Genomic DNA, 56,212 nt, shown 5'->3' with positions numbered 1-56,212 from the left:
GTCGTCCTCGCCGCCCGCCTGGACGTCGCCGCGGCCGACGCCGATCAGGAAGCGGCCTCCCGCAGACGCCTGTGGTCCGCCGCGTCCCACCTCGCCGCCACCCGGCACGGCCTGGCCGCCGCCCGTGACGGCGGCACCGTCCTGCTGCTGCCCCTGGAACCCGGCGACACCGCGACGGAGCTGGCCCGCCGCACCGCCCGCCACCTCGGCACCGCCGTGCACGAGTCGGTCACCGTCGGCGCCTCCGCCCCGGTCGGGGACCTCGCCGCCCACCCGGACGCCGTGGCCGCCGCCTACGAGGAAGGCCGACGCTGTCTCGACGCCCTGAGACTCCTCGGCCGCGTCGGCGACGGGGCCGCGGCGGAGGACTTCGGCTTCCTGGGGCTGCTGCTCGCCGGGGACCGGGACATCGGCGGTTTCGTCGACCGTACGATCGGCCAGGTCGTCGCGTACGACGAACGGCGCGGCACCGACCTGGTGCGCACCCTCGACGCCTACTTCGCCTGCGGGATGAGCCCGGCCCGAACGAAGGACGAGCTGCATGTCCACGTGAACACGGTCGCCCAGCGCCTGGAACGGGTCGGCCGTCTCCTCGGCGACGACTGGCAGAGCCCCGCGCGTGCCCTGGAGATCCAACTCGCCCTGCGGCTGCACCGGTTGTCGGACAGAGTGCAGCACTGACCCCCGTACGCACGGGCGTACGGGGGCCGGTTCCGGGGAGGGTCAGACAGGACGAGCGTCCGCGGCCCGGGCCGCCACCGGCTCCGCGTCGGCGGCGGGCTCGACCTCGGCCAGGTCCCGGTTGCGGGTCTCCTTGGCCGCTGCCACGGCGACGACCGTCAGGACGGCCGCGCCGATGACGTACAGCGCGATGGGCGTCGAACTCCCGTAGTCCGACAGCAGTGCCGTGGCGATCAACGGTGCGGGCGCGCCCGCCGCGACCGAGGCGAACTGGGCGCCGATGGAGGCTCCGGAGTAGCGCATCCGGGTCGCGAACATCTCGGAGAAGAAGGCGGCCTGGGGTGCGTACATCGCGCCGTGCAGCACCAGGCCCACGGTCACCGCGAGGATCATGTTGCCGAAGCCGCCGGTGTCGATGAGCGAGAAGAACGGGAACATCCACAGGCCTACGCCGACAGCGCCCAGCAGATACACGGGACGGCGGCCGATCCGGTCCGACAGCGCGCCCCAGCCCGGGATGACCGCGAAGTGCACGGCCGAGGCGATGAGCACCGAGTTGAGCGCGGTCTGCTTGGAGACGCCGGCCGAAGTGGTGGCGTAGACGAGGATGAACGCGGTGATCACGTAGTAGCTGATGTTCTCCGCCATGCGCGCGCCCATCGCCACCAGGACGTCCCGCCAGTGGTGGCGCAGCACCGAGACGACGGGCAGCTTCTCCGTGTCGGTGGGCCGTGCCGCCTTGCGGGCCTCGGCCTGCGCCAACGCCTCCTTGAAGACAGGCGATTCATCGACAGACAGACGAATCCACAAACCGACGATCACCAGCACACCGGAGAGCAGGAACGGAATCCGCCAGCCCCAGCTGCCGAAGGCGGCATCCGACAGGACGGCGGTCAGCAACGACAGCACGCCCGTCGCGAGGAGTTGCCCCGCGGGCGCCCCGGTCTGCGGCCACGACGCCCAGAAGCCACGCCGGCGCGCGTCCCCGTGTTCGGACACCAGCAGAACCGCCCCGCCCCACTCGCCGCCCAGAGCGAAGCCCTGCACCAGACGCAGCACGGTCAGCAGCACCGGAGCGGCCGTACCGATCGTGGCGTGGGTCGGCAGGAGGCCGATCGCGAAGGTCGCACCGCCCATCAGCAGCAGGCTCAGCACCAGCAGCTTCTTGCGCCCGAGCCGGTCCCCGTAGTGCCCGAAGACGAGCGCGCCCAGCGGACGGGCCGCGAATCCGACGGCGTACGTCAGGAACGACAGAAGTGTGCCGACCAGGGGATCGGAGCCGGGGAAGAACAGCTTGTTGAAGACGAGGGCCGCGGCGGAACCGTAGAGGAAGAAGTCGTACCACTCGATGGTGGTGCCGATGAGGCTCGCGGCGACGATGCGCTTGAGGCTGGCGGGGGTTTCTCGGGAGGGGGGAGCGGTCGCGGGGGAGGACATCGGCACCACTTCCATGCGGTTGGCGGGGACGTTTGTGTGTCGCCATACCGTAGGAATGCGCAGGTCAGTGGCACATGTGGTGGGGCACCATAGTTCTGCGTCCGGAGGTGCGTGCGGCCACCATGAGGGCGTGGCCGGAGCCTCTACGAAAGCCTCCATAGGGCCCGCGAAAGCACTGTCCGAGTTGCACTGTTCGGGCGTGATTTGGTGGTGGGGTGCTGACTCCCGTGCTGGTTTGGTGCTGACTAAAAGAACGCCCTCTGTGTAGCGACGGGCGTTGTCGATGTTCACCGCCGCTCTGGACGCGATCTCCTGGGCCAGAAGCAGCTCGTCGTCGTCGAAGGGCTCCGCCGTTTGACGGCGGACGAACTGTGCGAATCCCAGCGGGCTTCCGCGGGCCCACAGCGGGATCAGGAGCATGGAGTGGAGGCGCAGGGCGCGCAGGGCGAGCAGGGCGAGCAGGGCGGGCTCGTGGTCCGCCGACATCGCCAGCCATGGGGGGACGTCGTCGGCGGTGAAGGCGGAGCCGGAGGGGCTGTTCGGAGTCGTTCGAGGCAGCCTGGGGCGATGCGGCGGAGCGTCGCAGGACCGGCCACCGGGTACGTCCCTCCTCCTGGAGGGCGGAGGAGAGGAGGTCGACGGTGACGAGGTCCGCGAGGTGGTCGGCACCGACGTCCGCCAGTTCCTGCGCGGTGCGGGTGGTTCACAGGCGAACTCGATGGCGGCGGGTGGCGTCCTGACCTCGGTCATACCAAGGCCGCGCTCGAGGAAATCCAGTACGGCGGCGATGTGTTCGGACAACGCCACTGGCGCCACGGCGGCGATGTCCTCGTGCTTCCACACGTCGGGAAGCTCGCCGAGCAGGTGTTGCAGCACCACGTCGCCCAATTGATCCGCTCGGGGTGCGAGGCCCCGAGCGAGATCGCTGAGGAAGACATGGGCGTCAGTTCCCACAATCGCAAGGTATCCCCGCCCCGACCGACGGGCCGGGCGGCGCGAAGACCGGCGGCCGCGCTCGCCCACCGTCGGCCAGGGTGCTGTCAGCCCTTCACGGGGTGTGACCGGCGCGGCGGAGGACGGGGCGCAGGACCTCGATGACGCCAGGGTCGTCCACCGTGGACGGGATGGGTTCGTCGCGGCCGTCGGCGATGCCGCGCATGGTCTTGCGCAGGATCTTGCCCGAACGTGTCTTGGGAAGGGCTGCCACGACCGTGACGTCCTTGAGGGAGGCGACGGCGCCGATGCGCTCGCGTACGAGCTGGACGAGTTCGGCCTCGACCTCGCTCGGTTCGCGGTTGCTGCCTGCTTTGAGGACGACGAAGCCACGCGGGATCTGTCCCTTGAGTTCGTCGGCGACACCGATGACGGCGCATTCGGCGACGTCGGGGTGGGCGGCCAGGGCTTCTTCCATGCTTCCAGTGGACAGCCGGTGTCCGGCGACGTTGATGACGTCGTCGGTGCGGCCCATCACGAAGACGTAGCCGTCGTCGTCGATGTGGCCGCTGTCGCCGGTGAGGTAGTACCCGTCGTAGGCGGAGAGGTAGGAGGCGACGTAGCGATCGTCGTCCTTCCAGAGCGTGGGGAGCGCGCCGGGCGGAAGGGGGAGCCGCACGACGATCGCACCGTCGACGCCCGGGGGCACCGGCTCGCCCGAAGCGTCGAGGACGCGGACGTCCCAGCCCGGCAGCGGGCGGGTCGGGGAGCCGGGCTTGAGGGGAGCGGCCTCGATGCCCACGGGGTTGGCGACGATGGGCCAGCCGGTCTCCGTCTGCCACCAGTGGTCGATCACCGGGACGCCCAGCAGGGCGCTCGCCCAGTGATAGGTCTCGGGGTCGAGCCGCTCACCGGCCAGGAAGAGATAGCGCAGGTGGGAGAGGTCGTAGTCGGCGGTGAGCGCCCCCGTCGGGTCCTCCTTCCTGATCGCCCGGAAGGCGGTGGGCGCCGTGAACATGGTCTTGACCCGGTACTCGGCGGCGACGCGCCAGAACTGGCCCGCGTCCGGGGTGCCGACCGGCTTGCCCTCGTACAGCAGGGTCGTGGCACCGGCCAGCAGGGGCGCGTAGACGATGTAGGAGTGCCCGACGACCCAGCCGACGTCGGAGCCGGTGAACATCGTCTCGCCCGGGCCCACGTCGTACACGGCGCCCATCGACCACTGCAGGGCCACCGCGTAGCCGCCGCAGTCACGCACGACTCCCTTGGGCTTTCCGGTCGTTCCGGACGTGTAGAGGATGTAGAGGGGATCGGTGGCGGGGACGGGAACGCAGCCGGCCGGCGGCGCGGCGGCGACCAGACCGGCCCAGTCGAGATCGTCCGGGCCCAGCGCGGCCGGCTCCTGCGGGCGTTGCAGGATCACGCACTTCTCCGGCTTGTGAACGGCGAGTTCGATCGCCCGGTCCAGCAGCGGCTTGTATGCGATGACCCGCTTGCCCTCGATGCCGCAGGAGGCGGAGACGACCACCTTGGGGGCCGCGTCATCGATGCGGAGGGCGAGTTCGCGCGGGGCGAACCCGCCGAAGACGACCGAGTGGACCGCGCCGATACGCGCACAGGCCAGCATCGCGACGACGGCCTCGGGAACCATCGGCATGTAGATCACCACGCGGTCGCCGTGCCCCACGCCGAGCTGCGCGAGTGCTCCGGCGAAGGCCGCCACCTCGTCCCTCAGCTGCGCGTAGGTGTAGGTGCGCCGGGTGTCGGTCACGGGGGAGTCGTAGACGAGCGCGGGCTGCTCACCCCGGCCGGCTTCGACGTGCCGGTCGAGCGCGTTGAAACAGACGTTGAGCCGCCCGTCGGGAAACCAGCGGTAGAACGGTGCGCCCGAGGAGTCCAGGGCGCGTTGCGGAGTGACATCCCAGTCGATGCCTTCCGCCGCCTTCAGCCAGAAGCTCTCCGGGTCCTCGGTACTGGCGCGGAAGACATCCTCGTACGTTCCCATCGCGCACTCCTTTGTGGCATAGAGGGACGGTGGTGGGGCTGCGTGCGGAACGGTGTCGGACACAAGTACCGCACACCGGTCGACATGGTCGAGCAAGATGCCGGAGACCGGCGGACCGGTCACCGGCATGGCGGTGGTGCGGTGGCCTGGCCGTCAACAGGCCCGCCGTCAGGTGCAGCTTCTGCTCACGCGCCGAGGTGCTTACGGAGCCACTGACCCATCTGCTGGATCGCCTGGTCCACCTCGGGTACGCGCCCGGCGCCCAGGACGAACGAGTGCTGCCCTTCGGGCAGCGGGTGGACCTCGGAGGTGACCTCGAAGTCCGCGAGGCGGCGGCCGAGTTGGGCGCCGTCGTCGGCGAGGGTCTCGTACTCGCCGTAGTGGACGGTCGTGGGGGGCAGGCCGGTCAGATCGGCGTTCGCGATGCTGATGCCGGGGTCGGCGAAGTCCAGGCCGGGGTCCTGCAGCCAGGCTCCCCGGAAGAGCTCCAGCGTGCCCCGGCTGAGCATCTTGTCGCTTTCCTCGTTCTCGTCCACAGACGCGTTCTGGATGGTGAGGTCGGTCCACGGTGAGACGCTGACGATCGCGCCCGGGGTCGCCTCGCCCTTCGCGAGCAGACGCAGCGGCAGCATCACCGCGAGGGTGCCGCCGATCGAGTGGCCCGTGCTGCCGATGTTCCGCGGCTCATAGCCCTGCGAGAGCAGCCACCGGTAGGCCGTCTCGGCATCGTCGAGCTGCGCCGGGTAGGGGTGCTCGGGCGCCAGGCGGAAGTCCACGACGAGCGAGCGGGCGCCGGCCGCCTTCGCGATGTGGCCCGCGGCCTTGCGGTCGGAGTGCATGGAGGCGGTGACGGATCCGCCGAAGTGGAAGTGGAGCAGCGCCCGATCGGGGTCGGCGCCCTCGGGGATGGCCCACAGAGCAGGGACGCCGTTCGCGTCCACTTCGGCGTAGCTGACGCCTTCCGGCTCGGTCGACGCCTTGTGGTTCGAGTCGACGATGTCGCGGATGACGGCCAGGTCGAGGCCGGGTGTCGACGACTTCGCGCTCACACTCGCGAGGAACTCCGCGAACTCGTGTGCCTCTGGGCTTACTCCCATGGTGGTGCTCCTTCTCAGACGACGTGCTGGTCATGACGCTACTGGCTGAGTATAGGAAAGTAAACTCAGGCGAGTTGGAATCACTCCATGGATGCGAGGAGGCTCTTGCGGCGTACGTCGGTGGGCGCGATGTGGGCGATCCTGATCCTGTGCCGGGTCTGGTACGGCTCGTCCCCCGGGAGTGCTTGCGGAGACTGCATCTGATCTGGGTCGAAGCGGTTGCACCGACAAAAGCGGGAGGGACTGTGCTGCGGGTGCACTTGAGCCTCAGCGAGGCTGCCAGCGGCCCGTCCAGTGCGGGCCGCCGGCGTACTGTGCCGAGTCCGCCGAGCCGCAGGACGGTCCGGTCGACACCGTCGTTGCACCCGGTGAACTCGCCGCACCGAGCGAACCGTGGGCCCCCGACGATGCGCGCATGGCTACCACGCTCAGGGGAGGCAGCCGTGCACCGGCCACGAAGACGGCACCACTGCGGGGCCGATGACCTGACCGACGAACGGGGTCCGAGCATGCCCGAACTCCCCACTCGACGCCGCCTCTTGACTCGCCGGACAGGAGGGTGAGATCGGCGGGCGTTCACCGCACCGGAAACTCCTTGGCGTTCATTGCGGCATCAGTTCGGCGGCCCGTTCGGCGACCTCATGCCGTAGAGCGGTCCATACGGCGCGTACTGCGGGGTGCGTCACGGCCTCGCGGCGGACGGCCAGGGTGATGGGGAGCCGGATGTCGATCTCGTCGGCGAGCAGTCGGCGCAGCTGCGTCCGCTGCGCCATGAAAGCCGGCAGGACGCCGATGCCGGCGCCCTGCCGGGTGGCTTCGAGCTGGGCGAAGACGTTCGTCGAGGAGAATGCCGGGGTCATCCCGGGAAGGTGGCGTTCGATGTCGAGGTCGCCGACCTGCAGCATCGACTCGATGTAGAAGATGAGCGGGTGCTCGCGCAGCTCGGCCGGCGTCTCCGGCCGGCCGTACTCGGTGAGGTAGTCGTCGGAGGCGTAGAGCCCCAGCGTGTAGTCGGTGAGGTGCTCGGTCACGAGGTGGCTGCTGGAGGGAACGCCGATGACGAGAGCGAGATCGAAACCGGACGGGCGTAGGGCGAGCTGTCGTGTCGCGGTGATGAGTTCGACCTGGAGCTGGGGATGGTGGCGGCGTACGCGTACGAGGGCGGGCGTGGCGAAGAGGGTGCCGAAGCCGTCGGGCGCGCTGACGCGCACCGTACCGTGAAGGGACGGCGAGTCCTGGCCTGCCACGGTGTCGACGACGCGGTCGATGGCCTCCTCGATCGCGCGCGCGTACTCCGAGACGGCTCTTCCGATGTCCGTCAGCGTCCATCCCTCAGCGCCCCGTTCGATGAGGCGCAGGCCGATGCTCTTCTCCAATGCGGCGATACGGCGTGACACGGTGGTGTGATCCACGCCGAGTGCGTCGGCGGCGGTCACCAGGCGTCCGGTACGGGACAGCGCGAGCAGGTAGCGCAGATCGTCCGCGCGGAGTTTGCGCGGATCGACGGAGCGGTGGGAGCCGGCCGGTTGCGGGGCGGGGTTCTCGTCAGGGGAGCGGGGGCGCATGGCCCGACCGTATCTGCGTTTCTGCACAAGCGGTCTGCGTCATTGGTGGTTGTTTGCACACGGTGCGGGCCGCACAGTCAGGGCAGTGGGCGCGACCTGCCCCGCTGTTCCTGCTGAAGCGGCTCCCATGGTTGCCGGCCTTTCCCTCCCGCGGATCCTGCGCGTCGGTGGCGGTGCCGTCGGTGAGCTGGGTGACGTCGTCCGGGGGCTGGGCCTGCGACGCCCCCTGTTGGTGACGGACTCGTTCCTTGCCGGGACCGGTGCGGCGGAACGACTGATGGCGACGCTGGGAGCCGCTGGACTGCAGCCGCATCTTTTCGCCGGCACCGTCCCGGATCCGACGACCGACTCGCTCGACGCGGGCCTGACCGTGCTGCGGGAGCACGGGGCGGACTCGCTGATCGGGTTCGGCGGGGGCAGCCCGATGGACACCGCCAAGGCCCTCGGCCTGCTGGGCGTGCAGGGCGGGCGGATGCGGGACTACAAGGCCCCGTACACCAACCTCGGCCCGGCGCTTCCGGTGATCGCGGTCCCGACGACCGCGGGCAGCGGCTCGGAGGCCACCCAGTTCACCGTCATCACCGACAGTGCCACGGACGAGAAGATGCTCTGCCCGGGGCCGGCGTTCCTGCCGGTCGCCGCCGTCGTCGACTTCGAACTGACTCTGTCGATGCCGCCCCGGCTGACCGCCGACACCGGCGTCGACGCGCTCACCCATGCTGTCGAGGCGTATGTGAGCCGCAAGGCCAATCCGTTCTCCGACGGCCTCGCCCTCGACGCGATCCGGACCATCGGTCAGCACCTCCGCCGCGTCTACGCCGACGGGGAAGACCTCGAGGCTCGCGAGGCGATGATGCTCGCCGCGACCCGGGCCGGCATCGCCTTCTCCAACTCCAGCGTGGCGCTCGTACACGGCATGAGCCGCCCGATCGGCGCTCACTTCCACGTCGCGCACGGTCTGTCGAACGCGATGCTCTTCCCCGCGGTGACAGCGTTCTCCGCGCCCGCCGCCGAGAGCCGGTACGCCGACTGCGCCCGCGCCCTCGGAGCCGCCACCGACGGCGACAGCAACGCCTTGGCCGCCGATAGGCTCGTGGAGGCGCTCCGAGCCCTGTGCCAGGATCTTGAGGTGCCCACCCCCCAAGCCCAAGGCATCGACAAGGACGAGTGGTTCCGCCTGTTGCCCCTCATGGCCGAGCAGGCGCTCGCGTCCGGATCCCCCGCCAACAACCCCGTCGTACCCACCGTGGACGAGATCCAGGATCTCTACGCGCAGATCTACGCCTGACACCCGGCGAGTGAGGAACGTGATGGCCACGACAGCAGGTCCGCGCGGACGGCGAGGTGACGACCGATGACTGATACCGCTGCGGTCGAGATTCTCGCCGATGTCCACCGGGGCGTCGGCCGCATCCTTTTGAACCGGCCCAAGGCGCTCAACGCCCTGACGACAGGCATGGTCGTCGCCATCGACCGTGTGCTCGCTGAGTGGGAGCGCATACCGCTGTCCGCTGTCGTGATCGCCAGCACCAGCACGAAGGCGTTCTGCGCAGGCGGAGACATCCGCACGATCCGCGAGCACAGCCTCGCCGGGGATGTCGAGGCGAGTGAGCGGTTCTTCGCCTCCGAGTACCGGCTCAACGCCCGGATCGCCGAGTATCCCGTCCCGGTCGTGTCGCTCATCGACGGCCTGTGCATGGGCGGCGGCCTCGGTCTGTCCGTCCACGGCAGCTTCCGCGTCGTCACCGAGCGCGCGGTGCTGGCGATGCCCGAGACCGGGATCGGGTTCTTCCCGGACATCGGGGCCAGCTACTTCCTGCCGCGGCTGCCCGGCGCGATCGGCATGTACCTGGGACTGGCCGGGCACCGGCTCGACGCGGCCGACGCCCTGTACACGGGGCTGGCCACGCACTTCGTCCCCGCGGACGGGATCGACACGGTCGGGGATGCCCTGGCCGACAACCCCGGCGACCCGGTGGACGTCGTCCTGAACCGCCTCGCCGACCGTTCCCCGGTCGCGGAGAGCAGGCTGGCGGCGGTACGCGGGCACGTGGACTGGGCGTTCGGCGCGCCCACTCTCGGCGAGATCGAGAAACGCCTGCGCCACCTCGACACCCCCTGGGCGGCAGCGGCGCTGGTCGCCTTGGAGTCCGCCTCGCCGCAGAGCCTGGAGATCACTCACGCTCTGCTGGCCCGGGGCAGGCAGCGCACGTTGCACGAGTGCCTGGGCGCCGAACTCGCCCTCACGCGCACGACCATCCGCACGCCGGACTTCCTGGAGGGCGTCCGTGCGGCCCTGGTCGACAAGGACCGCACTCCCAACTGGCAACGTGCGTCGCTCGGCGGACGACCGCTGCCGTCCTGAGCATGTCCGCGCCCACGCATGTGTGGCGGTCCGTCCGCCGTGACCACAGTCCTGACACGCGACGGGTGCGGGGGCTTGACCACGGCTCGGGTCGGCGTGGAGCCGTGTGGCGCGCTGTGTCGCGAGCCATATGGCGTGCGGAACGGCTCCGAGATGCCTACAGCGGCGGCTCTGCGCGAGCGTAGTCGCCATTGGATCGCCGACGGCGTCGTCGGCCCCTCCGGTGACCGCGCCGGACGGAGGGTCTGTGGCCGGCACGGTCTCAGTCGTTGTCGGGCACCATCGAGACCACGACCTTGCCCGCCTTGGTGCGGCCCTGCTCGACGTGTGCCATCGCCTTGAGTGTCTGGTCGAACGGGAAGGTGCTGTCGATGACCGGGCGGAGCTTCCCGCTGTCGTAGAGGGCGCCGAGTTTGCGCAGCTGGGAGCCGTTGGCCTGCATGAAGAAGAACTGGTACCGCACGTGCAGTGCCTTGGCCATCTTGCGGATCTTGCGGCTGAGTGTGTTCATGACCAGGCCCATGAAGGATGGGGCGCCGAGCTGCTTGGCGAAGCCGGCGTCCGGCGGGCCGACGACGCTGATGGCCAGGCCGCCGGGCTTCAGCACGGTCAGCGACTTCTCGAGGTTCGCTCCGCCCAGGGAGTCCAGCACCAGGTCGTAGTCGGACAGTACCTTCGAGAAGTCTTCCTTGGTGTAGTCGACGACGACGTCCGCGCCGAGGCTCCTGACCAGTTCCTCGGTGTCGGTGTTCGTGGTCGTCGCCACGGTGGCGCCGAGGTGCTTGGCGAGCTGGATGACTGTCGAGCCGAGGCCACCGGCACCGGCGTGGATGAGCACCTTCTGACCCGGCTTCACATGGGCACGGTCGACGAGAACCTGCCAGGCGGCCAGGGCCACCAACGGCACCGCGGCCGCCTCTTGGAAGGTGAGCGTGGCCGGCTTGGGCGCGACGTCGTCCATGTCGATCGCGATGAACTCCGCGAAGCCGCCGATCCGCAGGTCGCGCGGACGGGCGTAGACCTCGTCGCCGACTTTGAAGCCGTGTACGGCGGAGCCGACCCGCGTCACGACGCCGGCCACGTCGTGGCCGAGCACGAACGGAAGCTTGTACTTCAGGAGTTGCTTGAACTCCCCGTTGCGGACCATCTTGTCCAGCGGGTTGATACTGGCGGCGCTCGCTCTGACCAGGACGTCGCGGTCCCCGACCGAAGGCTCGGGTACCTCTGCGGCGCGCGCGCCGTCCTTGCCGTACTTCTCGACGACGATTGCCTTCATGTCGGCCGCCTTTCTGTGTGGGGGTTCTGGTTGGTCGATTTGATTCTTCGCGCAGGTCACCCTGCGCGCCCGTTTCTCGCGTGCGGCCGGGTTGATGCGCTGGTCATGACGCTACCGACTGAGTATAGGAAAGTAAACTCAGATGGGATCAGGGTCACCCCATGGATGCGAGGACCGAAGCTCTCCAGGACGCCGGCATGGACCCCCGTCTCGACCGGGACATGTCGAATTGCTCGATCGCCAGGGCCCTTGAGGTCGTGGGTGAGAAGTGGACGATCCTGATCCTGTGCGAGGTCTGGTACGGCTCGTCCCGCTTCGGCGACTTCGAAAGCGTCCTCGGCTGTCCTCGCAACCTCCTCGCGGCGCGGCTCCGGATGCTCGTGGAGGAAGGGATCCTGGCCACCGGGACCTACAAGGAACCGGCTCGCGGAGCCGACCGAGGTACGTGATCACGCCCAAGGGCATGGATCTGGTCCCGGCCGTGATGGGGCTCCTGCAGTGGGGTGACCGCTACCGCGCCGACCCGGAGGGCCCGGCCGTACTGTCGCGGCACCGTGGATGCGGCGCGTACGTCGACGCCCAGATCCGCTGCGAACGGGGCCACGCCGTGCAGGCGGAAGACATCGAGAGCGTCCCCGGCCCCGCATTTCGTATGAGGCCCGCCGGGTGACTTGAGCGCGGTTGCGCCAGGAGCGCTCGTGGTGGCTCAGTCTGCCGGTGGGTTCAGTCTGCCGGGGTGTGTAGCCGGCCGTCGGCGGCCGCGAGTACGGCTCGGTCGACCGTCTCGCGCAGTCGTCGGCCCGACGCCGGGACGGCGGCGGGGCTCCACGAGATCAGTTACTGGAAGTACGTCCTTGCCGACGCATGGAGGCCCGTCCTCTTGGCCGTCCCAACAACCGTTCAACTGCGTGGTGTTGGGCCCCAGCCGCATGCCTGCTTCCAAGAATCCGGGTCAAGGCCCGTGTGGTGCAGTCAGGGCTTTGTGGGCCGACTCCAGGATCTTCTCCGACAGTTCTGTGCCCGCCGTGGCCCGGGCAAGCAGGATCGCGCCGACCAGAGTGGCCACCATGGGAAGGCCGTCGTTGACGTCGGTAGACAGCCACTCGGCGAATTCCTCGACTCCGGCTGCGTACGTTTCACGCACCTCCCCGGCTGTGTGTTCGCGAGCCATGTCCCCTGCGAATCCCGCGGTGGGGCAACCGGTGCCGGGCTGGTCGCGGTGCTCGGCCGACAGGTAGAAGTCGACGAGGGCGCCGCGCGCGGTGTCGTGATCGCCGTGGGCCGCATCGAACTCCGCCAGGAGTAGGTCAAGGTCCCCGAAAGCGGCTTGAGCCGCCTCGGCTACCAGGGCCTCCTTGGAGGGGAACTGCTTGTAGAAGCCACCCGTGGTCAGCCCGATGGACTTCATCAGATCGGCGACGCTGATGCCGTTCACACCGCGCTCCCGGAAGAGTTGGGAGGCCGCGGCGACCGCGCGCCTACGGTTCTCGAGCGCTTGCGCTTGCGAAACGCGACTCATCAGTCACCTGCCCGCGATAGATAGTAAAGTGCATCTATCATAGGCGAAGTGCCGAGCGGCCGGCCGCAGCGCCCTCTTTCCGTGCGACTCCTTCTCCCTGCCGCAAGGCGAGAAGCTCGTGGGCCCGCATCCGAACCGGCAGCGACTTTCGACCGTGTGATGCCTCCGTTCCCGGGTGCGGTTGCGAGAAGACGCCGGTGCGAAATCTCGTGGAGCGCATGCATGGCGGCTGAAGGGGCCTGTTCAACCCCCCTTTGGTGACAAGTGGGCCCTATGCCTGGGCGCCCGAGCCTGTACGCAGCGAGCCGACGGGTTGTCGAAGCCGGAGACCGCGCTGCTCGCCCCCAGGCGGCCGGGGGGATCCGACACCGGTTGGAGGCGGCTCGCGTTGTGCTCGGCGTATGCGCAGTGTGCGGGTCTCCGCAGTGGTGTCGTTTGCCGTGCCCGCGCGCTCGTCGTGAGGGCGGTACGCGAAACCGCCCATGGCGACCATGTGCCCGAGGAGTCTCCATCCGAATCTGATCGGCCGCCAACCCTGTAGGCCCGCGTGCACGTTGGGCGGTCTCCGACCGCGGGCGGTGACTGGTGGCGCCGGGGGCTGTTGACTGGATCGCTTTAGATATCTATCGTAATCTAAAGCGAGGCCGACGCTTTGGCCCCTACTCATCCGCCAGACCAGAAATGAGATCCACCCCATGACCACGCAGAACAAGACCGCCGTCGTCACCGGGGCGTCCGCAGGCCTGGGTACCGCCTACGCGCAGCGACTCGCCGACCGGGGCTACGACCTGATCCTGGTGGCCCGGAACACTGCGCGGCTGGAAACGCTGGCGTCGGACATCCGCAGCCGCACGGGCCGCGCAGTGGACGTCATCACCGCCGACCTCACCGATGCGGCGCAGATCTCCGTGGTCGAGGAGCGTCTACGGACCGACGAGAGCATCGCGGTGCTGATCAACAACGCCGGCGGATCGCTGTTCACCCCGCTGGCGACCTCCGACGCTGCGGCCTCCGAGGTGCTGATCAACCTCAACGTGACCTCGCTGACCAGGCTGACCACCGCGGTCCTGCCGGGCCTGACGGCCCGCGGGCACGGCACCGTGGTGAACATCTCCTCTGCCCTGGCTCTCAACTTCCTGCCCGTCAGCGCCGTCTACAGCGGCACCAAGAGCTACGTGCTGACGTTCACCCAGGCCCTGCAGCAGGAACTCGCGGAGAGCCCCGTCACGGTGCAGGCCGTGCTGCCGGGCGCTGTTCGCACGGAGTTCTGGGACGGCTCAGGTCTCGACCTCGCGGCGTTTCCCGACGAGTGGATCATGAGCGCGGACGACGCCGTCGACGCGGCGCTCGCCGGCCTCGACGCCGGGGAGCCCGTCACCATCCCGTCGCTGCCGGAGATCAGCGACTGGGAGTCGTTCGAGAAGGCGCGTCAGACGCTCGTCCCGAACCTGTCGCAGCGGGTCCCGGCCGCTCGCTACCGCGGCTGACCACCGCTCCGACTCCGGTGCGGCAGTCCCTTTGTGACAACGGCTCGGCCGCTGCTGCGCAGGACCGATGCGTCCTCCGGCATGGGGGAAGACCGACGCGCCAGGCGTCCTCCCCCTCCCTGCACTGACAGCCGGGGCCCAGCACTGCAATGGCGGCGGTCATGTGCGCGGCAAGCCCGTCTGCCCCGTCGACTGCCTCTCCACGCAATCTGCCTTCCACGGTGGAAGGTCACCGGGCTCGTCCGGCCGGCCACCGCCTACGCGCTACCCGCGGGGCAGGCAGCCCGCCACCCCGCAGCTCTCTCACCCTTTATTTCGAGGAAACGTCCATGTTGAACGCCCTGTGGAACCCGATCGTCGCCGGGGAGATCTCCCTGCCGCACCGGCTGGCAATGGCCCCCATGACGCGGGACCGGTCCACCCCGGAAGGCATACCCACCGAGCTGAACGCCGAGTATTACGCCCAGCGCGCCTCGCACGCCCTCATCATCACCGAGGGCGCCCAGCCCAACGCTGACGGCCAGGGCTACCTGCTCACCCCCGGCATCTACTCCGAGGAGCACATCGCCGGCTGGCGCAAGGTCACCGACGCCGTGCACGGCGTCGACGGACGCATCGTCATCCAGCTCATGCACGCCGGACGGATGTCCCACCCCGACAACACCCCCCACCACCGGCAGCCGGTCGCCCCCTCCCCGGTCCAGCCGACGGGCGACATGTTCACCCCGTCCGGCCCTCAGCAGATGCCGGTACCGCGCGAACTGTCCACCGAGGAGGTCGCCTCGACAGTCGACGACTTCAGGCGCGCCGCCGCGGCCGCCATCGCGGCAGGCGCTGACGGCGTCGAGATCCACGGCGCCAACGGCTACCTCGTGCACCAGTTCCTCGCCGGCAACACCAACCAGCGCACCGACCACTACGGCGGCTCCATCGACAACCGCATCCGCTTCGCCGTGGAGGTCGCCACCGCCGTGGCCGAGGAGATCGGCGCCGGCCGCACCGGCTTCCGGATCTCTCCCGGAAACCCGTTCAACGACATCGCGGAGAGCGACACCCACGAGCTGTACCCGGCACTCGTGCGCGCCCTCGCCCCGCTCGACCTCGCCTACCTGCACATCGGCCACGGCGGCGACGACGAACTCCTGCACACCCTCCGCAAGCTGTGGCCGACCACCCTCGTCCTCAACCGGGCCGGCACCGACATCGCCACCCGCGCGAGGGACATCGAAGACGGCCTGGCCGACGTCGTCACCGTCGGCACCATGGCGCTCGCCAACCCCGACCTGGTCGAGCGCGTACGCACCGGCGCGCCGCTGAACACCCCCGACCCCGCCACCTTCTACGGCGGCGGCGAGGCCGGCTACACCGACTACCCCACCCACACCGCCTGACGAACCCCGGCGATAGCGGTCCTGGCGGGCCGGTGTGCCCAAATGGCCCCATGGAGGTACCACGTGTCTGAGCACGCTGCTGTTGAACTGAGCCCGGAAGCAACCGCGTTCGCGGAATTTTTGGCCGCAGGGGCGAAGCCCCCGTCCGAGTTGGATGCGGCGCGCATCCAGGCGGAGCAAGTCCATCTAGCGGCCCGGGAGCCGGAAGGCGTCACCTATCGGGAGGTGGACGCGGGTGGCGTTCTGGGAATCTGGTGCGAACCCGTCGACGGCAACACCGACTACGTCCTCCTGCACACTCACGCCGGGGGCTCCGTTCTGGCGTCGGCACACGTCGACCGAAAGCTCGCCGGCCATATCGCCAAGGCCGCCGGGGCCCCCGTACTGGTCCTGGACTTCCGGCGAGCACCGGAACACAAGTACCCGGCTCAGGTGGACGACGCGGAGGCGGCCTTCAACTGGCTGCTCTCCGAAGGGTATGAGCCGGGAAACATCATCACGATCGGCCACTCGATCGGCGGGTTCATCGCCGTCGCCCTGGCGCTTCGCCTCCGCGACAAGAAGCAGCCCCTGCCCGGCGCCATCGTGTCGATTTCCCCCTGGTGCGACCTCGAAATCGCCAACGAGACCATCGCGACCAACGCCGAGACGGACAAGATACTCAGCAAGGAACTGCTGGAGTTCTTCCGGGATGCCTGGATCGGCGGCACGGGCATCGAGTTCACGGACACCCGGATCAATCTGAACCGGGCAGACCTGAGCGGTCTGCCTCCGACCCTCGTCTCCTGGGGAACGTACGAGGTCCTTGCCGGCGAGGACGAGGAGTTCGCCGCCCGCGTCAAGGACGCCGGAATCGACACAGCGACCGTGGTGGTCCCCGGCGGACAGCACTCGTACGTCTACGGTGCCGGCCGGATTCCGGAGACCGACGCCGCCATCGCACAGATCGGCGCGTGGGTCCGGGAGAAGACGAAGATCTGACCGAGCGGTACGGGCGCGGCAGTTGCAAGATCCGCGCTCCTGCCGGATCGGGACGGTGGACTGACGCCGACATGGCCTGTGGTGGCGCGCAGGTCCGCGACGCCCGCGATCTCGTCCCGGTCCGGCAGACGACGGTCGGGACGGCCGACCACCACGGCGGCTTCAGCTACGCGCGCACCGCAGCGCGCGACCAAGCTCGCCGACTTTCGGGTCGGCGTCCTGGCCGTCGACGAACTGCCCTTGACGTCCACCGGCAAGATCCTCAAACGAGAACTCGCCTGAGCACGTCGGGGCCGCTTCGCGGCTGAGGCGCCCAACGCTTCGGCGACATCGGCGGTCCATGCCAAGGCACCCGTCCCCGCCTAAGGACAACCACCCATGACCTCCATGCCCGACCAGCTGACCCGGCCCAACGGTCAAGTGCTGCCGAACCGGATCATGAAGTCCGCACTGAGCGGGCACTCGCCTGACAAGCGCAACGCCCCTGAGCGGCACCGTGTGTGAAGGGCGCGGCAAGCCCTTCACCATGAACGAAGTGATGAGTGCACTCGGCTGATGGCTCACCGCAGTCTGGCCCGCGACCGGCGAGGTCGATGGCTCACGACCGCAGGCGGGCGCTTTTCCCCAGCCGGGCGGTGACTTCACGGGGAGTGAGGGGGGAGTGCTCCGCGGAGCACTCGACGACGACGCGGACCGGGGCTTCGCAGTCGGTGTGGCGGACGTCCAGTACAGGACCCTCGGAGCCGAGAGCGTATGCCTCGCCCCACTGGGTGAGGGCCATCAGGACGGGCCACAGGTCCCAGCCCTTGCGGGTCAGGCGGTATTCGTTGCGGGACCGGGTGCCGGGCTCTTGGTAGGGGACGGTCTTCAGGATGCCGGCCGAGGTCAGCTTGCGGAGGCGGTCGCTGAGGACTGCTTCCGACAGGCCGATGTGGCGGTGGAAGTCGTCGAAGCGGCGGACGCCGTTGACGGCGTCACGCAGGATCAGCAGCGTCCATTTCTCCCCGATCACGTCGAGCGTTCGTTGGACGGGGCAGTTCTCCGTGCTCGCCTCAAGCCACTCCATGCCGCCATCGTAAGGGTCTGACTTCGCCATTGACAGTCAGGTGAACGAAAGTCTAGCTTCGCTTGAAAAAGTCAGATGACAGTCAGAGGGAAGGGCGCTGGACCGTGGGGCGAACGCGTACGTATCACTGGGACGATCCCGCGATCTCGGCGGAGGCCGCCGGGAGCATGGCCGGCATCGACTTCCTGCGTGAGGTGCAGGCGGGGCGGCTGCCGAGGGCGCCGATCAGCCAGACCGTCGACTTCGCCCTGGACGAGGTGGAGCCCGGCAGGGCGGTCTTCTCGCTGACGCCGGGGGAGGAGCACTACAACCCGATCGGCAGCATGCATGGCGGCATCTTCGCCACCCTGCTCGACTCGGCGGCAGGCTGCGCCGTCCAGTCCACCCTCCCGCTGGGCGTGGGGTACACCTCGCTCGACCTGACGGTGAAGTTCCTGCGGCGGGTCACCGTGGACACGGGACCGGTGCGCGCCATCGGCACGGTCGTCAGCAAGGGTCGCCAAACCGCCCTCGCCCAGGCCCAGTTGGTCGACGCGAAGGACCGTCTCCTCGCCCACGCCACCAGCAGCTGCATGCTCTTCCCGGTACCCGCCCCTCGGGTGTGACTCCGCGGGCAGGGCCCTCGGTCCGTTGGGGGGGGGCAGCCGGGACAACAGGGGGTGCATCGATATGCCGCTCGGCGGCGGCCCGCTGCCCTTGGTGACTCGTGGGTTGTGAGGCTGGTGTGTGTCGCAGTCGTGCCTGGGCGCCCGGGGGAGATGTTTCCCTCGGGCGCCGGGCGCCGGGCGCCGGGCGCTCTGCTCAGGCGACGCGGACGGGGTAGTCGGTGTAGCCGGCCTCGCCGCCGCCGTAGAAGGTGGCGGGGTCGGGGGTGTTCAGCGGCGCGCTGGTGCGTCACGCTCAACGAGGTCGGGGTTGGCGAGGGTCATGGTGCCGACGGTTATGACGTCGGCGAGGCTGTCTTCGATGTCCCTGGCGCGGGTGGCGAGGTCGGCGCCGACGCTGTCGGTCGAGCCGGCGAAGGGCACTTCGGACCTGTCGGAGGGAACGCGGGGGACGGGCGGTCGGTGGGGACCCGCCTCCTCCCTGGCCGTCAGGGCTGAACAGCGGCAGGTCACTGTCGCCGAGCGCGGCGGCGTTCAAGGCGGCGACTGTGCTTCGTCGGTGCAGTGATCAGTGTGGCGGGGTGACCGGCTCGAAGGCAGAAATGGCGGTACGCCCGTCACCCGACGCTGTTGCTTCACCTGGCCCGCGCCCGGTAGGGCGACCTTGGTGCGATTGCCGCGGCGCCGCATGGAGCCCCAGCGGCGGTTGTGGGCGGGGGAGCGGTCCAAGAAGCGTAGGTGAGGCTCATGGCGACGGCCGACATCATGAGCCTCACCGGCAGGGCGCGTTCAGATGCTGGGTCCGCGCCTGCCCTAACTGATGAAAGCCCGACGCTCGCCCGTCGTCCTTGCCGCAGGGGGCACCGGCGGCGAGGCGGCCGGCCGTCGCCGCCGTCGACTCTTTGGATTACGTTCGCAATATCATAGACTGGCGGAGTCTGTGAAGGGCAACCGGCCTTTCCGGCCGGGGAAGGAGTGTGTGCTGTGGTGCGGTACGGAAAAGAGCACAAGTCGGAGACGAGGCGGCGGATCATCGAGACGGCGGGCCGCCGGTTCAAGCAAGACGGTATCGACGGCTCCGGGGTCTCGACGCTCATGAAGGACGCGGGGCTGACCAACGGGGCCTTCTATGCTCATTTCGAATCCAAAGATGACCTCGTCACCACGGCAATCGCCGAGCAGTTGAAGGCGCAGGCGGAGAGCGTCGTCGCGCGGGCTGCGCCCGGCCGTGCCGGACTCGAGCAGATTGTGCGCGGGTACCTGTCGCCCCAGCACCGCGAAAGCCTTGGTGACGGCTGCCCCAACGCCGCTCTGCTCGACGAGATCGGGCGCTGCACCGACACAACCAGGCAGGCGTACACCGACGGCGTGCTGGTCCTTATCGACGGCATTGCCGCCCGCATGGCGCCCGAGGCTCCGTCCTCGGCACATGTGAAGGCGCTCAGCCTCCTCGGACTGATGGCTGGGACGCTGCAGCTTTCCCGCGCCTTGACCGACAGCCAACTCGCCCATGAACTCCTCGATCAGGGGATAAGTAACGCCCTCGCCCTGCTGGACGCCGGGCAGCGCGTCTGACGTACCACATCCCTCGCCACAGGCTGTGGCTTTCGGGGGAGCAGCCCGACGCCGTCAGGTCTTCTCCAGCCGGCACTCAGTCGACGCCACCGGGTATCACCTCCTGCGCCGCCAGAACTGCTGGAAGGCCCGGATGCGGTTCTTCGCCGGACCCATGCTCTTGATCATCGACGGGCTCAGCTGCTCTCCCGCGCCGAGGAAGGCGTCTGCGCGCCCTTTGTCGGTGGAGTACCTGCTGCCCAGCACCGTGGTGTCGCTGCTCGCCGCGCCGGTCGGCGGACAGCTGGTCCGCCGGCACGGTCCGCGGGTGGTCCTGGCGCTGGCCTCGGCGAGCGGCACGGCGGGCTTCGCCTGGCTTGCCCTGGACCACAGCCGCACTCCATCGGTCATCGTGGCAGGCGCGTTGGTGGGCGCTGCCATCAGTCTCGGTTACGTGGCCATGCCGGCGATCATCGTGGCCGCCGTGCCGCAGCGCGAGAGCGGCATAACCAACGGCATCAACTCCATCTCCCGCTCCACTGGCAGCGCCATCGGCAGCGCGGTGATCACCACCGTGCTGGCCTCCAAGAGCGTCGGGCACCTCCCTGCCGGCTCCCCTGCATTGCCCGCCGAATCGCAGTTCACCCTCAGCTTCGTTCTCGCCGGGGCGGGCCTTCGCGCTGATAGCGCTGGTCGCCTGGTTCCGCCTGCGGCACATCCAGGTGGCACAGCACCATGCCGCCGAAGCGGCGGCGGACCGGGTTGCCGTGACCGAGTCCGAGGTGCTGCCCGGGAGCAGGTAGGAGGCCCGTACGGAGTCCTGGCGCGGTGACGTCAGAACGGGGCTTTTGCCTTTTGACACCGCCTTTGACGTCGCTGCGGACAGCGTCGCTCCGAACCGTTCCTGGCCTGGCCAGCCGATCACCGTGCACCGCCGGGGCAGACCTGCCTTCGCGACCGGGCGGCTGCCGACGGAGTTGTCGGAACAGGATGGGCTGTCGGAGAGGTTTCACCGGAACCCCGCCGGGCCGGAGTAATCGATTTGACCTCCCCGACATGGAAAACAGGTCACCGGCTGAAGCGATCAGTTGTGCCGCTCGGCATCCAGGAGTGAGAGGGCGTTGCGGATGCCCTGTTCGAGGAGTTGGTCGGCGAGCTGCCGGTCGGTCAGGGCACGGGAGAGTTGCAGTGTCCCGGCCAGCATGCCGAGGAGGCTGAGTGACTTCAGACGCGCCGACGGCGGATCGTGGGGTGCCAGGCGGGCGGCGAAGCCGTCGATGAGGACCAGCGCGCCGTCGGTATACGCCTGCCTGGTGGGATCCGTGGAGCGTCCGATCTCGTCGAGCAGGGCGGCGTTGGGGCAGCCGTCCTCGATGTTGTCGCGCTGCTCGGTGGAGAAGTACCAGCGCACCATCTGTTCGAGACCGGCACGGCCGGGTGCCGCGTGCGCGGCGATGTTCTCGTGCTGTGTGCGCATCTGGTCGGCGACCGCAGTGGCGACGAGTTCGTCCTTGGACGTGAAGTAGGCGTAGAAGGTGCCGTTGGTCAGCCCCGCGTCCTTCATGAGTGTCGCGACTCCGGAGCCGTCGATGCCGTTGCGCTTGAGCCGGCGGCCGGCCGTCTCGATGATCCGCTGCCTTGTCTCCTGTTTGTGTTCTTTCGTGTACCGCAATGCGTTCCTCCATCGCAGCCGGGGCTTGCGCCCCGGCTGCCGCCCTGGTCAGGTCAGTGTGCCGCGTTGGCAAGGAGAGCAGCGAAGTTGATCCTCGCGGTCTGCAGCTTCGGGTCATGGGGCTCGGGAACCCCGCCGTCGGTGATGTACAGCCGGTCGCCGCGCACCGCGGTCGCGGAGGGCGAGGCGAGACCGTCCGCGCTGGTCAGAACGGCCTTGTAGGTGCCGTTCGGGTAGATCACCACGACCCTGTCCGGACCGTTCTGCGAGGAGGATCCGTTCTGCGCCGCGAACACCACATCGGACCAGGGGGTCAGGAAGCTGAGATCGTCGATGTTGGGCAGGCCGCCCGCGACGAGGCGGATGGGACCGGCCGCGCCGGTGCCGGTGACCGGTACCCGCAGCAGCGTTCCCTTGTTGAAGTTGCTGACCCACAGGGCGCCGTTGTGGAACCTGAGCCCGTTGGCACCGATCGGCAGTGCTTCGGTCGGTACCGGCGCGAGAGCGGCATCGGTCAGCCACGGGGTAACCGATCCGCCCGAGATGGGAACGGACCAGATGATGCCCTTCAGGCTGTCCGCGATGTAGAGGGTGCGTCCGGCCGGGTCGATGGCCAGCCCGTTGGGGCCCGAGTCGGCGGGCAGAGCGGCGATGCGCTGAGGGGTACCGTCCGGAAGCAGCTTGTACACGCCGTTCCTGGCCGCGTTGCCCGGGGCCCACACGCTGTAGTAGACGGTGCCGTCACTGCCACGGGTGTTGCCGCTGATCGCCTCACCCACCTGCCCGGTGACGAGCACCGTGCGCTCTTTGGACGGGGAGATACGCATCAGCTGCGGCCCATGGGTGCGCTGGCACACCGCGCAACTGCCGAGCATGGACAGGGTCACCGAGCCGTCGGGGTTGACGGTGATGTTCTCGGGGATCTCGCCGGCGGCGAAGTCGAACGTCGCCGCGGTCCGTACGTCGGTGACAGCGGATCCGCTGTACGAGTGTCCCGTCCATGCGGACGCGGACGGCGCCGAGCCCAGGACGGCCGCCGTCGCGGTGACCGCCAGCGCGATTCCGACGTTCCCCTTCAGAAAACGCCTTGCGCTCGATGCACTGCGCCGGGCCGTTTGCTGGCGTTGCTGCCGCATGACTCTCCTCGGTAATTCAACGAGTGACTGATCGATGGACTTTCGGGGGCATCAGGGATGGCAGTGATGTCGGGTACGACGGAGGCATTGGGGTGGAATCGGCGCCCTTGAAGCCGGACCGGGATGTCATCGATGCTTTGAAGCCGGACCGGGAGTGTCAGTTGGGCATGCGGTTGTTCTTGCGGATCTGCTTGTCGAACGTTCCGGCGGGGACGAGGCGGCGCGCCGTGGTGACGCGTGAGGCCAGCGGGCCGGCGGTGTAGCGCAGCTTCGGCTTCTTGTCGGTGGCCGCAGTGACGATCACCTTGGCGACGACGGCGGGGTCGTCGCCGTCCCTCATCGCATCCGCGATCACCTCGTCGAAGATGCGCCGCCGCTCCGCGTACAGAGGCAGCGGGGTGTCGGGCTGCACGGCGTTGGTGTCGAAGCTGGTCTTGGTATAGGCGGGCTGGACGAGGAGGACCCGGACGCCGTGCTCGCGGACCTCGTGGTCCAGCGACTCGGAGTAGCCCTCGATGGCGTGTTTCGCGGCGACGTAGAGGGCCATGAAGGGCTGGGGGGCGACCCCGAGGACGGACGAGATGTTGATCACGCGTCCGCCACCCTGGGCACGCATGTGCGGTAGGACGGCCTTCGTCATACGGATGACACCGAGGACGTTGATGTTCAGGACGTTCTGGGCCTGGGCGACGGAGTTCTCCTCGACGGCGCCCGCCGAGCCGATGCCCGCGTTGTTGACCAGGACGTCGATGCGTCCGAACCGGTCGATCACCTCCGCGACCGCGGCGGTGGCCGAGTCGTCACTGGCCACGTCGAGATCGAGGTACGTCACACCCGCGGGCGGGGTGAGTCCGGAGGTCTTGCGGCCGGTTCCGATCACCTCGAAACCCGCCGCGACGAAGGCGCGGGCCGTCTCCTTGCCGATCCCTGATGAGGCACCTGTCACCAGTGCCACCGGCCGAGTTGTCGTCATCACGAGCTCCCTTGGTTTTGAATTACGTTCGTATGCCTTACGTTCGTACGACCATATGGGGGTCGTCGGTCGATGGCAAGGGGTCACGTCCGGCGATCCGGGAAAGTTCCGGGAAACATGGAGTGTGGTACGGGAAAGACCACTAGCGGACGACGAGCAGTTGACCGAGACGGCCGGCCCTCGCATCACCCAAGACGGCAAGCGAACAGTTCGGGATCGCAACGGGTGGCGCAGGGGGCGCCACCGGGTACAGCTGGTGGCGCAGTCCCGGCTGTCGCTGTGGACGACGGACCGGTGGTTTGAGGCGCTGCCGCTGGGTGGGTGTCTTTCCCCGTCCGGCCCCCTCCCGTCCCGTCTCTCCCGGCACGCATCGCCAATCCCCTGGCGCTCGGCGCGAAGGGCAACCAGCCGAGTGGGGCCTTTGCGGCGGCCACTACGAACTCCGCTCCGCGCCTCCACTTCGGCCGAGTGTGCGTTGCCACGCGTCGCGGCCTCCGCCCGCGGATTCCGCGAGTGACGGGGTGCACTCCGTCACAGACGACGTCACCGGCGACGGCCGGCTCAGGCGCTGCCCAGGGTCGTAGCGCGACCGCTACGACCCGGCGGCCGTCAGAACATCGTGTTGTCGTTGGCGGAGGTCTCCGGCACGTCCTGCATGGCATCCCAGTGTTCGACGATCTTTCCGTCCCTTACCCGGAAGCGGTCGATGACCGCCCGGCCGCGCTCGCCCGGTGTGTTGACGCAGTGGCTCTGGACTGCCACCAGGTCGCCCTCGGCGATGACCCGTTTCGGCGTCACCGACACACTCCACTTTGCGAACTCGGTGATGAACCGGCGCACCGCACGGCCGGGGGACGGCCTTCGCCGCACAGCACGCGCCCGCCCGTGCCGGAGGGTGCCCGTCAGCCCTGCCGGCACACCGCATGAAGCCGCACCGCACTGTGACACTTCGTCACCACCGATTACGGGACAGAGCCGAACGTCTTACAGTCCCGCCGAGGGGTCCGATGCTGCCCGGATGTCGTCAGCTGCCAAGGCGGCGCTGAACTGCAGGACGTCTGAAGGACTTGCGAAAGAGAGTCCCGTCGGCCTCTCGATACGCCGAAGCCGCTGGGAGCTCGTGTTCTTGTGGACGAGGAGCTCTTGAGCGGACACATCGGCGCGGCAATCATTGGCCAAGAAGGTTCTCAGGGTGAGGATCAGGTCTGTCGAGCGCTCGAGATCGCTCTGGCGCAGTGCACCCCGCACGCGATCACTGAAGCTCGCGACGGACTGTGGTCCTCCAGGGTCCTCCAGCTGGAGCAACAAGCCCACCACCACCCCCAGGTCTCGATCGTGCGAACCAGCGGAGCCTGGGAGCCGCCGAGTTCAAGCGCGCCTCGTGCCAACCGGAACGCCCGGTCCAGGTCTTCTGAACCGCTGGCCGAGGTCGCTACTGCGTGGCCCCGAGAGCCAATCGCGCCGTGCGTGAGGGTGGCGGCTATGTCCTCTGCGCCTTCATTGATCGGCCAGAGAGTGACCCAGTAGTCGCCGAGTCGGCGGCGGGGTCGTCGGCTTGAAATGGATCGCGTCCTGCGTCCGGGCGACGAGTTGTCGACTTTCGCGGCACTGCCTTCCATGAGGCCCGGCTGCCGGTCGGTGCGCCCTGGTGGCGTGGTCTCGTGCGCTGCCGCGACATCGACCTGCTCCCCGGGGGAGGGGCGGTCTTGTGGCGGAACCGAGTCGCTGTCGCGGCCTCACCGTCATCGTCTGCGGCGCATCTCTTGCACCCCGATGGAATTATGGTCATAATTCAATAGTTGGCGTGATGCTGAAGGACTCAACCGATCGGGGTTTCAACTCCTAAGGGCCTTCTGCCGCCGACCGAACCGACTGCCGCCGCAGTCCCGAAACCCCCATGCAGAAGGGCACGGCCATGAGTGACGCACAAGGAGCACGAGGTGACGTGGTGACCTCGTACAAGAACGCGCCGACCCGCACCCTCGCCGCCGGGGGAGTGGCCTTCGCCTACCGTGACCTCGGTCCCCGGACTGGCGTCCCGGTGGTCTTCATCACCCACCTTGCCGCGGTCCTCGACAACTGGGACCCCCGGGTCGTCGACGGCATCGCTGCCAAGCACCGGGTCATCACCTTCGACAACCGGGGCGTCGGCGCTTCCAGCGGCTCGACGCCGAAGACCATCGAGGAGATGGCGAAGGATGCCGTCACCTTCATCCGGGGGCTCGGGCTCGAGCATGTCGACATTCACGGCTTCTCGATGGGCGGCATGATCGCCCAGGTGATCGCGCAGGCCGAACCGCGGCTCGTCCGCAAGCTGATCCTCACGGGCACCGGCCCCTCGGGCGGTGAGGGCATCAAGAACGTGAGCCGGCTGTCCCATCTCGACACCGTCCGGGCCCTGTTCACTCTCCAGGACCCGAAGCAGTTCCTCTTCTTCACCCGCACCGCGGGCGGGCGCCGAGCCGGAAAGCAGTTCCTCGCCCGTCTCAAGGAGCGCACCCACGACCGGGACAAGGCGATCTCCCCCACGTCGTACTTCGCCCAGCTCAAGGCCATCCACCGCTGGGGGCTCGCACAGTCCCAGGACCTCTCCGTCATCCATCAGCCCGTGTTCATCGCCAACGGCGAGAGCGACAGGATGGTGCCGACGAAGAACTCGTTCGAACTGGCCCGGCGACTGCCGAACGCCGACCTGGTCGTCTATCCCGACGCCGGCCATGGAGGCATCTTCCAGTTCCACGAGCAGTTCGTGGCGGAAGCCCTCGACTTCCTTGGGCGGTAGTGGGTGTCAGGGGTGGGGGGCGGTACGTGCGCTGGGGACTTTGGAGGCTTCTCCGGTCCGGGTGGTCGACGCCCGTCAACCGGTCATGAGGCGAGGCGGGAGCGGCCACTTCACCAGTCCGCGAGTGGTCGCGAGTGTCCATGCTCGGACGCGCGGAACGGTTATCGCATCCGGGCTCGGCTCGATGCCCTCGCGTATCGCCCGGCGGCGGCGGTCGACCACCACACTGTTGCGGCTCGGTCGTCACTCTCAGCGCATGAACGTGTGGGCGTTCTCGATTCCCTTCTCGAGGACCTCGTCCGCGAACTTACGGTCGGCGAGGGCGCGGGACAGTTGCAGCGTGCCCACCATCATGGTGAAGAGCCCGATGGCCTTGCCGCGAGCGGACTGCGGATCCGCAGGCGCCAGGCGGGCGGCGATCTCGTCCACGATGGCCGTCGCGCCCTCGGTGTACGCCTGCTTGGTGGCGTCCGCGCAGCGGCCGATCTCGTCGAGCAGTGCGGCGGAGGGGCATCCGGTGCCGGGCTGGTCACGGTGCTCGGGCGACAGATAGCCGCGAACGAAGTCCTCGAGTCCCTGTCGGCCGGGCCGCAGCGTGTCGTAACGCTCCGCCTGCGTGCGCAGTTCATCGGCGACGACGTTGGCGACGAGGTCGTCCTTCGAGGTGAAGTGGGCGTAGAACGCTCCGTTGGTGAGCCCGGCGTCCGCCATCAGTGTCGAAATGCCCGAGCCGTCTATCCCGTCCTGCTTGAATCGGTGGCCGGCCTTCTCGATGATCCGTTGCCGCGTCACCTGCTTGTGCTCCTTGGTGTAGCGCGCCACAGGCTTCCTCCCGTCGCGAGGTAAGGCCGTTGCCCTGCAATCCGAGCTTAGTTCATGGTCTGACGCATGTAATATTATGCCCGTGAGGTCATGCGCATGGCTTACGGCCCGAGGTGGGTGCCCGACCCCAGGTGGGTCGCGACTTCCTCGTCGGTGAGGGGTGTGTGCTCCGCCGGGCGCCTGAGTATCTAAAAGTAAACTCAAACTCGGTTAGAATCGCTCCCATGGATGCGTGGACCGAAGTTCTCCAAGACACCGGCATGGACCCCCGACTCGACCGGGACACGTCCAACTGCTCGATCGCGCGGACTCTTGAGGTCGTGGGTGAGAAGTGGACGATCCTGATCCTGCGCGAGGTCTGGTACGGCTCGTCCCGCTTCAGCGACTTCGAACGCGTCCTCGGCTGTCCGCGCAACCTCCTCGCGACGCGGCTTCGGATGCTGGTGGAGCAAGGGATCCTGGCGACGGAGACGTACAAGGAGCCCGGTTCGCGGAGTCGGCCGAAGTATGTGATCACCTCTAAGGGCATGGATCTGGTGCCGGCCGTGATGGGGCTGCTGCAGTGGGGTGACCGTTACCGTGCCGACTCGGAGGGGCCGGCGGTATTGGCGCGACACCGCGAGTGCGGCGCGCACGTCGACGTTCAGATTCGCTGCGAACGAGGCCACGCCGTGCAGGCCGAAGACATCGAGAGCGTCCCCGGCCCGGCCTTTCGTATGAGGTCGCCCGGATGAGCTGAGGAACGGGTGGCATCGTGATCGCGCTCCTCCGTCAGCTCTCCGTAATCCGGCCGCTCTGTCGTGTACGTGCCTGATGGGGGCGGACCTTGGTGCGGTTTGCGCAGCGGGACATGGAGCACCAGCGGCGGTTGCGGGCCGGGGAGCGGTCCAGGAAGCGCAGTGCGCAGCGGTCCGCTCCGCAGACGCGAGCCATGGAGGAGGACACCGCGCTCGACGACATCGACGCCGTCGAAGGCCGCCGCCTCACCATGCCGCTGCTGGCGCTGTGGGGTTCCGCGGGGCTGCCTGCCCGCCTGCAGACACTGGAGATCTGGCGTGGCTACGCGGACGACGTCACCGGTGCCGAGATCCCGGAGTGCGGCCACTTCATCCCGGAGGAGCAACCGGAGGCGCAGTTGGCGCATCTGCGGCCTTTCCTCACCGGCGAGACGAGCCGGTGAGCCGCCCACGGTGACAGAAGCGGTGCCCCTCAGCCGGTCGAGCGCCGACCCGAGGGGCGCACTGTCCGAGGGGCCCTCGACCACGGTGTGATGACCCCGCACTGCGAACGAGCCTGGAAGGCAGGACAGGCCGAGGGGCGGCCCCGCCGTAACCGCCTGGGCCGCCCCTCAGTCCGGCTTCAGGTGGCGACCGGAGCGCCGGCCGGAGCACTCCCTGCAGCAAGGCCGGCAGCCGGGTCGTCGGCCTTGCGCTGCCGGGGCATGAGCAACGCCACAGCCGCTGCCAGGGCGACGGCACCGGCTCCGCCCCAGAGGGCCGGGATCAGCCCGTCCACGAACAGTGAGGCGGATCCGTAGCCGCCCTGGGCGGAGAAGACCGCGGCCAGCGACGCCACGCCGATGGCGCCGCCGACCTCACGGATCGCGTTGTTGGCGCCGGAGGCGATGCCCTGCTCTTCCGGGCGGACGGTGCTCATGACGAGGTTGGCGCTGGGAGCGAAGAACATGCCCATGCCGATGCCGCAGACGATCAGTGCGGGCAGCAGGTGGGTGTAGGAGACGTGGGGCTCGACGGTGAGTGCCCAGAGCCCGAGGCCGACGGCGTTCAGGGTCATGCCCACCGTGACGACGGGAGCGCCGCCGATGCGGTCGGACAGTGCCCCGGCCGGCGGCCCGGCGATCATGGGCATGGCGGTCCAGGGCAGCATTCGCACGTCGGCTTCCATCGGCGAGTAGCCGCCGACCGTCTGCAGGTACTGGCGGCGTAGTCGGTGAGCGCAAGCGCTCTGCACGGAGAGGGTGGGCCCCTGCCCCTGGCGCGCCGACCGTGCCCACGACCAACACGAAAGGGGCCTGCCGTACGCACGGCAGGCCCTTTTCGCGGTCCTTCGAAGGTGGGCTCAGAGTTTGACGATCATCTTTCCGACGTTCTGGCCCCGCATCATCGCGAAGGAGGCGTCCAGGGACCCCCTCACGCTCGGTGCCGCCAAGGCCGGAGTACACGAGGTCGACGGGGCGTCGGCCCGCTGTCGATGATGGTCGAGCGGGCATAGATCACGGCGCCGGCGCGCTGAAGCGGACGTCCGGGGAACCGCCGGCGAGGTGGTGAACCATAGGGTCGCCTCCCTCGTCCTCCACCGGCTCCCCTGCGGCGGGCGGTGGCGGATGCCGCCGCTGTCGAGTTGATGACCAGGTTGTTCGATCGGGAGCGAGTCGGCCCCTCCCCGGGGGCCGGCCGCCCCAGTGGAAAGGAAGCCGTCCATGGACGAGCAGGGTGAGCGCTTCGACGTCGTCGTACTCGGCGCGGGCCCCGGCGGATATGTGGCCGCCATCCGGGCCGCCCAACTGGGCAAGAGCGTCGCGGTCGTCGAGGAGAAGTACTGGGGCGGCGTCTGCCTGAACGTGGGTTGTATCCCCACCAAGGCCCTGCTGCGCAACGCCGAGCTCGCGCACATCTTCACGCGCGAGGCGAAGACCTTCGGCATCAAGGTCGAGGGTGAGGTCTCCTTCGACTACGGGGAGGCCTTCCGCCGCAGCCGGAAGGTCGCGGACGGCCGGGTCAAGGGCGTCCACTACCTGATGAAGAAGAACAAGATCACGGAGATCAGCGGGCGCGGCACGTTCGTCGACCCGCACACGCTCCAGGTGGCCGACTTCGAAGGCAACACCCGCACCATCGGCTTCGACCACTGCATCATCGCCGCTGGGGCGAGCCCCAAGCTGCTGCCCGGCACCCGCCGTACGTCGCGCGTGGTGACGTTCGAGGAGCAGATCCTGGCCGAGGACCTGCCGCAGTCGATCGTGATCGCCGGCGCCGGGGCCATCGGTGTCGAGTTCGCCTACGTGCTGCACAACTACGGCGTGAAGGTCACCGTCGTCGAGTTCCTGGACCGGGTCGCCCCGCTGGAGGACGCCGAGGTCTCCGCCGAACTGGCCAAGCAGTACCGGAAGTTGGGCATCGACGTTCTCACCTCCACCCGCGTCGAGTCGATCGACGAGTCCGGCCCGCAGGTCCGTGTCACGGTCACCGGCAAGGACGGCGCCCAGCAGGTCCTGGAGGCCGACAAGGTCCTGCAGGCGATCGGCTTCGCGCCGAACGTCACCGGCTACGGTCTGGAGAACACCGGCGTGCGCGTCACCGAGCGCGGCGCGATCGACGTCGACGGCCGTGGCCGCACCTCCGTCCCGCACATCTACGCCATCGGCGACGTCACCGCGAAGCTGATGCTCGCGCACGCCGCCGAGGCGATGGGTGTGGTCGCCGCCGAGACGATCGCGGACGCGGAGACCATGGAGCTGGACTACGTGATGATCCCGCGGGCCACTTTCTGCCAGCCGCAGGTCGCCAGCTTCGGCTATACCGAGGCGCAGGCGAGGGAGAAGGGCTTCGACGTCCAGGTGGCCAAGTTCCCGTTCACCGCGAACGCCAAGGCCCACGGCCTGGGCGACCCGAGCGGCTTCGTGAAGCTGATCAGCGACGCGAAGTACGGCGAGCTGATCGGGGCCCATCTCATTGGCCCGGACGTCACCGAACTGCTCCCTGAACTGACCCTGGCCCAGCAGTGGGACCTCACGGTCCACGAGGTCGCCCGCAACGTCCACGCCCACCCCACCCTGGGCGAGGCGGTCAAGGAAGCCGTCCACGGCCTCGCCGGCCACATGATCAACATGTAGCAGGGCGCTCGGCGCAGCGGCAAACAGGGCCCGTTGGTGCTCGGAAGGGTTTCGCGACCTCGAGCTGCCAAGGGGCCCTGATCCCTTGTTGGGGGAGATCCGAGGCAGGGGTGGTTCTCGGGGCGTTGGAGAAGCTCAACTCCCGTTGCCGTTTCGCGGCATCGGGGGGCTCTTCCTCTCCGCCTGGTGAGTCACGGAATATGCCGGTGCCGGTCACCGACGCCATGCGCCGGCGGGGGCTTTCGCGGGACGACTCACGGTGCCAGTGACCGGTTCGGCGGCGGACCGCCGAACCGGTGGGCGAGTTGGCTACACGTCAACGCACCATCGGCTCGTCGAGGAAATCGATCGACCCGATGGGGGCTGTCACACCGGGCAGGACGTGCCGCGGCCAGGCCAACGGCACCGCCCCAAACTGTGCGCACGATGCGGGCTGCGATGCGGGAAGACCCTGCGACAAACGGATGGGGCGATGGTGGCCTGTCGCGCGGCCGGGGTACCCGGGACGCCTGGGGAAGAACGAGCCCCCTACGGCAGGCGTCCGATGTGAGGAGAGCCGATGGCCCCGCCCCGAAATCGTGCACATGATGGCCACAACGGAAGGGAGAAGGACCGCACCGGCCACAGGGAACCGGGCGGCCGCGCCCTGCTCGAGGATCCGCTGGGCAACAAGGGCGTCGCCTTCACCCACGAGGAGCGGGAGCGGCGCGGCCTGGTCGGCATGCTGCCGCCCACGGTGCTGTCCCTGGAGCTCCAGGCGCGCCGTGCCTGGGAGCAACTGCGGGCGCAGCCGGACGACCTGGCGAAGAACGTGTACCTGGAGCAGCTCCACGACCGCAACGAGGTCCTCTATTTCCGGCTGCTCGCCGACCATCTCGCCGAGCTGCTGCCGATCGTGTACGACCCGACCGTGGGCGAGGCGATCAAGCGATACAGCCACGAATTCCGGCGGCCGCGCGGGGTCTACCTGTCCATCGACCGTCCCCAGGACATCCGTCCCGCGTTCCGGGCGTCAGGCCTGGGCCCCGACGACGTCGACCTGGTGGTGGCGACCGATGCGGAGCAGCTTCTCGGCATCGGCGACTGGGGCGTGGGCGGTATGCAGATCTCGGTCGGCAAACTGGCCGTCTACACCGCCGCCGCGGGCATCCACCCGGGGCGGGCCGTACCGGTGATGCTCGACGTCGGAACCGGAAACCAGGCGTTGCTCAACGACCCGCTGTACGTCGGCAACCGGCACAGCAGGGTACGCGGCGAGGCGTACGACTCGTTCGTCGCCGACTTCGTGGAGGCGGTGGGTGAGCTGTTCCCGCACGCGCTGTTGCACTGGGAGGACTTCGGGCCCGGCAACGGCCGCCGCATCCTCCAGCGGTACGGGGAGAAGATCTGCACGTTCAACGACGACATGCAGGGCACCGGCGCGATCGCGCTGGCCTGCGTCCTGAACGCGGTGCGGGTCACCGACACGCCCATGCGGGACCAGCGGGTCGTGGTCTTCGGCGCCGGGACGGCGGGCGTGGGCATCGCAGACCAGCTGCGCGACGCCATGGTCCGCGACGGTCTGGGACGGGAGGAGGCCACCCGGCGTATCTGGTGCGTGGACCGCCAAGGCCTGCTGCGGCGGTCCACCGAAGGGCTGCGGGACTACCAGGAACCGTACGCGCGCCCCGACGACGAGTGGCCCGACGAAGAGCCGGCCGACCTGCACAGCGTGGTGGACCGGGTGCGTCCGACCGTGCTGGTGGGAACCTCCACCCAGCACGGGGCTTTCACCAGGGACGTGGTGCGCTCCATGGCCCGCAGCGTCGAACGGCCGGTGGTCCTGCCGCTGTCCAACCCCACGGAGAAGATCGAGGCCATGCCGGAGGACGTGCTGCGATGGACCGGGGGCAAGGCCCTGGTCGCCGTCGGCATCCCGGTGCCTCCGGTGGAGCTGGACGGCACCACGTACGTCATCGGCCAGGCCAACAACGCCCTCCTCTACCCGGGGCTGGGGCTGGGCGCCGTGGTGGCCCGCGCCGAGCGGATCACCGACGGCATGCTCCAGGCCGCGGCGGAGGCCGTAGCCGGCCTCGCCGACCTGACACGGCCCGGCGCCGCCCTGCTGCCGGAGGTGGAGAACCTGCGCACCTCGTCGGCGGTGGTCGCCGCGGCCGTCGCCCGCCGCGCCGCCGAGGACGGCGTCGCCCGGGCCCGCATCGACGACGTGATCCAGCAGATCCAGGACGCCATGTGGCAGCCCGAGTACGACTGACGGACGAGCCGGCTTCGGCGACGCGTGAGCGTGCGCTTGCTCCAGCCAAGGCTCAGGCTCCGCCCGGCCGGGCGCCTCGTCGCCCGGATTGTCGGTGACGTACGGAGCACCCACCGTCAGCGCCGCGTAGGGACCGGGCGATGTGGCGGCGGCGAGCGCCTTGGGCAGCCGATGCGGGCGCCATGAAGGCTCAGACCGGAGGACGGATGGGTTGCGCAGTGAGTTCCTTGGTGATGCGGTCCAGCATGAACGCCGAGGATTCGCGGGCCCGTTCCTCCCAGGCGAAGACACATGCCGTGGCGACACCGTCGAAGCCGAGTTCGCGCAGGGTGCCGAAGAAGGCGTGCCAGTCCACCTCGCCCTGGTCGATGTCCAGGTGCTGGTGGATACGGGCGGTGGTGCCGGGCGGGTTGAGGATGTAGCGCAGGCCGGACGAGCCCTTGTGGTTGAAGGAGTCGGCGATGTGCACATGCTGGAGCTTGTCGCCCGCGTAGCGCATCATCGCCGCGATGTCCGCCCCGACCTCCGAGGCGCCGGACAAGTGGAAGGAGTGCGGGGCGCAGTAGAGGTAGTTCACCCAGGGCTTGTTGATCGCCCGTACGAGGTCGACCGCGGGGGTGTTCTCCTCGCAGAAGTCGTCCGGGTGGGCCTCCAGGTCGAGGGCGACGCCCTCCCGCTCGAAGACGGGCAGCAACTCCTCCATCGAGCGCCAGAAGGCGGCCTCGCTCTCGGCGGCGCGCTCCGGGCGGCCGTTGAACTCCGAGTTCATCAGCGGGCATTCGAGATCGGCGGTGATCTCGATCATCCGCTTCCAGTAGCGGACGGCGGCCTGCCGCTCGACCTCGTCCGGCGAGGACCACTTGTACAGCGGCAGGACCGACGACAGCCTGACGCCGTGCTCGCGCAGTGCGCTCTTCAAGCGCGCGATCCGCTCGTCGTCCGCCCGTGGGTGCAGGAAGAACGGCATGAAGTCGTCGCGGGGCGACAACTCGATGTACTCGTAGCCGAGTTCGGCGACCGTGCGCACCATGGCATCGATGGGAAGGGACCGGAACATGTACGGGTCGAGGGCGATCTTCATGCGGTGCCTCCGTAGAAGGCGGGGCGGGGCTTCATGTCGACGGCGACGACCGTGCCGTCGGAGTCGAGGGACTTGACGGCGGCGTCGGTGATGACGGTGGCGGCATAGCCGTCCCACGCGGACGGCCCGGTGGGCTCGCTGCCGTCTTCGACGGAGGTGATCCACTCGCGGAACTCGGTGTCGAAGGCGTCCGTGAACCGGCTCTTCCAGTCCTGCAACACGGCAGCGCCGTGGCGCCCCGCGCTGCGGACACCGACGGCGGCCGGGTCGGGCAGCCGGACGAGGCCCTCCTCGCCGACGGTCTCGCACTGGATGTCGTAGCCGTACTGGCAGTTGACGAAGACCTCCAGGTCGATACGGATCCCGCTCGCGGTTTCGAAGAGCATGATCTGCGGGTCCTTGAGGTGCTCGAACCGCTTGCTCGTGGCGCGGGGGGTGAGCACCTGGGCGGAGACGATCTCGTCGTCGAGCAGCCAGCGCAGGACGTCGATCTCGTGCACGGACGTGTCCTGCGCGGCCATGTGTGAGGTGTACGAGTCGGGCACCGTCGGGTTGCGGTGGGCGCAGTGCACGATGAGCGGGGTTCCGAGGGAGCCGGAGGCGATGACCTCCTTCATCTGGCGGTAGCCGGCGTCGAAGCGGCGCATGAAGCCGACCTGGACCAGACGGCGGCCGTGGGCGCGTTCGGCGTCGACTATGCGCAGGCAGTCCACGGCGGTGGTGGCGAGGGGCTTCTCGCAGAAGACCGGCTTGCCGGCCGCGATGGCGTTCAGGACGTGCTCGGCGTGGGTGGGTCCCCAGGAGGTGACGAGAACGGCGTCCACCTCGGGGGAGTTGATGAGATCGGGGCCGGCCGGCAGCGCGGAGGCGCCCACGTGGGCGGCCACCTCGGCGGCGCGCGCGGCGTCGAGGTCGGTCACCGCGGTGACGGTGGCCCCGGTGACGACTTCGGTGAGTCGTCGAATGTGATCCTGGCCGATCATTCCGGCGCCGATGACACCTACACGTACGGTCATGGTCATTTCCTTCAGGAGAGGTCAGGAGAGGTCAGGAGAGGTCAGGAGAGGTCGGGAGAGGTCGGGAGAGGTCAGGAGAGGTCAGGAGAGGTCACGAGAAGCGGGCGCGGAGTTCGGCTTCGAGGGTTTCGAGGGTGCGGCCCTTGGTCTCGGGGACGTAGCGCTTGACGAAGATGAGGGAGCAGACGCCCGCCACCACGAAGAGGAAGAACGTGTTGGAGATCCCGATCGCGTCGACCAGGGACGGGAAGACCAGTCCGATGACGAAGTTGGTCAGCCAGAGCACGACCGCCGCGACACCCATCCCGAAGCCGCGCATCCGCATCGGGAAGATCTCCGAGAGCATCAGCCAGGTCACCGGTGAGATCGCGCCCTGCTGGAAGGCGAGGAAGGTGACGGTCATGGCGAGCACGGCGTACGCCCGGCCGTCACCCGAGGGCAGCACCAGGGAGAAGACACCGATGAGCAACAGGGCGACCGTCGTGCCGATCTGACCGGTCATCAGCATCGGGCGGCGGCTGACCCGGCCGAGCAGCCAGATGCCGACGAAGGTGGCCAGCACCGAGATCACACCGTTGGCGATGTTCGCGGTCAGGGCGCTGTCGGAGGCGAAGCCGGCGTCGGTGAGGATCTGGGTGCCGTAGTACATGATCGTGTTGACGCCGGTGATCTGCTGCACGATGGCGATGCCGAAGCCGACGAACATGAGCTTGCGCACCCACGGGGTGGCCTTCATGTCCTGCCAGCCGCCGAGCTTCTCCCGCTCCTCCTTGACGGCGAGCGCGGACACCTCGCTCAACTCGGCCTCGGCCCGTTGCCCGGACCGGACCTGCTTGAGTACCTCCAGGGCCTCGCCGAAGCGGGTCTTCGAGGCCAGCCAGCGCGGACTTTCCGGCATGACCAGCATGCCGAACCAGAGCACGACCGCCGGGAGGGTGGCGAGGACGAGCATCCAGCGCCAGACGCCGCCGGACTCGCCGCCCGCCTGGGCGATGATCGCGTTGGAGGTGAAGGCGAGCAACTGGCCGCTGACGATCATGAGTTCGTTGCGGGTGACGAGTGCGCCGCGTCGCTCGGCGGGGGAGACCTCGGCGAGGTAGACGGGCACGGTCACCGAGGCGCCGCCGACCGCGAGGCCGAGTACGAACCGTGCCACGACCATGACCGCGGTGTTGGGCGCCAGTGTGCAGCCGAGGGCGCCGACGAAGAACACCACGGCGAGGACGAGGATCGTACGGCGGCGTCCGCGGGCGTCCGACAGCCGCCCGCCGGTGACCGCGCCCAGGGCGGCTCCGAGGAGCAGCGAACTGGTGACCATTCCCTCGGTGAAGGGGGTCAGGCCCAGGTCGTCGGCCATGTACGGCAGGGCGCCGTTGATGACGCCGGTGTCGTAGCCGAAGAGGAGTCCGCCGAAGGTGGCGATGACGGTGATGAGGCGCAGCCGCCGGGAGACCGCGACCGGGGCGTCGTCGGCAGTGCGGCTGGTGAGGGCCTGTGGCGTGTCGTCCCTGATGTCCATGTCGCCTCCTACTGGTCGGGGGTGGGGCGTCGAGTACCCGTGAGACCGCAGTCGGCCAGGTGATCACGGGTGCGTACGGCGATGGGCAGGGGTACCTCGGGAGCGCACGGGTACAGGTCCTGCTCGACGATCACGAACAACTCGGCGTCCAGCCGGGCGAGTTCGGCCACCACGTCGGCCGGGTTCGGCACGCCGGCCGGGGGCGACACGCACACCCCTCGCCTGACGGCCTCTCCGAACGACAACTGCTCCACGGCGACCCGGGCCAGGACCTCCGGGTCCATCTGCTTGATGTGGACGTAGCCCATGCGCTCGCCGAAGCGGCGGATCAGGTCGAGGTTGTCGCCGCCGCCGTAGGCCACGTGCCCCGTGTCCAGGCAGAGGTTGGTGTAACGGGAGTCCGACTCGTTGAGCAGCCGCTCGATCTCCGGCTGAGTCTGGACGTGGCTGTCGGCGTGCGGGTGGACGACGAGCCGTATGTCGTACTCGTCGAGGAGCAGCTTTCCGAGCCGGTCGGCGGTCCGGCCGAAGCCCGCCCACTGCTCGGCGGTCAGTTCCGGCGGCTCCGTGAACGCTCCGGTCTTCTCGTCCCGGTACATCGGCGGGATGAGCACGAGGTGACGGGCGTCTGCGGCAGCGGTCAGCGTGGCGACCCGGCGGACGTGAGCGAGCATCTCGTCCCAGGCCTCCGGCCGGTGCAGCGCGCCGAAGGCGGTGCCGCCGGAGACCTGGAGGCCACGGGACTCCAGTTCTTCCCTGAGCCGCTGCGAGTCGGTGGGGAGGTAGCCGTACGGGCCCAGTTCCAGCCATCGGTAACCGGCCTGGGCCAGCTCGTCGAGGAAACGGGTGTACGGCACCTGGTGCTCGTCCTCGGGGAACCAGACGCCCCAGGAGTCGGGGGCGGAACCCAGGCACAGGTTGCCCGCGGTGGTGCGGAGGGAGGATGGCGCCGTTGCCATGGGGTGTCCTTTGGGGAGAGGGACAGAGGTGACCAACGGGTATCGCGCTCTACTAGCGCGCTCTAGTCGAGTACGATGACCCGTGTCCAAATGTCATGTCAATAGCTTGTTGGCGGGGGATTTCCAGGCCGCCCGCTAAGGTGGCGGCGTCGGAGGGCGGGTTCTCAGGTGGATGCATCGGGCAAGCAGCGGCCCACGATGGCGGACGTCGCCGCGAAGGCGGGCGTCTCCCGGGCGCTCGTCTCGATCGTGTTCCGCAACCAGCCGGGAGCGAGCGAGGAGACCCGGGAGCGCGTGCTGCGGGTCGCCGACGAGATCGGTTACCGCCCCGACAGCGCCGCCCGGCTGCTGGCCCGGGGCCGCAGTCGCACACTCGGTGTGATGTTCACCGTCCACCAGGCCTTCCACACGGACCTCATCGAGGGCATCTACCCCGAGGCCGAACGTCTCGGGTACGACGTCCTGCTCTCCGCCGCCGCCCAGGGCCGCAGCGAGGCCAAGGCCATCGAGGCCCTGCTCAGCCACCGTTGCGAGGCGCTGATCCTGTTGGGCCCCGATGCCGAGGCCGCCTACCTCGACGAACTCGGCCGCCGTACGGTCACCGTCTCGGTCAGTCGCCGCGTCCCCCGCGCCCGCGTGGATTTCGTGCACAGCGCGGAGGGCAAGGGCGTACGGCAGGCCATGGAACACCTCGTCGAACTGGGGCACCGCAGGATCGTGCACCTCGACGGCGGTCGCGGCCCCGGGTCGGCGGAGCGGCGGCGGGCCTACCGGGCGGCGATGCGTCGCCACGGGCTGGACTCCGAGGTGCGGGTGATCCCAGGCGATCACACGGAGCACTCGGGCATCGAGACCGGCCGTCTGCTCCTGGCGGAGCGAGACCAAGGGCACCCGCTGCCTACGGCGGTCCTCGCGGGCAACGACCGCAGCGCGATGGGCCTGTTGATGTCCCTGACACGGGCGGGCGTCGAGGTCCCGCGCGACCTGTCCGTCGTCGGATACGACGACAGTCACCTCTCCCACCTGATGCCCATCGGCCTGACCACCGTCCGTCAGGACGCGGTGCTCATGGCGGAGCACGCGGTGCAGTTCGCCGTTCAGCGACTGGAGAACCCGGAACTGGAGCCTCGAGAGGCGGTTCTGGACCCGAAGCTGGTGGTGCGCGGCAGCAGCGGGCCGCCCGCGCATGGGGCAGCCTGAGACGACAGGGCCGGGCCGGCACCGCGGACGCGATGCCGGCCGGTTTCCTGCCGTCGACGGTGCCGGTCGTCGCGGTCAGCGTGTCCCCTGCGCCGCGAACTCGGCGACGGCGTCGGCGTTGTCCTTGGTGATGAACGCCGGGCCGGTGAGCACCGGAGCAGTGCCGCCGCCGCTGAAGTTGCCGTTGGCCCTGTAGAGCCACAAGGCGTCGACGGCGAGGTAGCCCTGCAGATAGGGCTGTTGGTCGACGGCGAACTCGACCTTGCCGTTCTGGACTGCCTTCACCAGTTCCTTGTTGAGGTCGAAGGTGGCGACCTTGGCCTTGCTGCCGGCGTCGCCCACCGACTGCACGGCGGTCAGCGCGATGGGGGCGCCGAGGGTGACCACCTGGTCGATGGAGGAGTCCTGCTTGAGCTTGGCGGTGATCGTCGACTTCACGGACGGCATGTCGGTGCCGTTGACGTAGAGGGTGTCGGTCTTGCCGCTGAACCCCTTCTTCAGGCCGGCACAGCGTGCCTCCAGGGCGACCTGGCCCTGCTCCTGGATGACACAGAGGGCATGCTTCGCACCGAGTCGGCCCAGCCGCTCGCCGAACGCCTGGCCCGCGATGTTCTCGTCCTGCCCGAAGTACTCGAGCATGCCGAGGTCCTTCCAGTCGTCCGCCCCCGAGTTGAAGCCGACGACCGGGATGCCGGCCGCCTTCGCCTTGGCCACCACGTCCTTCATGGCGTCCGGCTTGGCGGCGGTGAGCGCGATGCCGTCGACCTTCTGGTCGATCGCGTTCTGCACCAGGTTGGCCTGGTTCCCGGCGCCCGGGTCGCTGGAGTAGACGAGCTTGATGTTGTCCTTGGCCGCGGCGGCCTGGGCGCCCTTGCGGATGAGGTCCCAGAAGGTGTCGCCGGGCGAGGCGTGGGTGACCATGGCGACGGTCATGCGCGGGGTGTCGGCCTTGCCCGCGGCCGCGGCGGCCCCGCCTTCCTCGGACTTCTTGCCGCCGGAGCTGCTGGAGCAGCCGGCGGCGAACAGGGCGCCGGCCAGGACGGTGGCGGTCAGGATGGCGGCTCGGTGATGTCTGTGCATGTCCCTTGCACCTCGCTGTGCTGGTCAGGGTGGGAATGGGGAGTGCCGTGCCCGGCCCGGCCAGGCGGACGGTCGGGGTGGGGAGTGCCGGGTGCGGCGAAGGAGCGTGGTCTGCGGGGCAACCGTGGGTGTGGGCCGCCTGCGCTGCCACTAGAGCGCTTTATTAGCGCGCTCTAGTGGCACGTACTATGGAGCCGTCCACTGGTGATGTCAACGGGTTTTGTCAGGACGTCCCAACAAAAGGCGTCGAGGCTCGCCCTGAGGCGTTCACCGGACGGCGACCGCGTCGCAGCTCCCCTGCTCGGTCCCTGTGCGGCAAAGCGTCCGGCGCGGTTGCCGCATGCCGCGCCGGACGCTCCTGTGCCGGGCCGGCCCCCTCAGCGGGAAGCTCTGGCGGCCGAGCCGTCGCACGTTCTCGTCGGGTCGGCGGGACGCTGTCGGCCGCCCAAGCGGCCGCGCTCGGGTACTCGGCACTGTGCCGGGCGACGAAGCGGGAGCGGCAGTTCGCCTCTCTGACGGGCTGCCGTCGCTGGTCCAACCCGCCGGTGCAGGACCCAAGTTGAAGAGGCACGCCCTCAGTCGTCGAGCGGTTCGTGACACCGGCGACCTGTTGCGCATTCGTCCCAGGCGCCGCTGCAGAAATGCGATGACCTTGGCGGGATCCCGGGGCGCGGCGGAAGCCTTGAGCCCGACGTGGCCCGGCATGGCCCGGCGTGGCCGCGCGTGGCCCGGCGTGGCACGAGGTGCCCGGGATCGTCTGCTGCTGCAGGTTCAGGCTGCGACCGTCCTCGTCGGCAGGATCGACCGGGACACGGCGGTCGACTCCACCAGGACGTACGCCGCACCACCGCGGCCCGGCCGGCCCCTCCGCAGGTACCGGAGGGGCCGGCCGGGGCTGTCGTGGACCCGGTGCCCGCTACTGGCCGCCGAAGGTGACGACGAGGCGGCCGTCCGCGGCGAAGGACCAGTTCAGCGCGCCTGCGTACGAGGAACACCGGGACCCGTTCGAGCCGGACCAGAACTGGTTCGAGCTGTCGGAGTCGCCGATGATCCTGTCGTTCGTCCCGCTGCCGCTGCGGCACGAGGTGTTGTTGCGGAACACCGAGGTGCCGGCGTCGAAGTTGTAGTTGCGCTCGGCGTTGTCGATGCTGATGTTGTCGGACACCGTCATCGAGCCGGGGTTGCTGTTGTAGGTGAACCCGTGCTTGCCGTTGTCGTAGGCGATGCTGCGCCGGATGACGTGGTTGACCGCGATGTCCTCGCCGCCCAGCTTGTAGCCGTTGCGGTCACCGTTGCCGGCCTGGGAACCGTCGCTGAGGGTGCCGTTCTCGTAGGCGAGGGAGTCCTCGATGGTCACCGCTCCGATGGGTCCGGTGTCGTCCTTGGTGTAGAGGTCCCAGCCGTCGTCGATGTTGTTGTGGGACACGGCGTAGCGGAAGACGTTGCCCGGACCTGAGGTGAGTTTCGCGGCGAAGCCGTCGGCGTCCTCGCCGTCGGAGTCGGCGTTGTCGTGCGACTCCGCACTCAGAATGAGGTTGTTGGACGGCCACTGACTGCTGGGAGTGCTGGAGAGCATCCGCGAGAGCTGCAGCCCCGAGTCGCGGTTGAAGCGCGTCACCGTGCGCTCGAAGATGTTGTTGCTGCCCCCGACGAAGATCCCGTTGTCACCGGCACGCTCGACGACGAGGCCCTTGACGTGCCAGTACGAGCCGTTCACGGCAAGTCCGCGGTTGGCCGGGTCCTCGCTCTGGGCCGAGAAGTTCAGGATCGGCGTCTCGCCGGGGTAGGCGAACAGTTCGGTGCGGTCACTCGCGGTGCCGTTGTTGCCCGCCGGGATGGTGACCGTCTGCGAATAGGGGTACGTCCCGCCGCGTACGTAGATCGTCCCTCCGGGGGTGATCCGGCTGATCGCCGAGGTGAGCGTCGTCGGGGCCGCCTCCGTTCCGGCGGCGCTGTCGGTCCCGTTCGGCGCCACGTAGAGCGCGGAGGCCGACGGCGGCGTGGTGGTGCCGCTCACCTCGACATCCAGGTAGTCGAGGTTGGGCAGGCCGGTGGCGGCGGTGGGGCTGAGCCGGATGGTGTTGGTGCCCGCGGTCACCGGCACCGTGAGCGTCTTCGTCGTCCAGGTCCCCCAGGTGCCGGTGCTCTCGAAGGACACCGACGTGGCTGCCGAGCCGTTCACCGTGAGGCTCGCGGGCCGTGCGGTGGTGGTTCCGTTGGCGAAGCGGACGTTCAGTGTCGCCGTGCCCGCGGCGGAGGCGTTCACGGTGAACTGTACGTACGCGCCCACCGCGTTGTTGCCGTTGCAGAATCCGCTGCCGGAGTAGCCGGCCCAGTCGGAGTCGATGGTGCCGGTGCAGACAGCCGGGGAGCTCTCGGCCTCGTAACGGGTGGTAGCTGCCTGGGCCGTGGTGCCGGACAGCGCGACGAGTGTGCCGGTCAGCAGGCTGAGGGACGCGATGACGGGTCTCAGGTGCATCGTTCATCTCCAGGTTGGTTGGGTCGTCCGACCATGGGCGGCTCGGTGAACGGGGCGGTTGTGGGTGTAGCGGGGCGGCCGGTTCGGCATCATGAATGGGGGCGGGCAGCCGGACTTTGCGCCCGACGGGAGAAAGCGCTTTCTCCGGACGCTAAAGGGCTGCTGTGAGCGCGTCAACGGTCGCGTACATGATCCTTGTTCACACTGATGAATATGATGAGGTGTCGCGAGCGTCGCACCGGCCCGCCTGCCGTGCTCGTACCGAACGCCGGAACCGGCTGCTTCGGGAGCCGTCGCCGGCGCCTGGCGGCGCCCGACTCGGCGTCACATGGCTCGCGTCACACGACGTGGCATCACCGTGCGCACGCTGGGCCCGAGTTGGGGCTGTCCGACGCGCTCGGCCAGGGGATCGCGGTGACCGTCGTGGCGTTCGTGCGCACGGTGGTCGTCGAAGTGGCCCCCAGGTCATGGGCATCGCCCGGCTGGGCCTGATCGGCTGAACCGGCTCGGAGCTGCTCTCGCCCGCCGTGCCTCGCCGGCTGTCGTCCGCTACGCGTCCGGTGGGCCGACCGGCATGGTGACCCAGGACGATCTGCCGGCCCGTTCCCCGCAAACTCAGGTGGCCTGACCGGGCGGCGCGCACGGGGGGCAAGGAACACGCCAACAAGCCGCGCTGGAGTCGTCGGCCGTATGACGGACCCAGCGCGAACGGCACCGCCCGGGGGCGGTGCCGTTCGTTACCGCATCACGGGACCTACGGGGTCCACTTGACGTTCGGGTTCACGTGGCCGGTCCAGTTGAAGATGGCCATGTTGTCCCAGCCGTTGCCGCTGTTGTTGATGTCGGCCGGGTCCCAGCCGTTGCCCGAGACCGCGTACCAGGTCGGTTCCCAGTAGAAGACGCCGATCGCTCCGGCGTTGCGGGCCGTGTTCTGTACGGCGGTGAAGTTGTCGGCCTGGCCCTGCCAGGTGAGCGGGTAGCCCGAGCAGCCGGAGGTGACCGAGTTGCTGGTGCTGTCCGCGTTCGCCGAGGTGAACGGGTACGCCGTCTCGGCGATGACCACGTCCTTGCCGTACCGGGACTTCATGTCGGAGACGACGCTGCCCATGTTGGCCAGCGTGCCGTGCCAGGGGCAGTAGTAGGACAGCCCGGTGATGTCCCAGTTGACGCCCTTCGCCTTGATGCCGTCGTAGAACCACCGTGCGTGCGCGTCGCTGTCCGAGTTGGCGGTGTGGATGATCACCTTGGTGCCGCTGTTGCACGACTTGGTCGCGTTGTAACCCGACTTGAGGAGCAGGCTGAGGTTGGTGAAGTCGTTGTTCACCACCTTGCCCTCGTTCCACAGCATGCCGACGTTGATCTCGTTGCCGATCTGCACGCTGTCCGGGGTGGTGCCCTGGGACTTGAGGCTGTTGCAGACGTCGTACGTGTAGTTGTAGACGTCCGTCTGCAGCTGGTTGATGTTGTGGCCGGACCAGGCCGCGGGCTTGTACTGCTTGCCCGGGTCGGCCCAGGTGTCGGAGTAGTGGAAGTCGACGAGCAGCTTGAGCCCCTTGGCCTTCACCTGCTTCGCGTACGCCAGCACCTTGGTCTTGTTGTTGTAGCCGCTGGCCGGGTTGTTCCAGACCCGCAGGCGGACGTAGTTCACGCCGGCGCCCTTGAGGATGTCGAGCGGGTCCTTGGCGGTGCCGCTCGCGTCGTAGTACTTGGCGCCGAGGTCGAGAGCGCGTTGCGCGGTCGAGACGTCGGCGCCGAGCATGCTGAGCGTGCCCGCGGCGGAGGCGGTCGTGGGGGTGGTGAGCAGGGACGCGGGCAGGGCGACGGCTGCCATGAGCAGGGCGGCCTTCACTGTGCGACCTGGACCGTTCACGGTCATCCCGAACTCCTTTGATCGAGACGTGGCGAAGCCAAGCTGTCGGGCTTGACATGCGCATGTAGCGGTTTCCGTGAACGTTCACAGTAAGGGAGGTAACAGGGGCTGTAAATATGTGTGTCACGGGGATTTCGTACAGGTGGTGGGCTTGACCTTCGTACTGACGGGTTGGGTACGTGCACAGCACATGCCGCCACGAGATGGGTGAGGAGCCATCGGGGATTTGGCTGATTGATCATCAGTTTCCTTGTTCTACAAGGACGTTCGGGTCATGCTGTGATCCGTCTGTGAACTCCTGATTCAGGGAGGAACATCCGTGCCGTCCAACCCCCCACCGACCTCACGCTCAAGAGGGCACCGAAGACTGGCCGTCGGAGCTCTGATCTCCGCCCTGTTCGGCCAGTTGCTCGCCGGAACCGCCGTCGCAGCCCCCTCGGTCAAGGCGCCGACACCCGGGCGAATGGCCTGGGAGCCCTGTGAATCGCCCTCCGGCGAGGGCACCTTCGAGTGCGCCACCATCAAGGTCCCCGTGGACTGGAAGCGTCCGTACGGCGCCACCATCGACCTGGCCCTCGCCCGCCACCTGGCCACCGACCCCGAGCACCGGATCGGCTCCCTGCTGATCAACCCCGGCGGCCCGGGCGGCTCCGGTGTGGGCTTCGCGTTCAGCGCCCCCGACTCCTTCTCGCCCGAACTGCTGGAGCGCTTCGACATCGTGGGCTTCGACCCGCGCGGCGTCGGCCTCAGCAACCCCGTGATGTGCGACGAGGACCGGGTGACCGAGCAGGGCGCGCTGCTCTACCCGGACAGCCCCTCCTCCTTCGCCGCACTCCGCGAGGCCAACCGCGCACTCGGCGAGAACTGTCGCGACCTCACCGGACCCCTCGTCGACAACATGGACACCGGGAGCGTCATCCGGGACATGGAGGCGATCCGCGTCGGTCTCGGCGAGAAGCGGATCAGCTACTACGGCGTCTCCTACGGCACCGGAATCGGCCAGCAGTACGCCGAGCGCTACCCGCACCGCGTGCGCGCGATGACGCTCGACTCGAACATGGACCACAGCCTCAACCCGTGGACGTACCAGAAGACCGAAGCCATAGCGATGGAGGAGTCGTACGGTCAGTTCGCCGACTGGTGCGCCCGCACTCCGTCCTGCGCGCTCCACGACCAGGACGCCCGCGCCCTGTTCGACTCGCTCTACAAGCGCGCCGACGCCGGTGAGCTGGTCCTGCCGGGCGACCCGCCCTACACCTTCACCACCCAGGACCTCCAGGGCCTCGCCTTCGGCTACATGTACGACCCGGCCTCCTGGTTCCAGTTCGCCGAGGACCTCGTCTACCTGGACGCCCCCGACGCCGCGGCGGCACGGTCCCTCGACAAGCGCGGCGAGCCGACGGAGTTCGCGTACCTCCCGGTGATGTGCCAGGACTACGACTTCGACGTACCGTCGTACGGCACGCTCGCCCGCTTCGAACGCGAACTGGGCCGCCTCGCCCCGGTCACCAGGCTCAGCTCCCTCGCCTGGACGGACCTGACCGGCTGCCAGAACTGGCCGACCGAGGTGACCAACCCGCCCCACCGGCTCCGTGTCGACGGCACCCCGCCGATCCTGGTCACCAACAGCCGTTACGACGTGGCGACCCCGCACCCCTGGGGCTCCAACGCGGCCCGCCAGATCGGCCGAGAGGCCACGTTCCTCACGTACGACGGTGTAGGCCACGGCGACTACTGGCTCAGCCCCTGCGCCCGTGACGCCATCGACACCTACCTCCTCACCCTGAAGACCCCCCGCAAGGGCACCCATTGCCCCGCGGTCTGGCCGACCGGGCCCTCCGTCCAGAGGCAGTCGCCGAGTGGCGGTCTCGTCAACCCGCTGCCCGATCTGGTGGGTACGGGGGCGCGCCGGTGAGCCGTGTGACGCGACCCGTTCCGACGCGGTCGTGACCGAGGGGGCGCGGTCCCGTAGGCCGGGACCGCGCCCCCTCGTGCTCCCGCCCGCTACAGCGCGGACGCGGCGCTGTGCAGGTTCTTGGCGGCCAGGGCGAGTCCTTCGGTCTGCGAGTAGGCGGCGTCCTCGTGCTCGATGTTCACGGCCATGTCCGGGTCGATCTCGGCGAGGGCGCGCAGGAATCCGGTCCAGTAGGGGACGTCGTTTCCGAGGCCGACGGCGACGAACTTCCACGCCGGGTTCTCCGGCCAGGCGTTGCACCAGAAGCCGTAGCCGGTGGGCACCTTGCCGGGCGCGTCGGCGGGCACGCGGGTGAACGACGTGTCGAGTACGCCGCGGATGTCGGCGCCGGGGCAGAGCGTCGCGTCCTTCGCGGCGGCGTGGAACACCAGCGGGCCCAGCCACTTGATGCAGGCGACGACGTCCATGCCCTGCCACATCAGGTGGGAGGGGTCCATCTCCGCGCCGACGTTCGTCGCGCCCGTCTCGTCGACCAGCCGCTTGAGCGTGACCGGGGAGAACACCACGTTGTGCGGGTGCATCTCGATCGCGACCCGGACGTTGTTCTCCCGGGCCAGCGCGTCGATCTCCTTCCAGAACTCGACTGCCACGCCCCACTGGTAGTCCAGGACGTCCATGTAGACGCCGTCCCACGGGTTCACGACCCAGGAGGGGTACTTGGCGTCGGGGTCGGAACCCGGGGTTCCGGACATGGTGACGACGTGCTTGACACCGAGCAGCCCGGCGAGGCGGATGGTGCGGCGCAGGTCGTCGGCGTGCTTCGGGCCGACCCCGGGGAGCGGGTTGAGTGGATTGCCGTTGCAGTTGAGGCCGGTCAGTTCCATGCCTCGGTCGGCGAAGGCCGCCAGGTACTCCTCGCGCGCGGCGGCCGAGGACAGCAGGAGGTCGACCGGGCAGTGCGGGGAGGGGATGAAGCCGCCGGTGTTGACCTCGACGGAGGTCAGGCCGTTCTCCTTGAGGATGTCGAGGGCCTCGGTGAGGGGCCGGTCGTGCAGACAGGCGGTGTAGGCGCCGAGCTTGAGAGCCATGTGTCTTTTCCTTCTGTGCGGGGGCAGGCGAGGGGCGTCAGACCAGGGGCGGAACCGTGACGGCGGCGCCGCCGCCCCGGGAGGACTCGACGACGGCCTGGATGATCTCCATGGTCCGTACCGCGTCGGCGAACGTGGCGCAGGCCGGCCGCGGTTCGGCGACGCCCGCGACCTGGTCGAGGAATGCCCGCGCCTGGTAGGTGAAGTTGTCGGCGTTGCTGGCGCCCACGCCCGGCGCCTCCATCGGGACGCCACCAGCGAAGTACGGCAGGTTCGGGCCGGCGATGATCTGCCGGGCGCCGCGCGTACGGGGGTCCGGCTGGGCGTCGTCGAAGAGGTACTCGGCGGGCCGGTGCTGGTCGAACGCGGCCCGGCCGCCGAGGCCCAGGACGTCGAAGGCGAGCCCGTTGGGCAGTCCGAAGCCGGTGCGCGTGACCGAGAACGTGCCGACGAGACCGGACTCGAAGCGGGCGGTGAAGGACGCGGTGTCCTCGTTCTCGACCTCGCCCACCTCGTCGGAGACGGGGGCCGCGTTGTGCCCGACGACCGCGCCCAGTGGCAGCGGCCGCTTGGGGATCTGCGTCGACAGTGTGGCACCGGAGACGGCGGCGATGGGCCCGGCCACGTACTCGGCGACGTCGATGAGGTGCGAGCCGACGTCCCCGAGCGCACCCGAACCGAGGCCGCCCTTGAACCGCCAGGTCAGCGGACCCTTCGGGTCGGTCGCGTAGTCGCACCAGTAGCGGCCGCTGAACAGCGAGAGGTCGGCCAGCTCACCGCGCCGGACATGCTCGCGGATCGCCGCGATGCCGGGGGAACGCCGGAAGGTGTACCCGACGGCGGTCACGACATCGGCGGTGCGCTCCAACTCGGCCATGGCGCGTGCGTCTTCGAGGGAGCCGGCGAGCGGCTTCTCGCACAGCACGTGCTTGCCGGCGGCGACCAGTGCCTCCGCGATCGGCCGGTGCAGGTCGTTGCCCACGACGATGCTGACGGCGTCGATCGTCGGGTCGTCGACGACCGCCTCCCAGCTGGGGAGCGCCTTCTCGTACCCGTAACGGCGTGCGGCGTCCTCACCGAGCGTCACGTTGGCGTCGGCTATCGCGGCCAGGCGGACGGGGGGCAGTCCGGCGCCGAAGACCGTATTGACGTTGCGGTAGCCGGCGGCGTGGCTGCGGCCGGCCATGCCGGCTCCGATCACCGCGACGGAAAGGGGCTTGCCGGAGGGGGTCATGGCGGTGCCTTTCAAAAAGAGCTGGGATCTCAGCTGGAGGTGGGGAAGTCGAAGCCGGCGGCGACCTGCTGGGTGGGCTGGGGCCAGCGGGTGGTGACGACCTTGGGGCGGGTGTAGAAGCGGATGCCCTCGGGGCCGTGCATGGGGGAGTCGCCGACCAGCGAGTCTTTCCAGCCGCCGAAGGAGTAGTACGACATCGGCACGGGCACCGGCACGTTGACGCCGATCATGCCGACCTTGACGTTGCGCTGGAAGCGGCGGGCGGCCTCGCCGGAGGCGGTGAACAGGGCGGTGCCGTTGCCGTAGGGGTTGGCGTTGATCAGCGCGATCGCCTCGTCGAGGGACTCGGCACGGACGATGGCGAGGACCGGGCCGAACAGCTCCTCCTTGTAGGCGTCCATCTCGGTGGTGACGTGGTCGAGGAGGGAGGGGCCGGTGAAGAAGCCTTCCTCGTGGCCGTCGACCTTCAGCCCGCGGCCGTCCACGACCACGGTGGCGCCCTGCCCGGCGGCGGTTCCGACAGCCTTCTCGACGCGCTCCTGGGCGGCCTTGGTGACCAGCGGGCCCATGTCGGTGCCGGGGGTGTCGCCGGGTCCGACCTTCACTTCGCGGGCCTTGCGCTCCAGTACCTCGACCAGCCCGTCGGCGGCGTCACCGACCGCGACGGCGACCGAGACCGCCATGCAGCGCTCGCCCGCGGAGCCATAGGCGCCCGCGGTGATGTGGTTGGCGGCGAACTCGAGGTCGGCGTCAGGGAGTACGACGGCGTGGTTCTTGGCGCCACCGAGGGCTTGAACGCGCTTGCCGTGCGAAGTGGCCTGCTCGTGCACGTACTTGGCGATGGGCGTCGACCCGACGAAGGAGACGGCCTCGATGCCGGAGTGGGTGAGGATCGCGTCCACGGCGTCCTTGCCGCCGTGCACGACGTTGAAGACGCCGTCGGGCAGTCCGGCCTTCTTGTACAGCTCGGCGACGAAGTTCGCCGCCGACGGGTCGCGCTCGCTGGGCTTGAGGAGGAACGTGTTGCCGGTGGCGATGGCGATCGGGTGCATCCACAGGGGCACCATCGCGGGGAAGTTGAAGGGTGTGATGCCCGCGACGACGCCGAGGGGCTGGCGGAAGTCGTGCACGTCGACGCCGCGGGAGACCTGGTCGGAGTAGGAGCCCTTGAGGACGTCGCCGAGGCCGCAGGCGAACTCCACGACCTCGCGGCCGCGGGTGACCTCGCCGCGGGCGTCGTCGACGGTCTTGCCGTGCTCGGCGGAGATGATCCGGCCCAGCTCCTCCTCGTGCTCGACGAGGAGCTGGCGGAAGGTGAACATCACCTGGGTGCGCTGCGTGAGCGACGACTCCGACCAGGTCTCGAAGGCCTGCGCGGCGGCGGTGACGGCCGCGGCGACGTCGGCGGAACCGCCGAGCGCGACCCGGGCCTGTTCCTGGCCGGTGGCCGGGTTGAACACGGGCGCGGTCTGCTCGCTCGTGCCGGCGGTGGGGGAGCCGTTGATCCAGTGCTGGATGGTCTTCACGGTGCGGGTTTCCTTTGTGGGGACGGGACTTACAGGTAGTGCCGCTGGGCGAGCTTGCGGGCGGCGTACGTCTCGTAAGCGGTGCGGGTGGAGTCCAGGGCGGAGGTCTGGCTGACCGGCACGTCCCACCAGCCGTGGCCGGGCGGGTTCGGCCCGTAGAGGTCGGTCTCGACGTGGACGACGGTGGCGCGGTGGGCGGCCTTCGCCTTCTCCATCGCCGTACGGAACTCCTCGACGGAGGAGGCGTGCAGGACGTCGGCGCCCAGCGAGGAGGCGTTGGCGGCGAGGTCGACGGGGAGTACGTCGCCGTCGAGCCGGCCCGAATCGCCGTCGCGGAAGCGGTACTTCGTGCCGAACCGCTGTGAGCCGAGCGACTCGGACAAGGCGCCGATGGAGGCGAAGCCATGGTTCTGTACGAGGACGATGATGACCTTCAGGCCTTCGGAGACCATGGTCACGATCTCCTGAGCCATCATCAGATACGAGCCGTCACCGACGAGGACGACGACCTCGCGCGACGGGTCGGCCATCTTGGCGCCGACGCCGGCGGCGACCTCGTATCCCATGCAGGAGTAGGCGTACTCGACGTGGTAGGCCTTCGGATCCCGCGCCCGCCACAACTGCTGCAGGTCACCCGGCATGGAGCCGGCCGCGTTGATCACGACGGCACGGTCGTCGAGCACCGAGTTGAGCGCGCCGAGGATCTCGGTCTGGGCGGGCAGGGGGCCGTGGCCGACGTTGAAGCACTCGTCCTCGATCTCCCGGGTACGGGCGATGAGTCGGCGGGTGTGCGCGCGGTACTCCGGGGCGACTTCCCAGTCCGTCAGCGCGCCCGCGAGGGCCTGGAGGCCGAGCCGGGCGTCGGCCACCACTGGCTCCGCGGAGTGCTTGACGGCGTCGAGGCGGGTCACGTTGAGGTTGACGAAGGTGACGTCGGGGTTGCCGAAGACGGTGTGGCTGGCGGTGGTGAAGTCGGAGTAGCGGGTGCCGATGCCGAGGACGACGTCGGCCTCGCGCGCGAGCTCGTTGGCGGCGTAGGAGCCGGTGGAGCCGATGCCGCCGACCGCGTACGGGTGGTCCCAGGGCACCGCGCCCTTGCCGGCGTGGGTGTCGGCCACCGGGATGCCGGTGGCCTCGGCGAAGGCCCGCAGCTCGGTCTCGGCACCCGAATACACGGCACCTCCGCCCGCCACGATCAGAGGCTTCCGCGCCCGGCGCAGCAGACGCGCGGCCCGCTCGACGGCGGCCGGCTCGGGCACCGGGCGGCCGATGTGCCACACCCGGCGCCGGAAGAAGGCGACCGGCCAGTCGTACGCTTCGGCCTGCACGTCCTGCGGCAGCGCGAGCGTGACGGCGCCGGTCTCCACCGGGTCGGTGAGCACCCGCATGGCGGCGAGCGCGGCCGGGACCAGCTGCTCGGGACGCGAGATGCGGTCGAAGTACTTGGATACGAAGCGGAAGGCGTCGTTGACGGTGACGTCCCCGCCCCGTGTGTCTTCGAGTTGCTGCAGGACCGGGTCGGCGGCGCGGGTGGCGAACATGTCGCTGGGCAGCAGCAGGACCGGGATCCGGTTGGTGGTGGCCAGGGCCGCACCCGTGATCATGTTGGTGGAGCCGGGGCCGGTCGAGGCCGTGCAGGCGAAGGTCGCCAGCCGGTCGCGCATCTTGGCGTAGGCCACCGAGGCGTGCACCATGCCCTGCTCGTTGCGGGCAAGGTAGTAGGGGAGGTCGGCTTCTTGGGTGACGGCCGCCTGCAGGAGGGCCTGCCCGATGCCGGCCACGTTGCCGTGACCGAAGATGCCCCAGACACCGGGGATCAGCCGCTGCTCCTGGCCGTCCCGCTCGCTGTACTGGTTGGCCAGGAAGCGGACGAAGGCCTGGGCGGTGGTGAGTCGGACGGTGTTCATTGCTCGTTGGGTCCTTCGAAGGGAAGCCGGTCGTCGATGTCCTGGGACTCCCAGGTGCTGCGGACCCAGCCGTGGGCGGGGTCGTCGCAGATCAGCCAGGCGCGGTCCTGGCCGGGCCCTGCCATGACGTTGAGGTAGTAGAGGTCGTAGCCGGGCGCGGCGATCGACGGTCCGTGCCAGCCGTGTGGGATGAGGACGGTGTCGCCGGAGCGGACCTCGGCGAGCACGTCGACGGGCCGCTCTTCGGTGCCGTAGACCCGCTGGTAGGCGAAGCCGTTCTCGCCCGCGACCTCGAAGTAGTAGATCTCCTCCAGCTCCGACTCCTGGCCGGGGCGTGCTTCGTCGTGCTTGTGCGGCGGGTAGGAGGACCAGTTGCCGCCGGGCGTGAGGACCTCGCACACCAGCAGCCGCTCCGCCTCGAACGTGCCGGGCAGGCAGTAGTTGTTGACCTGCCGGGAACACGCCCCCGCGCCCCGCAGCTCCACCGGTACGTCCTCCTTGCGCCCGTACCGAGCGGGAAGCCGTCCCCGCTCGGTACGGGCGGAGGGCAGCGCGAACAGACCTCCCTGCGCGCTGCTGATGAGGGCCTCCGACTCACGCGGCAGGTAGGCGAAGTCGGTGGCCGAGGCGAACACGCCTGTCCGGCCCTCGAGTTCGAGGGCACCGCCGTCCGTGGTGACGGTGCAGGAGCCCGTCAGCGGCAGGACCAGGAACTCGGATTCATGGGTGGACAGGGAGTGCGCCTCACCCGGCCCCAGGGTCAGGATCCTGAGGCCGGAGTAACCCCAGCCCGCCGACTCGGGCGTGACCAGGAGGTCGTAGGGACCGTCGGGCGAAGTCCCTTTGGGCAGGTGGTACTTGTTCGTGTCGCTCACAGCAGGCTCACCGCCTTGTCCACCGCGCCGGCGACGTCGCCGTTCGAGGGGTAGAGCAGGGAGCGGCCGACGACCAGGCCCTGCGCGGTCGGCTGCTTGAGCGCCTTGCCCCAGGAGGTGAAGGCCGCGTCGGGATCGGTGACCTCGCCGCCCAGCAGGAGAGCGGGCATCGTGGAGGAGGCCAGGACGCGTTCCATGTCGGGCACCACCGGGAGCTTGAGCCAGGTGTAGGCGGTACGGCGGCCGAGCCCCGAGGCGATGGTGATCGACTTGACGACGGCGTCGGGGGAGAGGTCGTTGCGGATCCTGCCGTCCTGCCAGGTGGAGAGGAACGGCTCGACCATGGCAACGAGATGACGGTCGTTGAGCTCGTTGACGGCGCGGGCGGTCTCCGTCAGGACGGAGGGCGTCGTCGGGTCCTCCAGTGCGATGCGGGTGAGCATCTTGCCGCCGTCGAAGCCCATCGCGGCGAGCGTCTCGGCGTCGTAGCCGGTGAAACGGTCGTCGATCTCGAAGACCGAACCCGCCAGCCCGGCCCGGTTCATGGAGCCGAAGACACTCTTGCCGTCCAGGACGCCGAGCAGGAGCAGGTCCTCGAGGATGTCGGCAGTGGCCAGCACGCCCGTCACCCCCGGCCGCTGCAGCGCGACGCACAGGCGGTCCAGCAGCTCGAAGCGGTCGGCCATGGCGTTGGGGTCGCCACCGACGCCGTTGGCGCCGCGTGCCGGGTGGTCGGCGGCGATGATCATCGCTCGGCCGTGCCCGCCGAGCAGCGAGGTGGCCTTGACACGGCGTGCGGCTGCCTCGGCGATGGCGCCGGGATTGTGGACCCGGACGTCGACGATCCGGCTCAGGTTGTCGGACAGCACGTCGTCACGCCTCTCGTTCGATGCGGATGGGGGGTGCCGCGCGGAGCTTCGTCTCCACCTCGGCCTCGGTCGGCATGGCGTCGGAGCAGGACAGGCGGCCGGCGACGATGGCGCCGGCGGCGTTGGCGAAGCTCACCGTGCGGCGGGTGTCCCAGCCGGACAGCAGGCCGTGGCAGAGCGCGCCGCCGAAGGCGTCACCGGCGCCGAGACCGTTGACCACGTCCACCGGCACGGGTGGGATCTCGGCGGCCGAGCCGTCCCGGTCCATGGCCAGGACACCCTTCGGTCCCTGCTTCACCACCGCCAGCTCGACACCGGCGGCGAGGAGCGCCTTCGCGGCCTCGTAGGGCTCGCGCTCGCCCGTCGCCACCTGGCACTCGTCGAGGTTGCCGACGGCGACGGTGGTGTGCCGCAGGGCTTCGGCGTAGTACGTACGGGCCTCGGCAGGGTCCTGCCAGAACATGGGCCGCCAGTCGAGGTCGAAGACTGTCGTCCCGGACCTGGCCCGGTGCGCCAGCGCGCCGAGCGTGGCCGACCGGCTCGGCTCCTCGCTGAGCCCGGTCCCGGTGACCCAGAAGATCCGTGCGTCGCGTACGGCGTCCAGGTCCAGGTCACCGGGTGCGATGTCGAGGTCGGGAGCCTTCGGCAGCCGGTAGAAGTACAGCGGGAAGTCGTCGGGCGGGAAGATCTCACAGAAGGTCACCGGAGTCGGCGCGATGTCCGACGTACCGACGAAACGGCTGTCGACGCCGTACCCGTCCAGGGCCGTGCGGACGAAGTCGCCGAACGGGTCGCGGCCGGTCTTGGTGATCACGGCGGCGGAGTGGCCGTAGCGTGTGGCGGCGACGGCCACGTTCGTGGGGCTCCCGCCCAGGTACTTGCCGAACGAGGTGACCTCGGCCAGTCCCACGCCGGTCTGGAGCGGATACACATCCACTCCCACGCGGCCCATGGTCAGGACTTCGAACGGCATAGCGGGTTTCCCTTCGCTCCGGAGACTCCGGGGTGTGGAGTGGGAGACTTGAAGCGCTTTAAAAGACGCCCTGCGGAGCACGATGCCTCCCACTCAAATGTCATGTCAATAGGTTGTTATGACGAGATGGCCAGATACTCGGCGATCTTCTCGCGCATGAAGACGGACGACGCCCTGGCCCGCTCCTCCCACGCGAACACACACGCGGTGAGCGTCCCGTCGAAGCCGTTCGCGCGCAGCTCCCGGAAGAGCTCCTCGAAGTCCACCTCGCCCTCGCCGATGTCGAGGTGCTGGTGGATGCGGGCCGGCGTGCCCGGCGGGTTGAGGATGTACCGGTTGCCCGAGGATGCGGTGTGGTCGAAGGCGTCGGCCAGGTGGACGTGGGTGAGCAGATCGCCGGCGTACTCGATGATGCCGGGGGCGTCATTGCCCATGTGGAAGGTGTGCGGGGCGCAGTAGAGGAAACTGACGTTGGGATGGTTGATCCCGCGGATCAGGTTGATCGCGTCGTGGCCGTTCTCGATGAAGTCGTCCGGGTGCGGTTCCAGGGCGAGGCGGATGCCCTCCTGTTCGAACACCGGCAGCAGCTCGTCCAGCGACTTCCAGAACTGGGCCTCGCTGCGGTCGGGGTCCTCCGGGCGACCGTTGAACTCGGAGTTCATGGTGTCCACGCCGAGCTCCGCGGTGATGCGGATGGCTCGCTTCCAGTAACGGACGGCAGCCTGGCGGGCATCCTCGTCGGGGCCGGACCAGCGGAACAGCGGCTGGACGGAGGAGATGCCGACTCCCGCGGCGTCCAGTGCCTTGCGGAACTTCCGTACGGTGGCGTCGTCCACGCGCGGGTGGCGGAAGAAGGGGATGAAGTCCTCCCGAGGGGAGAGCTCGATCCACTCGTAGCCCAACTCGGCCACCACAGCCGGGAGTTCGAGCAGCGGGACGTTGCGGATCATGTAGGGATCCAGGGCGATCTTCATGACGGTGCCTTCTGGTGTGTCAGTGAGAGACGGCGGTGAAACGTGGAATGGGGACGCCCTCGACGCGGCGCTCAGGTGACTCGGTCACCGGTCACCGGTGGCCGCCACGGGTGCGGTGAGGTCCCCCTCTTCCGGGAGCTTCTCGACGTCGACGCCGCGGACCTGGGCCAACTCGTGTTTGAGTGCGGCGAGT

General features: G+C 69.0%; 52 protein-coding genes and 3 pseudogenes (1 of these 55 cut by a window edge). 21 read left to right on the top strand and 34 right to left on the bottom strand.

All coding sequences use genetic code 11. The annotated features are described in order from the left end of the window. Positions 1-681, top strand: partial view of a helix-turn-helix domain-containing protein gene (locus tag ADK57_RS35790; RefSeq protein ID WP_053753849.1) — the end only. Its footprint begins 1,266 nt before the window's first position; 681 of the gene's 1,947 nt are visible here — the last part of the coding sequence; its start codon lies beyond the left edge, outside the window; its stop codon occupies positions 679-681. Positions 682-723: 42 nt separating this feature from the next. Here the strand turns inward: ADK57_RS35790 and ADK57_RS50205 are convergent, their stop codons facing one another. The 5 genes and pseudogenes from ADK57_RS50205 to ADK57_RS35760 all read right to left on the bottom strand — a co-directional run bounded on the left by ADK57_RS50205 (position 724) and on the right by ADK57_RS35760 (position 7,718). Next, on the bottom strand, positions 724-2,118 hold the full coding sequence (locus ADK57_RS50205; protein WP_053753848.1) for an MFS transporter: 1,395 nt from the start codon (positions 2,116-2,118) through the stop codon (positions 724-726). A 294-nt stretch (positions 2,119-2,412) separates the two neighbouring features. Continuing rightward, positions 2,413-2,604 (bottom strand): annotated as a pseudogene (locus tag ADK57_RS52315) (GAF domain-containing protein); the annotation flags it as partial. Between the two features lie 562 nt (positions 2,605-3,166). Then, positions 3,167-5,056: a propionyl-CoA synthetase gene (locus ADK57_RS35775; protein WP_053753846.1), complete on the bottom strand. Its 1,890-nt coding sequence runs from the start codon at positions 5,054-5,056 to the stop codon at positions 3,167-3,169. 185 nt (positions 5,057-5,241) lie between these two features. Further along, positions 5,242-6,153, bottom strand: a complete 912-nt coding sequence (locus tag ADK57_RS35770) for an alpha/beta hydrolase (protein ID WP_053753845.1) — start codon at positions 6,151-6,153, stop codon at positions 5,242-5,244. Positions 6,154-6,755: 602 nt separating this feature from the next. Continuing rightward, entirely contained in the window at positions 6,756-7,718 is a 963-nt protein-coding gene (locus tag ADK57_RS35760) for a LysR family transcriptional regulator (protein WP_053753843.1), read from the bottom strand. Between the two features lie 127 nt (positions 7,719-7,845). On the opposite strand from ADK57_RS35760, the gene ADK57_RS35755 reads away from it, so the two are divergent. Next, complete coding sequence (locus tag ADK57_RS35755) at positions 7,846-9,006, top strand: iron-containing alcohol dehydrogenase (protein ID WP_053753842.1); 1,161 nt, start codon at positions 7,846-7,848, stop codon at positions 9,004-9,006. Between the two features lie 66 nt (positions 9,007-9,072). Then, a complete protein-coding gene (locus ADK57_RS35750; RefSeq protein ID WP_053753841.1) occupies positions 9,073-10,083 on the top strand; it encodes an enoyl-CoA hydratase/isomerase family protein in 1,011 nt (336 codons plus the stop codon). Positions 10,084-10,345: 262 nt separating this feature from the next. Here ADK57_RS35750 and ADK57_RS35745 read toward each other — a convergent pair whose 3' ends face one another. Then, complete coding sequence (locus ADK57_RS35745; protein ID WP_053753840.1) at positions 10,346-11,359, bottom strand: NADP-dependent oxidoreductase; 1,014 nt, start codon at positions 11,357-11,359, stop codon at positions 10,346-10,348. 161 nt (positions 11,360-11,520) lie between these two features. On the opposite strand from ADK57_RS35745, the gene ADK57_RS51675 reads away from it, so the two are divergent. Together ADK57_RS51675 and ADK57_RS51670 are read left to right on the top strand one after the other, a co-directional pair. Next, positions 11,521-11,808, top strand: coding sequence for a winged helix-turn-helix transcriptional regulator (locus tag ADK57_RS51675; protein ID WP_234390518.1), 288 nt, complete (start codon positions 11,521-11,523; stop codon positions 11,806-11,808). Continuing rightward, positions 11,805-12,029 (top strand): hypothetical protein, encoded by a 225-nt coding sequence (locus tag ADK57_RS51670; protein ID WP_234390517.1) that lies wholly within the window; start codon positions 11,805-11,807, stop codon positions 12,027-12,029. Before ADK57_RS51675 ends, ADK57_RS51670 begins: the two co-directional genes overlap by 4 nt. A gap of 282 nt (positions 12,030-12,311) precedes the next feature. On the opposite strand, the gene ADK57_RS35735 is transcribed toward ADK57_RS51670, so the two are convergent. After that, positions 12,312-12,878, bottom strand: a complete 567-nt coding sequence (locus tag ADK57_RS35735) for a TetR/AcrR family transcriptional regulator (RefSeq protein WP_053753839.1) — start codon at positions 12,876-12,878, stop codon at positions 12,312-12,314. 695 nt (positions 12,879-13,573) lie between these two features. Between ADK57_RS35735 and ADK57_RS35730 the strand changes: the two genes are divergently transcribed. From ADK57_RS35730 to ADK57_RS52110, 5 genes are all read left to right on the top strand, one after another. Further along, on the top strand, positions 13,574-14,365 hold the full coding sequence (locus ADK57_RS35730) for an SDR family NAD(P)-dependent oxidoreductase (RefSeq protein ID WP_053753838.1): 792 nt from the start codon (positions 13,574-13,576) through the stop codon (positions 14,363-14,365). 329 nt (positions 14,366-14,694) lie between these two features. Beyond that, entirely contained in the window at positions 14,695-15,756 is a 1,062-nt protein-coding gene (locus ADK57_RS35725) for an alkene reductase (protein ID WP_053753837.1), read from the top strand. Positions 15,757-15,819: 63 nt separating this feature from the next. Next, on the top strand, positions 15,820-16,737 hold the full coding sequence (locus ADK57_RS35720; protein WP_234390516.1) for an alpha/beta hydrolase: 918 nt from the start codon (positions 15,820-15,822) through the stop codon (positions 16,735-16,737). Between the two features lie 81 nt (positions 16,738-16,818). Continuing rightward, positions 16,819-17,019, top strand: coding sequence for a hypothetical protein (locus ADK57_RS50200; protein WP_159050208.1), 201 nt, complete (start codon positions 16,819-16,821; stop codon positions 17,017-17,019). A gap of 96 nt (positions 17,020-17,115) precedes the next feature. After that, positions 17,116-17,241 (top strand): hypothetical protein, encoded by a 126-nt coding sequence (locus tag ADK57_RS52110; protein ID WP_267890799.1) that lies wholly within the window; start codon positions 17,116-17,118, stop codon positions 17,239-17,241. A 94-nt stretch (positions 17,242-17,335) separates the two neighbouring features. Here the strand turns inward: ADK57_RS52110 and ADK57_RS35715 are convergent, their stop codons facing one another. Beyond that, the gene (locus tag ADK57_RS35715; protein WP_053753835.1) at positions 17,336-17,803 is read right to left on the bottom strand and encodes a winged helix-turn-helix transcriptional regulator; all 468 of its coding nucleotides are present in this window, start codon (positions 17,801-17,803) and stop codon (positions 17,336-17,338) included. 104 nt (positions 17,804-17,907) lie between these two features. Between ADK57_RS35715 and ADK57_RS35710 the strand changes: the two genes are divergently transcribed. Further along, on the top strand, positions 17,908-18,408 hold the full coding sequence (locus ADK57_RS35710; protein ID WP_053753834.1) for a PaaI family thioesterase: 501 nt from the start codon (positions 17,908-17,910) through the stop codon (positions 18,406-18,408). 270 nt (positions 18,409-18,678) lie between these two features. On the opposite strand, the gene ADK57_RS52650 is transcribed toward ADK57_RS35710, so the two are convergent. Both ADK57_RS52650 and ADK57_RS48245 read right to left on the bottom strand, forming a co-directional pair. After that, the gene (locus ADK57_RS52650; RefSeq protein WP_420711948.1) at positions 18,679-18,831 is read right to left on the bottom strand and encodes a hypothetical protein; all 153 of its coding nucleotides are present in this window, start codon (positions 18,829-18,831) and stop codon (positions 18,679-18,681) included. A gap of 111 nt (positions 18,832-18,942) precedes the next feature. Then, entirely contained in the window at positions 18,943-19,137 is a 195-nt protein-coding gene (locus ADK57_RS48245) for a CGNR zinc finger domain-containing protein (protein WP_078973534.1), read from the bottom strand. A gap of 255 nt (positions 19,138-19,392) precedes the next feature. On the opposite strand from ADK57_RS48245, the gene ADK57_RS35705 reads away from it, so the two are divergent. Then, on the top strand, positions 19,393-19,983 hold the full coding sequence (locus ADK57_RS35705) for a TetR/AcrR family transcriptional regulator (protein WP_053753833.1): 591 nt from the start codon (positions 19,393-19,395) through the stop codon (positions 19,981-19,983). Between the two features lie 133 nt (positions 19,984-20,116). Then, complete coding sequence (locus ADK57_RS52310; protein WP_078973533.1) at positions 20,117-20,794, top strand: MFS transporter; 678 nt, start codon at positions 20,117-20,119, stop codon at positions 20,792-20,794. A 252-nt stretch (positions 20,795-21,046) separates the two neighbouring features. Here the strand turns inward: ADK57_RS52310 and ADK57_RS35695 are convergent, their stop codons facing one another. From ADK57_RS35695 to ADK57_RS52645, 5 genes are all read right to left on the bottom strand, one after another. Further along, positions 21,047-21,634 (bottom strand): TetR/AcrR family transcriptional regulator, encoded by a 588-nt coding sequence (locus ADK57_RS35695; protein WP_053753831.1) that lies wholly within the window; start codon positions 21,632-21,634, stop codon positions 21,047-21,049. A gap of 53 nt (positions 21,635-21,687) precedes the next feature. Beyond that, positions 21,688-22,770: an SMP-30/gluconolactonase/LRE family protein gene (locus ADK57_RS35690; protein WP_234390515.1), complete on the bottom strand. Its 1,083-nt coding sequence runs from the start codon at positions 22,768-22,770 to the stop codon at positions 21,688-21,690. Between the two features lie 157 nt (positions 22,771-22,927). Next, the gene (locus tag ADK57_RS35685; protein WP_078973532.1) at positions 22,928-23,743 is read right to left on the bottom strand and encodes an oxidoreductase; all 816 of its coding nucleotides are present in this window, start codon (positions 23,741-23,743) and stop codon (positions 22,928-22,930) included. 609 nt (positions 23,744-24,352) lie between these two features. Beyond that, positions 24,353-24,613: a nuclear transport factor 2 family protein gene (locus ADK57_RS52105; RefSeq protein WP_420711947.1), complete on the bottom strand. Its 261-nt coding sequence runs from the start codon at positions 24,611-24,613 to the stop codon at positions 24,353-24,355. A 114-nt stretch (positions 24,614-24,727) separates the two neighbouring features. After that, on the bottom strand, positions 24,728-24,991 hold the full coding sequence (locus ADK57_RS52645; protein ID WP_159050207.1) for a helix-turn-helix domain-containing protein: 264 nt from the start codon (positions 24,989-24,991) through the stop codon (positions 24,728-24,730). Positions 24,992-25,658: 667 nt separating this feature from the next. Here ADK57_RS52645 and ADK57_RS35670 point away from each other — a divergent pair. Continuing rightward, positions 25,659-26,525: an alpha/beta fold hydrolase gene (locus ADK57_RS35670; RefSeq protein WP_053753857.1), complete on the top strand. Its 867-nt coding sequence runs from the start codon at positions 25,659-25,661 to the stop codon at positions 26,523-26,525. A gap of 249 nt (positions 26,526-26,774) precedes the next feature. Here the strand turns inward: ADK57_RS35670 and ADK57_RS35665 are convergent, their stop codons facing one another. Then, entirely contained in the window at positions 26,775-27,347 is a 573-nt protein-coding gene (locus tag ADK57_RS35665) for a TetR/AcrR family transcriptional regulator (protein ID WP_053753828.1), read from the bottom strand. A gap of 224 nt (positions 27,348-27,571) precedes the next feature. On the opposite strand from ADK57_RS35665, the gene ADK57_RS35660 reads away from it, so the two are divergent. Further along, a complete protein-coding gene (locus tag ADK57_RS35660) occupies positions 27,572-28,081 on the top strand; it encodes a winged helix-turn-helix transcriptional regulator (protein WP_234390514.1) in 510 nt (169 codons plus the stop codon). Between the two features lie 37 nt (positions 28,082-28,118). Here ADK57_RS35660 and ADK57_RS48235 read toward each other — a convergent pair whose 3' ends face one another. Then, the gene (locus tag ADK57_RS48235) at positions 28,119-28,280 is read right to left on the bottom strand and encodes a CGNR zinc finger domain-containing protein (protein ID WP_324612247.1); all 162 of its coding nucleotides are present in this window, start codon (positions 28,278-28,280) and stop codon (positions 28,119-28,121) included. On the opposite strand from ADK57_RS48235, the gene ADK57_RS35655 reads away from it, so the two are divergent. Continuing rightward, a complete protein-coding gene (locus ADK57_RS35655) occupies positions 28,279-28,527 on the top strand; it encodes an alpha/beta fold hydrolase (protein ID WP_053753827.1) in 249 nt (82 codons plus the stop codon). The genes ADK57_RS48235 and ADK57_RS35655 overlap by 2 nt on opposite strands. Positions 28,528-28,706: 179 nt before the next feature. On the opposite strand, the pseudogene ADK57_RS35650 reads toward ADK57_RS35655, so the two are convergent. Then, positions 28,707-29,294 (bottom strand): annotated as a pseudogene (locus tag ADK57_RS35650) (MFS transporter); the annotation flags it as partial. A 139-nt stretch (positions 29,295-29,433) separates the two neighbouring features. Between ADK57_RS35650 and ADK57_RS52100 the strand changes: the two are divergent. The 3 genes from ADK57_RS52100 (at position 29,434) to ADK57_RS35640 (ending at position 33,454) form a co-directional block, all read left to right on the top strand. Further along, positions 29,434-29,562 carry a hypothetical protein gene (locus ADK57_RS52100; RefSeq protein ID WP_267890797.1) on the top strand — a complete coding sequence of 43 codons (129 nt, stop codon included), beginning with the start codon at positions 29,434-29,436 and terminating at the stop codon, positions 29,560-29,562. 225 nt (positions 29,563-29,787) lie between these two features. After that, on the top strand, positions 29,788-31,200 hold the full coding sequence (gene lpdA, locus ADK57_RS35645; RefSeq protein ID WP_053753826.1) for a dihydrolipoyl dehydrogenase: 1,413 nt from the start codon (positions 29,788-29,790) through the stop codon (positions 31,198-31,200). A gap of 559 nt (positions 31,201-31,759) precedes the next feature. Further along, complete coding sequence (locus tag ADK57_RS35640) at positions 31,760-33,454, top strand: NAD-dependent malic enzyme (RefSeq protein WP_078973528.1); 1,695 nt, start codon at positions 31,760-31,762, stop codon at positions 33,452-33,454. 190 nt (positions 33,455-33,644) lie between these two features. Here the strand turns inward: ADK57_RS35640 and ADK57_RS35635 are convergent, their stop codons facing one another. The 4 genes from ADK57_RS35635 to ADK57_RS35620 form a co-directional block, all read right to left on the bottom strand. Continuing rightward, on the bottom strand, positions 33,645-34,535 hold the full coding sequence (locus tag ADK57_RS35635; RefSeq protein ID WP_053753825.1) for a sugar phosphate isomerase/epimerase family protein: 891 nt from the start codon (positions 34,533-34,535) through the stop codon (positions 33,645-33,647). Next, positions 34,532-35,551: a Gfo/Idh/MocA family oxidoreductase gene (locus ADK57_RS35630; RefSeq protein WP_053753824.1), complete on the bottom strand. Its 1,020-nt coding sequence runs from the start codon at positions 35,549-35,551 to the stop codon at positions 34,532-34,534. Before ADK57_RS35630 ends, ADK57_RS35635 begins: the two co-directional genes overlap by 4 nt. A 91-nt stretch (positions 35,552-35,642) precedes the next feature. Further along, positions 35,643-37,070, bottom strand: coding sequence for a sugar porter family MFS transporter (locus ADK57_RS35625; RefSeq protein ID WP_053753823.1), 1,428 nt, complete (start codon positions 37,068-37,070; stop codon positions 35,643-35,645). Between the two features lie 8 nt (positions 37,071-37,078). Continuing rightward, the gene (locus ADK57_RS35620; protein WP_053753822.1) at positions 37,079-38,029 is read right to left on the bottom strand and encodes a TIM barrel protein; all 951 of its coding nucleotides are present in this window, start codon (positions 38,027-38,029) and stop codon (positions 37,079-37,081) included. Positions 38,030-38,227: 198 nt separating this feature from the next. Here ADK57_RS35620 and ADK57_RS35615 point away from each other — a divergent pair, with 198 nt between their 5' ends. Continuing rightward, on the top strand, positions 38,228-39,229 hold the full coding sequence (locus ADK57_RS35615) for a LacI family DNA-binding transcriptional regulator (RefSeq protein WP_053753821.1): 1,002 nt from the start codon (positions 38,228-38,230) through the stop codon (positions 39,227-39,229). Between the two features lie 75 nt (positions 39,230-39,304). Here ADK57_RS35615 and ADK57_RS35610 read toward each other — a convergent pair whose 3' ends face one another. From ADK57_RS35610 to ADK57_RS35600, 3 genes are all read right to left on the bottom strand, one after another. Further along, positions 39,305-40,309, bottom strand: coding sequence for a substrate-binding domain-containing protein (locus tag ADK57_RS35610; protein ID WP_053753820.1), 1,005 nt, complete (start codon positions 40,307-40,309; stop codon positions 39,305-39,307). 916 nt (positions 40,310-41,225) lie between these two features. Then, positions 41,226-42,788 carry a carbohydrate-binding protein gene (locus tag ADK57_RS35605; RefSeq protein WP_107091726.1) on the bottom strand — a complete coding sequence of 521 codons (1,563 nt, stop codon included), beginning with the start codon at positions 42,786-42,788 and terminating at the stop codon, positions 41,226-41,228. Between the two features lie 754 nt (positions 42,789-43,542). Beyond that, positions 43,543-44,664: a glycoside hydrolase family 53 protein gene (locus ADK57_RS35600; RefSeq protein ID WP_107091725.1), complete on the bottom strand. Its 1,122-nt coding sequence runs from the start codon at positions 44,662-44,664 to the stop codon at positions 43,543-43,545. Between the two features lie 457 nt (positions 44,665-45,121). Here ADK57_RS35600 and ADK57_RS35595 point away from each other — a divergent pair, with 457 nt between their 5' ends. Then, positions 45,122-46,573: an alpha/beta hydrolase gene (locus tag ADK57_RS35595; protein WP_234390513.1), complete on the top strand. Its 1,452-nt coding sequence runs from the start codon at positions 45,122-45,124 to the stop codon at positions 46,571-46,573. Between the two features lie 89 nt (positions 46,574-46,662). Here the strand turns inward: ADK57_RS35595 and ADK57_RS35590 are convergent, their stop codons facing one another. From ADK57_RS35590 to ADK57_RS48230, 9 genes and pseudogenes are all read right to left on the bottom strand, one after another. Then, positions 46,663-47,661, bottom strand: coding sequence for a sugar phosphate isomerase/epimerase family protein (locus ADK57_RS35590; RefSeq protein WP_053753818.1), 999 nt, complete (start codon positions 47,659-47,661; stop codon positions 46,663-46,665). 37 nt (positions 47,662-47,698) lie between these two features. After that, on the bottom strand, positions 47,699-48,895 hold the full coding sequence (locus ADK57_RS35585; protein WP_053753817.1) for a Gfo/Idh/MocA family protein: 1,197 nt from the start codon (positions 48,893-48,895) through the stop codon (positions 47,699-47,701). 29 nt (positions 48,896-48,924) lie between these two features. Beyond that, on the bottom strand, positions 48,925-50,421 hold the full coding sequence (locus ADK57_RS35580) for a CoA-acylating methylmalonate-semialdehyde dehydrogenase (RefSeq protein ID WP_053753816.1): 1,497 nt from the start codon (positions 50,419-50,421) through the stop codon (positions 48,925-48,927). 29 nt (positions 50,422-50,450) lie between these two features. Beyond that, positions 50,451-52,328, bottom strand: coding sequence for a 3D-(3,5/4)-trihydroxycyclohexane-1,2-dione acylhydrolase (decyclizing) (gene iolD, locus ADK57_RS35575; protein WP_053753815.1), 1,878 nt, complete (start codon positions 52,326-52,328; stop codon positions 50,451-50,453). Beyond that, entirely contained in the window at positions 52,325-53,203 is an 879-nt protein-coding gene (iolB, locus tag ADK57_RS35570; RefSeq protein WP_053753814.1) for a 5-deoxy-glucuronate isomerase, read from the bottom strand. The genes iolD and iolB overlap by 4 nt, the downstream gene beginning before the upstream one ends. Beyond that, positions 53,200-54,072, bottom strand: coding sequence for a Cgl0159 family (beta/alpha)8-fold protein (locus ADK57_RS35565; protein WP_053753813.1), 873 nt, complete (start codon positions 54,070-54,072; stop codon positions 53,200-53,202). The genes iolB and ADK57_RS35565 overlap by 4 nt, the downstream gene beginning before the upstream one ends. 4 nt (positions 54,073-54,076) lie before the next feature. Next, the gene (gene iolC / locus ADK57_RS35560; RefSeq protein ID WP_053753812.1) at positions 54,077-55,045 is read right to left on the bottom strand and encodes a 5-dehydro-2-deoxygluconokinase; all 969 of its coding nucleotides are present in this window, start codon (positions 55,043-55,045) and stop codon (positions 54,077-54,079) included. 116 nt (positions 55,046-55,161) lie between these two features. Further along, entirely contained in the window at positions 55,162-56,019 is an 858-nt protein-coding gene (locus tag ADK57_RS35555; protein WP_053753811.1) for a sugar phosphate isomerase/epimerase family protein, read from the bottom strand. Between the two features lie 84 nt (positions 56,020-56,103). Further along, positions 56,104-56,212, bottom strand: a pseudogene (locus tag ADK57_RS48230) (ABC transporter ATP-binding protein); the annotation flags it as partial.

The organism is Streptomyces sp. MMG1533 (genome assembly GCF_001279775.1).
Taxonomy (GTDB): Bacteria; Actinomycetota; Actinomycetes; order Streptomycetales; family Streptomycetaceae; genus Streptomyces.
The sequence above is the reverse complement of the archived record's forward strand: the minus strand, read 5'-3'. Positions and strand labels throughout refer to the sequence as shown.

Bases quoted from the DNA above. Each gene is read 5' to 3' on its own strand.
- ADK57_RS50205 (WP_053753848.1), bottom strand. From the start codon at position 2,118: ATGTCCTCCCCCGCGACCGCTCCCCCCTCCCGAGAAACCCCCGCCAGC.
- ADK57_RS35775 (WP_053753846.1), bottom strand. From the start codon at position 5,056: ATGGGAACGTACGAGGATGTCTTCCGCGCCAGTACCGAGGACCCGGAG.
- ADK57_RS35770 (WP_053753845.1), bottom strand. From the start codon at position 6,153: ATGGGAGTAAGCCCAGAGGCACACGAGTTCGCGGAGTTCCTCGCGAGT.
- ADK57_RS35760 (WP_053753843.1), bottom strand. From the start codon at position 7,718: ATGCGCCCCCGCTCCCCTGACGAGAACCCCGCCCCGCAACCGGCCGGC.
- ADK57_RS35755 (WP_053753842.1), top strand. From the start codon at position 7,846: ATGGTTGCCGGCCTTTCCCTCCCGCGGATCCTGCGCGTCGGTGGCGGT.
- ADK57_RS35750 (WP_053753841.1), top strand. From the start codon at position 9,073: ATGACTGATACCGCTGCGGTCGAGATTCTCGCCGATGTCCACCGGGGC.
- ADK57_RS35745 (WP_053753840.1), bottom strand. From the start codon at position 11,359: ATGAAGGCAATCGTCGTCGAGAAGTACGGCAAGGACGGCGCGCGCGCC.
- ADK57_RS51675 (WP_234390518.1), top strand. From the start codon at position 11,521: ATGGATGCGAGGACCGAAGCTCTCCAGGACGCCGGCATGGACCCCCGT.
- ADK57_RS35735 (WP_053753839.1), bottom strand. From the start codon at position 12,878: ATGAGTCGCGTTTCGCAAGCGCAAGCGCTCGAGAACCGTAGGCGCGCG.
- ADK57_RS35730 (WP_053753838.1), top strand. From the start codon at position 13,574: ATGACCACGCAGAACAAGACCGCCGTCGTCACCGGGGCGTCCGCAGGC.
- ADK57_RS35725 (WP_053753837.1), top strand. From the start codon at position 14,695: ATGTTGAACGCCCTGTGGAACCCGATCGTCGCCGGGGAGATCTCCCTG.
- ADK57_RS52110 (WP_267890799.1), top strand. From the start codon at position 17,116: ATGACCTCCATGCCCGACCAGCTGACCCGGCCCAACGGTCAAGTGCTG.
- ADK57_RS35715 (WP_053753835.1), bottom strand. From the start codon at position 17,803: ATGGAGTGGCTTGAGGCGAGCACGGAGAACTGCCCCGTCCAACGAACG.
- ADK57_RS52310 (WP_078973533.1), top strand. From the start codon at position 20,117: ATGCGGTTCTTCGCCGGACCCATGCTCTTGATCATCGACGGGCTCAGC.
- ADK57_RS35690 (WP_234390515.1), bottom strand. From the start codon at position 22,770: ATGCGGCAGCAACGCCAGCAAACGGCCCGGCGCAGTGCATCGAGCGCA.
- ADK57_RS35685 (WP_078973532.1), bottom strand. From the start codon at position 23,743: ATGACGACAACTCGGCCGGTGGCACTGGTGACAGGTGCCTCATCAGGG.
- ADK57_RS35670 (WP_053753857.1), top strand. From the start codon at position 25,659: ATGAGTGACGCACAAGGAGCACGAGGTGACGTGGTGACCTCGTACAAG.
- ADK57_RS35660 (WP_234390514.1), top strand. From the start codon at position 27,572: ATGGATGCGTGGACCGAAGTTCTCCAAGACACCGGCATGGACCCCCGA.
- ADK57_RS35655 (WP_053753827.1), top strand. From the start codon at position 28,279: ATGGAGGAGGACACCGCGCTCGACGACATCGACGCCGTCGAAGGCCGC.
- ADK57_RS48235 (WP_324612247.1), bottom strand. From the start codon at position 28,280: ATGGCTCGCGTCTGCGGAGCGGACCGCTGCGCACTGCGCTTCCTGGAC.
- lpdA (WP_053753826.1), top strand. From the start codon at position 29,788: ATGGACGAGCAGGGTGAGCGCTTCGACGTCGTCGTACTCGGCGCGGGC.
- ADK57_RS35640 (WP_078973528.1), top strand. From the start codon at position 31,760: ATGGCCCCGCCCCGAAATCGTGCACATGATGGCCACAACGGAAGGGAG.
- ADK57_RS35635 (WP_053753825.1), bottom strand. From the start codon at position 34,535: ATGAAGATCGCCCTCGACCCGTACATGTTCCGGTCCCTTCCCATCGAT.
- ADK57_RS35630 (WP_053753824.1), bottom strand. From the start codon at position 35,551: ATGACCGTACGTGTAGGTGTCATCGGCGCCGGAATGATCGGCCAGGAT.
- ADK57_RS35625 (WP_053753823.1), bottom strand. From the start codon at position 37,070: ATGGACATCAGGGACGACACGCCACAGGCCCTCACCAGCCGCACTGCC.
- ADK57_RS35620 (WP_053753822.1), bottom strand. From the start codon at position 38,029: ATGGCAACGGCGCCATCCTCCCTCCGCACCACCGCGGGCAACCTGTGC.
- ADK57_RS35615 (WP_053753821.1), top strand. From the start codon at position 38,228: ATGGCGGACGTCGCCGCGAAGGCGGGCGTCTCCCGGGCGCTCGTCTCG.
- ADK57_RS35610 (WP_053753820.1), bottom strand. From the start codon at position 40,309: ATGCACAGACATCACCGAGCCGCCATCCTGACCGCCACCGTCCTGGCC.
- ADK57_RS35605 (WP_107091726.1), bottom strand. From the start codon at position 42,788: ATGCACCTGAGACCCGTCATCGCGTCCCTCAGCCTGCTGACCGGCACA.
- ADK57_RS35600 (WP_107091725.1), bottom strand. From the start codon at position 44,664: ATGACCGTGAACGGTCCAGGTCGCACAGTGAAGGCCGCCCTGCTCATG.
- ADK57_RS35595 (WP_234390513.1), top strand. From the start codon at position 45,122: ATGGCCTGGGAGCCCTGTGAATCGCCCTCCGGCGAGGGCACCTTCGAG.
- ADK57_RS35590 (WP_053753818.1), bottom strand. From the start codon at position 47,661: ATGGCTCTCAAGCTCGGCGCCTACACCGCCTGTCTGCACGACCGGCCC.
- ADK57_RS35585 (WP_053753817.1), bottom strand. From the start codon at position 48,895: ATGACCCCCTCCGGCAAGCCCCTTTCCGTCGCGGTGATCGGAGCCGGC.
- iolD (WP_053753815.1), bottom strand. From the start codon at position 52,328: ATGAACACCGTCCGACTCACCACCGCCCAGGCCTTCGTCCGCTTCCTG.
- iolC (WP_053753812.1), bottom strand. From the start codon at position 55,045: ATGCCGTTCGAAGTCCTGACCATGGGCCGCGTGGGAGTGGATGTGTAT.
- ADK57_RS35555 (WP_053753811.1), bottom strand. From the start codon at position 56,019: ATGAAGATCGCCCTGGATCCCTACATGATCCGCAACGTCCCGCTGCTC.